At 62.6% G+C, this 56,945-nt stretch carries 51 protein-coding genes, 1 other RNA gene and 3 pseudogenes (1 of these 55 running past the window's edge); 30 read left to right on the top strand and 25 right to left on the bottom strand.

Annotated elements, in window-relative coordinates; genetic code table 11:
- Both QZ964_RS03005 and QZ964_RS03000 read left to right on the top strand, forming a co-directional pair.
- Positions 1-439: the 3' end of a L,D-transpeptidase gene (locus QZ964_RS03005; protein ID WP_292528667.1), read on the top strand. Its footprint begins 557 nt before the window's first position; 439 of the gene's 996 nt are visible here — the last part of the coding sequence; the start codon falls outside the window, past its left edge; it ends in the stop codon at positions 437-439.
- Positions 440-775: 336 nt separating this feature from the next.
- Complete coding sequence (locus tag QZ964_RS03000) at positions 776-2,485, top strand: tetratricopeptide repeat protein (RefSeq protein WP_292528695.1); 1,710 nt, start codon at positions 776-778, stop codon at positions 2,483-2,485.
- 49 nt (positions 2,486-2,534) lie between these two features.
- On the opposite strand, the pseudogene QZ964_RS02995 reads toward QZ964_RS03000, so the two are convergent.
- From QZ964_RS02995 to QZ964_RS02980, 4 genes and pseudogenes are all read right to left on the bottom strand, one after another.
- Positions 2,535-3,428: pseudogene (locus tag QZ964_RS02995) on the bottom strand (efflux transporter outer membrane subunit); the annotation flags it as partial.
- A gap of 26 nt (positions 3,429-3,454) precedes the next feature.
- Positions 3,455-3,919 (bottom strand): annotated as a pseudogene (locus QZ964_RS02990) (efflux RND transporter periplasmic adaptor subunit); the annotation flags it as partial.
- Positions 3,920-4,420: 501 nt separating this feature from the next.
- Entirely contained in the window at positions 4,421-5,365 is a 945-nt protein-coding gene (locus QZ964_RS02985; RefSeq protein ID WP_292528665.1) for an aminoglycoside phosphotransferase family protein, read from the bottom strand.
- Entirely contained in the window at positions 5,362-6,282 is a 921-nt protein-coding gene (locus QZ964_RS02980) for an HAD hydrolase family protein (protein ID WP_292528664.1), read from the bottom strand. The genes QZ964_RS02985 and QZ964_RS02980 overlap by 4 nt, the downstream gene beginning before the upstream one ends.
- Positions 6,283-6,586: 304 nt before the next feature.
- Between QZ964_RS02980 and QZ964_RS02975 the strand changes: the two genes are divergently transcribed.
- On the top strand, positions 6,587-8,761 hold the full coding sequence (locus tag QZ964_RS02975) for a catalase (RefSeq protein WP_292528662.1): 2,175 nt from the start codon (positions 6,587-6,589) through the stop codon (positions 8,759-8,761).
- A gap of 67 nt (positions 8,762-8,828) precedes the next feature.
- On the top strand, positions 8,829-9,350 hold the full coding sequence (locus QZ964_RS02970; RefSeq protein WP_292528660.1) for a hemerythrin domain-containing protein: 522 nt from the start codon (positions 8,829-8,831) through the stop codon (positions 9,348-9,350).
- Between the two features lie 20 nt (positions 9,351-9,370).
- Here the strand turns inward: QZ964_RS02970 and QZ964_RS02965 are convergent, their stop codons facing one another.
- The 3 genes from QZ964_RS02965 to QZ964_RS02955 form a co-directional block, all read right to left on the bottom strand.
- Complete coding sequence (locus QZ964_RS02965) at positions 9,371-9,937, bottom strand: hypothetical protein (protein ID WP_292528659.1); 567 nt, start codon at positions 9,935-9,937, stop codon at positions 9,371-9,373.
- Between the two features lie 134 nt (positions 9,938-10,071).
- Positions 10,072-10,977, bottom strand: a complete 906-nt coding sequence (speB, locus tag QZ964_RS02960) for an agmatinase (protein WP_292528657.1) — start codon at positions 10,975-10,977, stop codon at positions 10,072-10,074.
- A complete protein-coding gene (locus QZ964_RS02955) occupies positions 10,974-11,543 on the bottom strand; it encodes a pyruvoyl-dependent arginine decarboxylase (RefSeq protein ID WP_292528656.1) in 570 nt (189 codons plus the stop codon). The genes speB and QZ964_RS02955 overlap by 4 nt, the downstream gene beginning before the upstream one ends.
- Positions 11,544-11,727: 184 nt before the next feature.
- Here QZ964_RS02955 and QZ964_RS02950 point away from each other — a divergent pair, with 184 nt between their 5' ends.
- On the top strand, positions 11,728-12,852 hold the full coding sequence (locus tag QZ964_RS02950) for a hypothetical protein (RefSeq protein ID WP_292528654.1): 1,125 nt from the start codon (positions 11,728-11,730) through the stop codon (positions 12,850-12,852).
- Here the strand turns inward: QZ964_RS02950 and QZ964_RS02945 are convergent.
- On the bottom strand, positions 12,780-13,601 hold the full coding sequence (locus tag QZ964_RS02945; RefSeq protein WP_292528653.1) for a cell envelope integrity EipB family protein: 822 nt from the start codon (positions 13,599-13,601) through the stop codon (positions 12,780-12,782). The genes QZ964_RS02950 and QZ964_RS02945 overlap by 73 nt on opposite strands.
- A gap of 105 nt (positions 13,602-13,706) precedes the next feature.
- On the opposite strand from QZ964_RS02945, the gene QZ964_RS02940 reads away from it, so the two are divergent.
- On the top strand, positions 13,707-14,186 hold the full coding sequence (locus QZ964_RS02940) for a RidA family protein (RefSeq protein WP_292528651.1): 480 nt from the start codon (positions 13,707-13,709) through the stop codon (positions 14,184-14,186).
- Entirely contained in the window at positions 14,183-14,950 is a 768-nt protein-coding gene (locus QZ964_RS02935; RefSeq protein WP_292528650.1) for a glycerophosphodiester phosphodiesterase family protein, read from the top strand. The genes QZ964_RS02940 and QZ964_RS02935 overlap by 4 nt, the downstream gene beginning before the upstream one ends.
- A 63-nt stretch (positions 14,951-15,013) precedes the next feature.
- On the opposite strand, the gene QZ964_RS02930 is transcribed toward QZ964_RS02935, so the two are convergent.
- From QZ964_RS02930 to QZ964_RS02920, 3 genes are all read right to left on the bottom strand, one after another.
- Positions 15,014-16,585: a SulP family inorganic anion transporter gene (locus tag QZ964_RS02930; RefSeq protein ID WP_292528648.1), complete on the bottom strand. Its 1,572-nt coding sequence runs from the start codon at positions 16,583-16,585 to the stop codon at positions 15,014-15,016.
- Between the two features lie 36 nt (positions 16,586-16,621).
- On the bottom strand, positions 16,622-17,269 hold the full coding sequence (locus QZ964_RS02925) for a carbonic anhydrase (RefSeq protein ID WP_292528646.1): 648 nt from the start codon (positions 17,267-17,269) through the stop codon (positions 16,622-16,624).
- A gap of 257 nt (positions 17,270-17,526) precedes the next feature.
- Positions 17,527-19,056 (bottom strand): NAD(P)H-hydrate dehydratase, encoded by a 1,530-nt coding sequence (locus tag QZ964_RS02920; RefSeq protein WP_292528645.1) that lies wholly within the window; start codon positions 19,054-19,056, stop codon positions 17,527-17,529.
- Positions 19,057-19,127: 71 nt separating this feature from the next.
- Between QZ964_RS02920 and QZ964_RS02915 the strand changes: the two genes are divergently transcribed.
- On the top strand, positions 19,128-19,688 hold the full coding sequence (locus QZ964_RS02915) for a transposase (RefSeq protein ID WP_292528643.1): 561 nt from the start codon (positions 19,128-19,130) through the stop codon (positions 19,686-19,688).
- 2 nt (positions 19,689-19,690) lie between these two features.
- Here QZ964_RS02915 and QZ964_RS02910 read toward each other — a convergent pair whose 3' ends face one another.
- On the bottom strand, positions 19,691-20,584 hold the full coding sequence (locus QZ964_RS02910) for a neutral zinc metallopeptidase (protein ID WP_292528641.1): 894 nt from the start codon (positions 20,582-20,584) through the stop codon (positions 19,691-19,693).
- 181 nt (positions 20,585-20,765) lie between these two features.
- On the opposite strand from QZ964_RS02910, the gene QZ964_RS02905 reads away from it, so the two are divergent.
- A complete protein-coding gene (locus QZ964_RS02905) occupies positions 20,766-21,815 on the top strand; it encodes a bile acid:sodium symporter (RefSeq protein ID WP_292528639.1) in 1,050 nt (349 codons plus the stop codon).
- A 20-nt stretch (positions 21,816-21,835) separates the two neighbouring features.
- Here the strand turns inward: QZ964_RS02905 and QZ964_RS02900 are convergent, their stop codons facing one another.
- A complete protein-coding gene (locus QZ964_RS02900) occupies positions 21,836-22,678 on the bottom strand; it encodes a TIGR00282 family metallophosphoesterase (RefSeq protein WP_292528638.1) in 843 nt (280 codons plus the stop codon).
- Between the two features lie 123 nt (positions 22,679-22,801).
- Here QZ964_RS02900 and QZ964_RS02895 point away from each other — a divergent pair, with 123 nt between their 5' ends.
- Both QZ964_RS02895 and QZ964_RS02890 read left to right on the top strand, forming a co-directional pair.
- Positions 22,802-23,986: an aminodeoxychorismate synthase component I gene (locus QZ964_RS02895; protein ID WP_292528636.1), complete on the top strand. Its 1,185-nt coding sequence runs from the start codon at positions 22,802-22,804 to the stop codon at positions 23,984-23,986.
- Positions 23,935-24,612 (top strand): aminotransferase class IV, encoded by a 678-nt coding sequence (locus tag QZ964_RS02890; RefSeq protein WP_292528635.1) that lies wholly within the window; start codon positions 23,935-23,937, stop codon positions 24,610-24,612. Before QZ964_RS02895 ends, QZ964_RS02890 begins: the two co-directional genes overlap by 52 nt.
- On the opposite strand, the gene QZ964_RS02885 is transcribed toward QZ964_RS02890, so the two are convergent.
- Positions 24,609-25,802: a cell wall hydrolase gene (locus tag QZ964_RS02885; protein ID WP_292528633.1), complete on the bottom strand. Its 1,194-nt coding sequence runs from the start codon at positions 25,800-25,802 to the stop codon at positions 24,609-24,611. The genes QZ964_RS02890 and QZ964_RS02885 overlap by 4 nt on opposite strands.
- Before the next feature lie 240 nt (positions 25,803-26,042).
- Positions 26,043-26,459, bottom strand: a complete 417-nt coding sequence (locus QZ964_RS02880; protein ID WP_292528632.1) for a secondary thiamine-phosphate synthase enzyme YjbQ — start codon at positions 26,457-26,459, stop codon at positions 26,043-26,045.
- A 94-nt stretch (positions 26,460-26,553) separates the two neighbouring features.
- Between QZ964_RS02880 and QZ964_RS02875 the strand changes: the two genes are divergently transcribed.
- From QZ964_RS02875 to QZ964_RS02865, 3 genes are all read left to right on the top strand, one after another.
- Positions 26,554-27,225 (top strand): Crp/Fnr family transcriptional regulator, encoded by a 672-nt coding sequence (locus tag QZ964_RS02875; protein WP_292528630.1) that lies wholly within the window; start codon positions 26,554-26,556, stop codon positions 27,223-27,225.
- Positions 27,226-27,359: 134 nt separating this feature from the next.
- Entirely contained in the window at positions 27,360-27,602 is a 243-nt protein-coding gene (locus QZ964_RS02870; RefSeq protein WP_292528628.1) for a hypothetical protein, read from the top strand.
- 145 nt (positions 27,603-27,747) lie between these two features.
- Positions 27,748-27,915: a hypothetical protein gene (locus tag QZ964_RS02865; RefSeq protein ID WP_292528627.1), complete on the top strand. Its 168-nt coding sequence runs from the start codon at positions 27,748-27,750 to the stop codon at positions 27,913-27,915.
- Between the two features lie 50 nt (positions 27,916-27,965).
- Here QZ964_RS02865 and ppdK read toward each other — a convergent pair whose 3' ends face one another.
- Complete coding sequence (ppdK, locus tag QZ964_RS02860) at positions 27,966-30,644, bottom strand: pyruvate, phosphate dikinase (RefSeq protein WP_292528626.1); 2,679 nt, start codon at positions 30,642-30,644, stop codon at positions 27,966-27,968.
- Between the two features lie 224 nt (positions 30,645-30,868).
- Here ppdK and QZ964_RS02855 point away from each other — a divergent pair, with 224 nt between their 5' ends.
- From QZ964_RS02855 to QZ964_RS02845, 3 genes are all read left to right on the top strand, one after another.
- Positions 30,869-31,060 (top strand): DUF1192 domain-containing protein, encoded by a 192-nt coding sequence (locus QZ964_RS02855; RefSeq protein WP_292528624.1) that lies wholly within the window; start codon positions 30,869-30,871, stop codon positions 31,058-31,060.
- Between the two features lie 120 nt (positions 31,061-31,180).
- Positions 31,181-32,962: an aspartate--tRNA ligase gene (gene aspS / locus QZ964_RS02850; RefSeq protein WP_292528694.1), complete on the top strand. Its 1,782-nt coding sequence runs from the start codon at positions 31,181-31,183 to the stop codon at positions 32,960-32,962.
- A gap of 38 nt (positions 32,963-33,000) precedes the next feature.
- Positions 33,001-34,485, top strand: a complete 1,485-nt coding sequence (locus tag QZ964_RS02845; RefSeq protein ID WP_292528622.1) for a CoA transferase — start codon at positions 33,001-33,003, stop codon at positions 34,483-34,485.
- Positions 34,486-34,501: 16 nt separating this feature from the next.
- Here QZ964_RS02845 and QZ964_RS02840 read toward each other — a convergent pair whose 3' ends face one another.
- The gene (locus QZ964_RS02840) at positions 34,502-34,831 is read right to left on the bottom strand and encodes a PepSY domain-containing protein (protein WP_292528621.1); all 330 of its coding nucleotides are present in this window, start codon (positions 34,829-34,831) and stop codon (positions 34,502-34,504) included.
- Positions 34,832-35,073: 242 nt separating this feature from the next.
- Here QZ964_RS02840 and QZ964_RS02835 point away from each other — a divergent pair, with 242 nt between their 5' ends.
- From QZ964_RS02835 to QZ964_RS02810, 6 genes are all read left to right on the top strand, one after another.
- Positions 35,074-35,715 carry a 50S ribosomal protein L25/general stress protein Ctc gene (locus QZ964_RS02835; protein ID WP_292528620.1) on the top strand — a complete coding sequence of 214 codons (642 nt, stop codon included), beginning with the start codon at positions 35,074-35,076 and terminating at the stop codon, positions 35,713-35,715.
- 64 nt (positions 35,716-35,779) lie between these two features.
- Positions 35,780-36,385 (top strand): aminoacyl-tRNA hydrolase, encoded by a 606-nt coding sequence (pth, locus tag QZ964_RS02830; protein ID WP_292528618.1) that lies wholly within the window; start codon positions 35,780-35,782, stop codon positions 36,383-36,385.
- An 86-nt stretch (positions 36,386-36,471) separates the two neighbouring features.
- Positions 36,472-36,831, top strand: a transfer-messenger RNA (tmRNA) gene (gene ssrA / locus QZ964_RS02825).
- Between the two features lie 101 nt (positions 36,832-36,932).
- On the top strand, positions 36,933-37,547 hold the full coding sequence (locus tag QZ964_RS02820) for an SspB family protein (protein WP_292528616.1): 615 nt from the start codon (positions 36,933-36,935) through the stop codon (positions 37,545-37,547).
- Positions 37,547-37,741 (top strand): DUF4169 family protein, encoded by a 195-nt coding sequence (locus QZ964_RS02815; protein WP_292528614.1) that lies wholly within the window; start codon positions 37,547-37,549, stop codon positions 37,739-37,741. The genes QZ964_RS02820 and QZ964_RS02815 overlap by 1 nt, the downstream gene beginning before the upstream one ends.
- Positions 37,738-37,986: a ribbon-helix-helix domain-containing protein gene (locus QZ964_RS02810; RefSeq protein WP_292528612.1), complete on the top strand. Its 249-nt coding sequence runs from the start codon at positions 37,738-37,740 to the stop codon at positions 37,984-37,986. Before QZ964_RS02815 ends, QZ964_RS02810 begins: the two co-directional genes overlap by 4 nt.
- Positions 37,987-38,061: 75 nt before the next feature.
- On the opposite strand, the gene QZ964_RS02805 is transcribed toward QZ964_RS02810, so the two are convergent.
- Positions 38,062-38,481, bottom strand: a complete 420-nt coding sequence (locus tag QZ964_RS02805; RefSeq protein WP_292528610.1) for a hypothetical protein — start codon at positions 38,479-38,481, stop codon at positions 38,062-38,064.
- Positions 38,482-38,539: 58 nt separating this feature from the next.
- A complete protein-coding gene (locus QZ964_RS02800) occupies positions 38,540-40,114 on the bottom strand; it encodes an arylsulfatase (RefSeq protein WP_292528608.1) in 1,575 nt (524 codons plus the stop codon).
- A 150-nt stretch (positions 40,115-40,264) separates the two neighbouring features.
- Here QZ964_RS02800 and QZ964_RS02795 point away from each other — a divergent pair, with 150 nt between their 5' ends.
- The 7 genes and pseudogenes from QZ964_RS02795 (at position 40,265) to QZ964_RS02765 (ending at position 48,948) form a co-directional block, all read left to right on the top strand.
- The gene (locus QZ964_RS02795; protein WP_292528606.1) at positions 40,265-41,260 is read left to right on the top strand and encodes an HAD family hydrolase; all 996 of its coding nucleotides are present in this window, start codon (positions 40,265-40,267) and stop codon (positions 41,258-41,260) included.
- Positions 41,261-41,342: 82 nt separating this feature from the next.
- Positions 41,343-43,706, top strand: a complete 2,364-nt coding sequence (locus QZ964_RS02790; RefSeq protein WP_292528604.1) for an ATP-dependent helicase — start codon at positions 41,343-41,345, stop codon at positions 43,704-43,706.
- 156 nt (positions 43,707-43,862) lie between these two features.
- Positions 43,863-43,946 (top strand): annotated as a pseudogene (locus tag QZ964_RS02785) (type II toxin-antitoxin system HicA family toxin); the annotation flags it as partial.
- Between the two features lie 115 nt (positions 43,947-44,061).
- Complete coding sequence (locus QZ964_RS02780; protein ID WP_292528602.1) at positions 44,062-44,346, top strand: type II toxin-antitoxin system HicB family antitoxin; 285 nt, start codon at positions 44,062-44,064, stop codon at positions 44,344-44,346.
- Positions 44,347-44,649: 303 nt separating this feature from the next.
- Complete coding sequence (locus QZ964_RS02775; protein ID WP_292528600.1) at positions 44,650-46,284, top strand: L,D-transpeptidase family protein; 1,635 nt, start codon at positions 44,650-44,652, stop codon at positions 46,282-46,284.
- A 299-nt stretch (positions 46,285-46,583) separates the two neighbouring features.
- On the top strand, positions 46,584-48,392 hold the full coding sequence (locus QZ964_RS02770; protein WP_292528599.1) for an ABC-F family ATP-binding cassette domain-containing protein: 1,809 nt from the start codon (positions 46,584-46,586) through the stop codon (positions 48,390-48,392).
- Positions 48,393-48,453: 61 nt separating this feature from the next.
- A complete protein-coding gene (locus QZ964_RS02765) occupies positions 48,454-48,948 on the top strand; it encodes a VOC family protein (RefSeq protein WP_292528596.1) in 495 nt (164 codons plus the stop codon).
- On the opposite strand, the gene QZ964_RS02760 is transcribed toward QZ964_RS02765, so the two are convergent.
- The 6 genes from QZ964_RS02760 to QZ964_RS02735 form a co-directional block, all read right to left on the bottom strand.
- Positions 48,914-50,209, bottom strand: a complete 1,296-nt coding sequence (locus tag QZ964_RS02760) for an MFS transporter (RefSeq protein WP_292528594.1) — start codon at positions 50,207-50,209, stop codon at positions 48,914-48,916. The genes QZ964_RS02765 and QZ964_RS02760 overlap by 35 nt on opposite strands.
- 2 nt (positions 50,210-50,211) lie before the next feature.
- Complete coding sequence (locus QZ964_RS02755; protein ID WP_292528592.1) at positions 50,212-50,919, bottom strand: class I SAM-dependent methyltransferase; 708 nt, start codon at positions 50,917-50,919, stop codon at positions 50,212-50,214.
- A 24-nt stretch (positions 50,920-50,943) separates the two neighbouring features.
- Positions 50,944-51,795, bottom strand: a complete 852-nt coding sequence (locus QZ964_RS02750; RefSeq protein WP_292528591.1) for an NADPH-dependent oxidoreductase — start codon at positions 51,793-51,795, stop codon at positions 50,944-50,946.
- A gap of 107 nt (positions 51,796-51,902) precedes the next feature.
- Positions 51,903-53,177 carry a glycerate kinase gene (locus tag QZ964_RS02745; RefSeq protein ID WP_292528589.1) on the bottom strand — a complete coding sequence of 425 codons (1,275 nt, stop codon included), beginning with the start codon at positions 53,175-53,177 and terminating at the stop codon, positions 51,903-51,905.
- A gap of 81 nt (positions 53,178-53,258) precedes the next feature.
- Positions 53,259-54,230 carry a CoA ester lyase gene (locus QZ964_RS02740; RefSeq protein WP_292528587.1) on the bottom strand — a complete coding sequence of 324 codons (972 nt, stop codon included), beginning with the start codon at positions 54,228-54,230 and terminating at the stop codon, positions 53,259-53,261.
- A gap of 22 nt (positions 54,231-54,252) precedes the next feature.
- On the bottom strand, positions 54,253-56,945 hold a 2,693-nt coding region (locus tag QZ964_RS02735; RefSeq protein ID WP_292528585.1), incomplete at its 5' end, for a phosphoenolpyruvate carboxylase.

Below are 56,945 nucleotides of genomic sequence, written 5' to 3'. Positions count from 1 at the left end.
ACAAGAGTTCGAGCAGGTGCTCTCGGGACTCGAAGGCAAGAAGCATCCTTCCGACTGGACGGAGTCGGAGCATTATCCCGTCACCAGCGTCGTGGCATCGTCCGCCGATCATGTGATCGAGCTGATCGAGAACGATCATGTGATCGCGAGATCGACGCTTGGCCTCGAGGGCGGCGACAAGCTCGGCTCGCATGTCTTTGTGCTGAACGGCGCCGACCAGGATTCGCGCGGCATGCATTGGAGCGCGATCACGCACCATCAGGGGGATGCGGCGATCGCGCCGGACGCCAACGTGATTCAGCGCATTCGCGCCGAGCCGTCCTTCATCTCGGCCATGCAGGCGCGCATGCATCCCGGCATGACCATGGTGCTGACCGACGCGCCGCTGTCGCCCGACAGCCGCTCCGGCAAGGATTTCGTCATCGTCACCAATGATTGATCCGCGCCACGCTTGAGGCGGCGGCGCGCCGCCGCCCCCTCTTCCGCCTGCGACGGCCTGTCCAGGGAGAGGCGCGGCGAGGGGAGTGAGCATGATGCGCCAAGTCGCGCTCAAGGCCGTCCCACCGGGCACGCCCTTTCTCTTTCGCCTTGCGAAGGCGGCTCAAAAGGGCCATCTTTGGACGCGACTTTGAATTTTCGGCCGCTATCCCTCCTGGGAGGCGGCCTATTCGCGCGATCGTCGCCTTTTAGGGAAGCGCCAGTGCCCCATTCTGCCTTGTCGTCAGCGTCCTCCGCCAGCCGCGCGAGACGCGCTCTGGCGCGCCTGTCATGCGCTCTGGTTGCCGGAACCGGCGCCTTCGCGCTCTCCTGCGACAGCAGCCTCGCGGCGCGTGAAAACATTGTCATCGCCCGGCCCTTTGAGGTCGGCTCCAGCCTCTCGGGCAATTATCTCGCGGCGATCGTCGCCGGCGCGCAGCGCGACACGCTCGCCGCTTCGACGTTTTTCCGAGAAGCGTTGCGCGACGATCCCAAAAACGCCGATCTCGCCGACCGCGCCTTCGTCGCAGCGCTCGCCAACGGCAATATGGCGGAGGCGCTCTCGCTGACCGGCCGCGTGATCGCGCATGACCGCGCCAACGGCCTCGCGCATCTCTCGCGCGGCGTTGATCAAATCAATAATCGCAAATATGCCGCCGCGCGCGCCGAACTTTTGAAAGGCGGCGGCGACCGCCGCCGCGACATCACCTCGACGCTGCTCACGGCTTGGAGCTACGCCGGCGCCAAGGACACGCGTCGCGCGCTGTCGACGCTCGATACGCTCACCGACGACGCCTTTCTGGTGTTCCGCGACTATCATGCGGGACTGATCGCCGATCTCGGCGGCGACAAGGCCGAGGCTGAAAAGCGCTTCAAATCGGCCTATAGCGCCGAGAAGAACACGCTGCGGCTCGTCGATGCTTATGCGCGCTTTCTCGCGACGCACGGACAGCGCGACGAAGCCAAGAAGCTCTACCTCGCCTTTGACGAGGTCGCACCCAATCATCCGATCGTCATCGCGAGCCTTGCGGCGCTCGGCGAGGGCAAGCCGCTGCCGCCTTTGGTGCGCAGCGCCAACGAAGGCGCCGGCGAAGTGCTTTACGGGCTCGGGGCCGTCGGCGGGCGTCAAGGCGACGAACTCGCGTCGCTGATCTACCTGCGCCTGTCGCTCTATCTTGCGCCGGAAAATGCGCTCGCGCTCGTCACGCTTGGCGACATCTATGAGCGGATGAAGCAGGAAGAGGCCGCGATCGATCTTTATCAGAGCGTGGCGAAGGACGATCCGCTGCGAGTCAACGCCGACGTGCAGGCGGCGCTGCTTCTCGAAACTCTCGGGAAATCGAAGGAAGCGAACGAAGCTCTATCCGCCATCGTCGCCGCCAATCCGCAAAATCAGGAAGCTCTGACCGCGCTCGGCAATCTTCAGCGTTCCCGCAAGGCTTTCGCCGACGCTGCAGCGACCTATACGCGCGTGCTGGATCTGCGCACGCAGTCCGACAAGAGCCAGTGGCTGCTCTACTATTATCGCGGCATCGCCAATGAACGGCGCAAGGATTGGCCGGCGGCCGAAGCCGATCTCAAGAAGGCCTTGGAGCTCAATCCCGATCAGCCGCTGGTGTTGAACTATCTCGGCTACTCATGGGTCGATAAAGGCGCCAATCTCGACGAGGCCTTCAAGATGTTGCGCCGCGCCGTCGATCTGCGGCAACGCGACGGCTATGTCGTCGACAGTCTGGGCTGGGCCTATTACCGCCTGGGGCGTTATGACGACGCCGTGCGCGAATTGGAGAAGGCGATCGACCTGAAGCCGTCCGATCCCGTGATCAACGATCATCTCGGCGACGCCTATTGGCGCGTCGGCCGCAAGCTCGAAGCGCATTTCCAGTGGAACCATGCGCGCGATCTCAATCCGGATCCCGACGACCTGCCGAAGATTCTCAATAAGATCAAGAACGGCTTGGCGGAGAAGCCTGAGATCGCCGGCAACAACGGCAAGACGGGCGGCTAGACCGCGCCGCCTTTCGCCGCCGTCGTTCAACAGCTCTGACTGGCTCGCCCTAATGCGGCATGTCAGGCGCGCGATTCCACCAGCCGCCGCCGAGCGCCATGAACAGCGCCGCCGTATCGGCGAGTCGCGTGGCTTCGGCCTGCACCCGCATGAGCGACGCCGAGAAATAGATGCGCTGGGCGGTAAATACGGCGATCTGAGATACTTGGCCATATTTCAATTGCATGCGCACGATATCGAGGCTGCGTTTCGCGGCGTCTTCGCTCTTGCGCGCGGTTTCGACCGCCCTTGCGTCCGACTGCAAGGAACGCAGCGCATCGGTCACGTTCTGAAATGCGTTGATCACCGTGCTGCGGTACTGAGCATCGGCCTGCTCCAGGGCGGCGACGGCTGAACGCTCCTTGTTCAGAAGCGTCATGCCGTCGAAAAGCGGCTGGGCCGCATTCGCGGCCAATGTATAGAACCCCGTGCCCGGCGCGAAGAGCTGCGCGACATGAAAAGCGCTCGCGCCGAGATTGGCGGAGAGCGTGATGTTGGGCAACCGAGAGGCGCGCGCGACGCCGACCGCCGCGGTCGCGGCATGAAGATTGGCTTCGGCGGCGCGGATGTCCGGACGCTGCTCGACCAGCATCGAGGGCACGCTGACCGGAACCGTCACGGGCAGCTTCAGCCGCGCGAGGATGAATTTCTGCTCGATTTCATCAAAGGAGAAGCGGCCAGCCAGGGCGGTGAGGAGGTCGCGCTGGAGCGCGAGCTGCTTTTCCAGCGGCGGCAGCGCCTGCTCGGCCTGCGCGAGCGCCGCCTCCTGCGCGACGACATCGGCCTTGGCGATGGAGCCGAAGGAATATTGTCGATTGAGGATTCCGAGCGAGTCCTTGAGAATCGCGATGATGTTCTTCGTCGCCGCGATCTGACCCCGGATCGACGCCTCTTGAATGGCCGCGTGACCTTGCTGTTGTCGCCGATCACGTCGAGCCGGGCTTCGGCGCGCTTCAGTTCCGAAGTCGCCTGCAGATAGTCGTTCTGCGCTTGCTCCAATTCTCTCAGCGCAAGGCCGCCCGCCTTGTTCAATCCGGTGGCCCGATCCAGGGAGCTCTTGGTCAGTTTTGCCGAGGCGCGGGCCTTTTCCGCGGCGGCCACGGCCTGCGCCAGATCGCCCGAATCAATGGTCGCCAGGGGCTGGCCCCTCTTGACATTGTCGCCAAGCTCGACGTCGAGTTCGCTGACGCGTCCGTTGACCGGCGCCAACACTCTCACCGTCCGGGCTGGATCGGCTTCGACCGCGCCCGGCACGACCCGACTGAGGCTGAGATTGCGAGTTTCGACCGGCGCGACGACGATATGCGCGCGATAGGGCGAGCCATCGGGAATGAATATCGTTTTTCCCTTGCGCACGAGCGGCGGGAGGCGCCGGCCATCCGACGCCTTTCCCATCTCCTCGCGGGAAAGACTCCCGTCGGGACTCATTCGATAAAACAGGGCGCCGATCAGCGCCAATGCGCCAAACGCCGATGCCGCAATGAGCATTTGGCGTCGGCTTAATGAGATGCGGCTTGCGAGATCCAACGCCTGTTTCACTTCCCGATCGCCGCCGAGCCGACCGACTCCGGATAGCCATGCTTTCTGTCATGAGCGCCAGAACATGCTCAAGACATTCTTCTAACGACTGTGAACTGCGACTGAACAGTGACAGTGAACGCGTATAACGTTGCTGTGAACAAAATATTTCTGGATCATTGCTATACGCGCCGCGCAATACTGATTGCTGGCGTCCGAAGTTCCGGGGGGCACACGTCAAGGTTGCCATCGGCTCGCGCCAGGGTCAATCAGTCCTCGCCGGGCCTCTTCGACCGAAAATTAACAACGCACGACAGTTACGCCGCCGCGACAGGCAAGGTCACGCCGATGCGCGTCACGGTCCGAAATCTGACAGCGTCACAGAGAATATAAGTCCAGCGCGCCGGACAGGCGCGTGCGATATTGTTCAAGCTGCGCCCAATCCCGCTCTGCGACAGCCCGCTCCACATAGGGCGCGTAATTAATGATATTGATCGCCTTTATGATCGGCGCAATTTCGCGGACCTTATCCTCTTTCAGACCATAGCCGATCAGAAACTCCTGCTTGGCGTCGACCGAGAGATCATGGAGCGCCACCGAGAGATCCCAATAAGGCGCAACATTGGAGGCGCAGCACTCCCAGTCGATCACGGCGGCGACCGCGCCGGAGGCGTCGGCGACGACGTTCTTTAGCCGCATGTCGCCATGATTGAGGACAGGCGTCGGCTCCTCCCATCGCTCCATTTCGCGGACAAGGGATCGCAGGCGCTTAAGCTGGCCGGCGTCGAGCATGTCCTGCTCATCGAGCAGGTCGAGCCGCGCTTCAACTTTCAGTTCGTCGTGGAGATACTCCTTCCAGGTCTCTTTGCGCGAGAGCTGGTTGCCCGACCAATCGAAGGTATGGCCAAAACCCGATGTTTTGATGGAGTGGATGAGAGCGGTCAGACGGCCCATCTCGTGCAGAATCGCGAAGCGATCGGGATGGTGCGTCGCCTCCTGCCCCTCGATTTTTGGAAGCACCATGTAAGGCATGCCGATGATGTCGGCGCCAACCTCCAGAATCTTCGCGGTCGGCACGCCGGCCTCGCTGGCCTTGGCGATCGCCCATTGCTCCTTGAGATAGTCCTTTAGCTTGTCCGGCGTCGTGTTCATGCGGACGATGAAATCGCCTTCCGCATGGCGGACTTCAAACACGAAATTGGTAAGGCCGCCGCCGCGCGCCACGATGCGCTTGGGCTTCGATCCGAAGTGATGCTCGATAACTTTCCCTGCATAGGATCGCGCCTTGCGCGGATGGATCGGCGCGTCCTGAGTAGCACTCATTGGCGCGCCTCGCTCTCCAGACCGCCAAGGCGAAACAGTAGCTCGCCAAGCTCCTGGGAGCTTTCAATCTTCACCGTCCGCAGCAGACCCTTATATTCCAGATCGCGCGATCCGACATGGACGGCGAGGCCGACGCCGGAAAGAAAAGAATCCATTTGAGTGTCGCCGAAGCCGACGGAGGCCTGCAGGTCGACGCCGAGCCGCTCCGCAATGGCGCGCACCCCGGATAATTTGTCGACGCCGCGGCGCGTCGCGAAATTTGAGCGCTTTACATGCTGATAGGCCATCAGCTGGTCCTGCGGGGCTTCGACGAGCAGAAAGATCATGCAGATGTCCTGGGCCATCAAAGACTCGCGAAGATCTTCCAGCGTCACGCTGACGACGGATGACGCGCTCTTATATTTTTCACGAAGATGGGGGATCTTTTCCTCAACCGGCGTCCAGATCGTCTCGCCGATCATCCAGTCGCGCGTGTAGTAGAAGACCAGAAGTTCATCGACGCCATTTTCAAGCAGGCCGCGCACGCCCGTCAGCACCTCATCAATTTCCTCAGCTTCCAGCGGAAAGGCGTCGAGCTCCTCGAACACGATTTCTCCAGCCGCATCTTCTCTCAGATAGCCGACGACGCCGCCGTTGAGCGAGACGAGCGGCAGAGGCGCATTGGTGATCGCATACCACTCGCGCCCGAAGGTCCGGATCACGTTCAGCGGGAATCGCAGCGTGTTCAGCACAATCGGCCGGCCAAGATCATTGAGGCGCTTCAGGCCGCACGCAACCGGTTCGGGAATGACGACCCGCCCGCCAAATTCATGCACCGCAGTCCCGTCGAGATCAGTGACAATCGCGCCGGCGCCGGCGAAATCGGTCTCCGCCAGAAACGCCCTAAGCTCGTCGTCAATCTGTTCCTTAAGCGCCATTCCGCGCTCCATCGCCTGTCGCTGCCGCCTCGACGGCGCCTGAGCAAGAGAGATAGTGGTCGGCCTCCATTCATCAAACTTGACCCGACCGGAGCTTGGTAGCGCTTGAGCTAATGGCTGATGTCCGGCTTTCAACTCTCAGCCGCCGCCTGGCGCCGGGAACAGCGTTGACGTTTCCGTCTGCACCGCAACTGACGCGCATCTGTTGGTCCTCAAAGAATTTGACGCGCCGTGGAACAAGTCAGATCACCCGAGGTTTCGCTCAGGACATCTGCTTTCCGTTCCAGCTTTCCGGAGTTTCTTCATGGTCTCAAAGCGCAAACCGCCGTCATCCGACGGACCCGCAATCGTTAGCGCCGCGAAGAGCCCTACCGATCAGCCCGACATTCGCGCTGCCGAGACCGCGACATCATATCGGCAACCGCAAGGCGACGGCGGCGAAACGCACCAGACCGCCAACGCCGAGGTTGAGACGCTCACCACGCAGCAGGGCATTCCCGTTTCGGACGACCAGAATACGCTTCGCGTCGGCGCACGCGGCCCAAGCCTGCTCGAAGATTTCCATTTTCGTGAAAAGATCTTTCATTTCGACCACGAGCGCATCCCGGAGCGCGTCGTTCACGCACGCGGATTCGGCGTGCACGGCTATTTCGAACTGACGAAGTCCCTTGCCGACGTGACGCGCGCCGATCTTTTCCAGCGCGTCGGCGAACATACGCCGGTCTTCGTTCGCTTCTCCACAGTGGCCGGCAGCAAAGGGTCCTCCGACCTTGCGCGCGACGTGCGAGGCTTCGCGGTGAAGCTTTACACCAAGGAGGGCAATTGGGATCTGGTCGGCAATAACATACCGGTCTTCTTCATCCAGGACGCCATCAAGTTTCCGGACTTGATCCACGCGGCAAAACCAGAGCCGGATCGCGGTTTCCCGCAGGCGCAAACGGCGCACGACAATTTCTGGGACTTCGTTTCGCTCTCGCCGGAAAGCTTCCACATGATCATGTGGATCATGTCTGACCGCGCCATCCCCCGCTCTTTCCGATTCATGGAAGGCTTTGGCGTGCACAGTTTCCGTTTCGTCAACGCAAAAGGCAAATCGACATTCGTCAAATTTCACTGGAAGCCGAAGCTCGGGCTGCAGTCAGTGCTTTGGAACGAAGCGGTCAAGATCAACGGCGCCGATCCGGATTTCCACCGGCGCGATCTCTGGGACGCGATCAAAGGAGGGCATTTCCCCGAATGGGACCTCGGCGTTCAGCTCTTTGACGACGAGTTCGCCGATCGCTTCGAGTTCGACGTTCTCGACGCGACCAAGCTCATTCCCGAAGAGCAGGTTCCGGTGCAAATCGTCGGGCGCCTCGTGCTCGATCGCACCGTCGACAATTTCTTCGCCGAGACAGAACAGGTCGCTTTCTGCACGCAGAACATCGTCCCGGGCATCGACTTCAGCGACGATCCGCTGCTTCAAGGCCGCAACTTCTCCTATCTCGATACGCAACTGAAGCGGCTGGGAAGCCCCAACTTCACCCATATCCCCGTCAATGCGCCGCGATGCCCGATGGCGCATTTCCAGCAGGACGGCCATATGGCGATGAAGAACCCGAAGGGCCGCGCCAATTACGAGCCGAACAGCTGGGGCGCGTTCGGCGGCCCGCGCGAAAATCCCGAGCGCGGCTTCATCTCCTTTCCGGAAGAAGCGTCTGGACCGAAGACGCGAGTTCGCGCCGAAAGCTTCGCCGATCACTACAGTCAGGCGCGGCAATTCTTCATCAGCCAGACGGCGATCGAGCGCAAACATATCGGCGACGCGCTTACCTTCGAACTGAGCAAATGCGAGCGGCCGGACATCCGCTCGCGCGTCGTGTCGCATCTGCTCAATGTTGACGTTGCGCTCGCGAGACGCGTCGCCGACGGCTTGCGACTGGAGCTTCTTGAGCCGGCGAAAGCCGCGCGTCCGACACGGCAGGAGCTTCCGCCTTCCGACCCACTGAGCATTTTGAAACGTCCGAAGTGTTTCGCAGGCCGCAAGCTCGGCCTGTTGGTGACGGATGGCGCCGACGCCAAACTGATAAAGGCGTTGATCGAATCGGTTGAAAAGGCCGACGCTGTTTACGAGATCGTCGCGCCTTATGTTGGCGGCGTCGTGCTCGACGACGGCGGCATGCTCGCAGCCGCGCAAAAAATCGACGGCGGTCCATCGGTGCTCTACGACGCCGTCGCCATTGTCGCTTCCGAGACCGGCGCCGCCGATCTCGTCGCCGACGCGACCGCGCGCGACTTCGCAAGCGACGCTTTTGCGCATTGCAAATTCATCGGCTTTGCGGAGGCCGCCATGCCGTTGCTGGAGAAAGCCGGCGTCGCGGAGGCGCTGGACGAAGGCTGCTTGCGGCTCTCGTCCGGCAAGGACGCAGCGGCCTTCGTCGCAGCCTGCGCCGAACTTCGTTACTGGCCAAGAGAGCTAACGGTCGATCTCGACGCTTGATGCGCGCCGATGCGGACGGTCGCGCATAACAGACAGCTATCATCCGCCGCACAGAAGGAGCACCAAAATGCCAATGGCAAGTACCAGCAGCACCACCAAAAGGTCGAAACCCCGCGCGGGTGCGAAGACATCGTCCGACGCCTCCAAAAAGGCGGACGCCATCAAGCTCCTAAAGGAGGATCATCGGGAGGTGAAAACCTGGTTCAAACAGTATGAAAAGCTCGAGGACGAGACCGAAAAGCAAGCGCTTGCCCAAAAAATTTGCGTTGCGCTGACCGTTCACGCCAAGATCGAGGAGGAAATATTCTATCCCGCGCTTCGCAAGAACATAGATGACGAAGAACTTCTCGACGAAGCCGAGGTTGAGCACGCAAGCGCCAAGCAGCTGATCGCCGAGATTCTTTCGATGTCGCCGCAGGACCAACTCTTCGACGCAAAGGTCAAGGTGCTTGGCGAATACGTCATGCACCATGTCCAGGAAGAAGAGCAGGAAATGTTTCCCGAGGCGCGCGAGAGCGAGGTCGATCTCGAGGCCTTGGGCGAGAAGCTTTCAAAGCGCAAAGCCGAACTGATGAAAAAAGCGGCCTGATCGCGGCCGTCTGGACCCATTCAGGCCGCGGCGACAGGCACGTCATGGGCATGCACGTCGTGGCCGGAATGTTTGGCGATTATGCGTTTTGCGGTCTCCTCGAGCGCCGCGTTCCGCGTTCGCACCCAGAGCAACAAGCCGCCATGGTCAAGTTGCGCCTGGAGATATTTGGCGTGACGCTCTTCCATGAACTCGCCAAGCACGGCGCCGATGAGGCCGCCAAATTCCGCGCCGATCAGACCGCTCACGAGAAGCATCGCGAGGGCTCCGCCTGACGCGAGCGCGGCGCCGGCCGCCACGGTGGCGCCGACGTAAACAAGACCGCCAATGATCGCGCCCTCTTTCCTGCTCAACGACTCTCTGGGCACATAGACCACGCGCGGTGCGGCGGCGGCGTCCTCAGCAGCCTCGACTTTTACGTATTTATGGCCGAGCTTGTCGACAACGGCCTTTTCACCCGCGAGCAGGCTAATATCGCTAAGATCGAATCCCGTATTCAATAATTCCTCGACTGCGCTCTCGAGCGCATAACCGTCTGAGAAAACGCCGACCACCTCTCGGCCCCGCCGCCCGTCCGCACCGCTCATGCCGCCCTCCCCAATAACGCCTCGATTCGTTCCGAAGCGGACCGCTGCATCGCGGCTGTTCAACCCAGAGTGCTGCCGAAAGGCCAGCCTTGGCAAGAGCCGCGTTGACGCTGCCGGGCGAAGCTCAGGATAGGCTAGGCGGATGAAGCGCCGGCCGAGTTCGCCAATAGGCAGAGGTATTCCCACGCCATCGTCGCGCCGGAGAGCGCGGTGATTTCAGAGACGTCATAGGCGGGAGCGACTTCGACGACGTCCATTCCGACGAAGTTCAGACCCGCAAGCTTGCGGATGATCGACTGGGCCTGCCAGGTGGCGAGGCCGCCGACTTCCGGCGTCCCCGTTCCGGGGGCGAAAGCCGGATCGAGCGCATCAACGTCGAAGGTTAAGTAGACCGGCGCGTCGCCGACGCATTCGACGATCATCGAGGCGATGGCCGCAGGACCGATTTCATACGCCTCCTGGGCGGCGACGATCGTGACGCCTTGCGCCAGCGTCCAATCGTAGACCTCGCGCTGCACCGGCGAGCGGATGCCGATCTGAATCATCCGCCGCGCATCGACGACGCCTTCGTTGATCGCGTGATAGAACATCGAGCCATGTGCATAAGGCTGGCCGAAATTATCCGGCCAGGTGTCGACATGCGCGTCGAAATGGATCAGCGCCAGCGGGCCCCGGCTTCTTGCACAAGCCCGCAATAAGGGCAGGGTAATTCCATGATCGCCGCCAAGCGTTACGAGATGCGCGTAGTTTGACGCCTGCGCCTCGATGAGTTTCAGACTTGCGGCTATATCGCCGAGCGTAATCGCGAAATCTCCGACGTCAGCGAGCGAGAAATCGACTGGCGACGTCCAATGTAAGGGATGTGCGCCATCGATCAACATTCGGCTGGCGTGACGAATCGCCTGCGGCCCAAAGCGCGCGCCGCTGCGATTGGTCGTGCCGATGTCGAAGGGGACGCCGGCGACGACGACCGCCGCATCGGCCTGCGCGTCGACGCCGAGGAAGGTTGGTCTCGCGGCGAATGTCGGCGTATCGCTCATGGCGAACCATCCAACTTGACGAAACGGAACACCGCCGCGGCGATCGCGCAGGTCCACCCGCCGCCCGACGCGCCTTGCGCCGCCGCGGTCAACGACAGGCTTTCGACGATGAGCTCGCTGGTTTCATAGACCTTCTTGCGCTCGTTCCAGGCGGCGTCAGGATCGAATTCGATTCCGAGCGTCGACGCAAGCATCGTCGCTGCGAGATCTTCGGCGTAATCTCCGCTTTCGCGTTCCGTCACGCCATATCCGTGATGTTCCGAAATATAGCCGTAGAGCGTGGGCTCTCTCGGTCGCGCCAGGCCGATGCTCGCCGCGATGCGCCGTCCTGGTTCGTCGGTCTCGGCGCGCGCGAGCACGGTGAACGTAATTTCGCCGGGCTGAAGCGTCGCGACCCCGCGCTCGACGGGCACAATGTCGCACCCGGCCGGCAGAATCGACGAGACCGCCACGAGATTTTGCTGTTCGATGTCCGCATCGCGCAGCGCATATTCGAACGCCGTGAGACGATGACGATGCGCGCCGACGCCGCGCGTGAGGAAGACGCATTGCGGAACGGGAAACATCTGACGCGCTCCATTAAATTAGAATGCCACCGCCTCAATTAGAACGAGAAGATCGCTCGGCCATAAGCGCCTTAGCAACCTTCGTCCTTTGTCCGACCTCATCTATGGCATCGCAGGCGCGAACCGGCTAGCATCGAGGAGCGGGCTGCGGCCCGTTACCCTTGACGCAAGACATCTCTACGACATGAAAATTTTGCTGCTCGGCGGCTCCAACGCCGGAATGCGAGAAGGCTGGGCGTTCCAGTTTCAAAAGCAGGCGTCGGCGCACGAAGTCGAGAACCGCTTTCTCGGCGCGGTTGGATCACTCTATGGTTTGATGGCGCTCCTTAAAATGGAGCGCGAGGGGGCGGCTCATCCGGAGATCGTCATCTTCGAATATTGCTTAAACGACATTCTGCTGTTCGCGGCCAACTGCCTGCGCCGAAAACTCGTCGCCGATACGCTGGAGGGTATCGCATCCTGCTGTGCGCGGCGAGGAATCCGGCTGATGTTTCTGTGCCTCGACCCGTGCCAGACGACGTCCAAAGAGCTGCGCGGCGCAAGGCGACGCGCGCACCGGCTCTATGCGGACGCGGCGACGCGTTATGCGACGCCCGCCATCTGGCTCGACGACATACTTCCCGGCGGACCGGCGGCGGCGCATTACCAGGATCAAAACCACCTTACGGTCGAGGCCTCGGCAGCGACGGCCGCTGCGGTGCTAAGCAAATTGGGCGACGCCCGAGTCCCCGCGGCGCATGACGCGGAGATCCGCTTCGCCTACGTCGACGCGACGCGTGCGCAGCGGCGCGGCGCGTGCGAGTTGCATCACATTGAGTCCAAGGTTTTTGAAGGCGCGTTCATCCGCCTGAAGCGACAGAGCGAATGCCATTGGCCCGGAAACGGCCGCCTCGCGGCGTTAATGCTGCATTCGGATGATACGAGCGGAGAATATCTCATTCGCGCGCCACGATGCGCCCGCCGCAAGAATCCACGCTCGAAAATGCAGGAAATCGTCGCCAATCTCATGCTGCTGCATTACGTGTCCGGCACGATCGCCACTGACCGTGGCGTCGTCATCGAAATGCCTGACGATGAAGCGGCGCTAAGACGCGCTCTCGAGGATGCGACGGTCCTCGCTATTCCGCCGACAGCGCCTTTCTTGGACCAGACCCTCGATATCCATGCCGTGATTTTCTGGCGTCCGCGATCTGTTGCAGAACGAATCGCGGCGCTCCTGCGCCGCCGGGCGCCACTTCATTTTTTGCAGGCAGGCGTCGGCTGCAGGACGAGATCGGTCATGTCGCCGCGCAAGACGAAGTCGCCATAGTCGAGTTTCAGAGCGCGCGAGACGCCGTTTTCATAAAGGTCGAAAGACAGCACGTAAATCGGCTGGCCGTCCTTCTTGCCGAGGTCGAAGTAGGAAATGGCCACCGGCCAGCGGCGCAAGTTCTTGAGCTCGTTGACGCGCGCCGCCTTTTCCTGTGGCGGCTCGGTCGCCGGCTTGCCGATCACCGTCAAGGTGTCGAACGCCTTTTCGCCGTCTCCCGTGCCGTCGAAGACCCGTGCTTCGAGCAGATGTTCACCGGTCATGGCCGTCTCGACGATTTTGCGCAAATGTTCGGTCGGAAACAACATAGGACCGGCGAGCTCCACACGCGCGCGTTTGGGCTTGGAAAGGTCGATGGAAAGCCGGGCGTCGCTGGATTTTTTGGCTTTGCCGTCGACTTCTTCGCCCCGCGAATTGTCGACCTTGGTTTCCACCTTGAACCGGAAATCGGCCCCGTCACCGCCCTCAAAAGTCGCCGAGCGCATGTCGGAGAGCTTTGCCGCCCCCTCCGAAGGCTGCAGCTCCGTAATCTGGCGAAAATTCTGAACATAGCCCTCGCAGGCCGATCCGGAGAAATCAAAGGCGATGCGGCCGCGCGCCTGGGCCGGCGCCTTGGCGCCGCTCGATTTCAAGAGGCTCAGGTCATAAACCGCGCGATGGTTGGCGAGCGCAAGGGCGCGCTCCGCTAACGCCTCGCCGAGCGGCGTTCCCACGCAGATTGCGGCGGCAAGCGCGCGTAACCAAATCATCGGACCTCTTTCGGTGGCGGCGAGTCGACGCCATTGCGTCGCGCGGAGTAGGAAACTAGGGTCGCGCCTCATCGGGAGCAACGACTTTCTCTTTAAAGAGGCGCCATGACCGCATCGTCCGACACCCCGCTTGGGCGGCTGAAAGAGCTGGGACTGACGCTCCCCAATGCGGCCGCGCCCGTCGCCAATTATGTTCCCTTCGTGCGCGCGGGCGCTTTGCTGTTCATATCGGGACAGCTGCCGCTCGGGGCAAATGGCGTCGACCCGGCGCATCGAGGCAAACTCGGCGCCGGCGTTTCGCTCCAGGACGGACAGTCTGCGGCGCGTCAGGCGGCGCTCAACCTCCTCGCCCAAGCCGATGCCGCCGTCGGCGATCTTTCCAGGCTGCGCGCGGTCCGGCTTGGAGGCTATGTCAACAGCGCGCCGGATTTCGCCGCGCTGCCGCAAGTGGTCAACGGCGCTTCCGATCTGATCGCTACAGTTCTCGGCGAAAACGGCAAACATGCGCGCTTCGCCGTCGGCGTCGCGCAATTGCCGCTCGACGCCGCCGTTGAAGTCGAGGGGATTTTCGAGATTCTGCCGTGACCAGGCCCAATCTTTCATGGCTGACGGCGCGGCCGATCGCCCACCGCGGCCGGCATGATGCGTCGCAGGGCGTGATTGAGAATTCGATATCGGCCGCCCGTGCGGCGATCGCCGCCGGATTTGGCGTCGAATGCGACGTGCAGCTTACAGCCGATAGCGAACTTGTCGTTTTTCACGACGAGACGCTTGAGCGCCTGACTGACGGCGCCGGCGCTGTCGCGAAACACAGCGCCGGTGAGATGAGACGTCTCAAGCTGCGCGGCGGAACTGACGCTATTCCGAGCTTTTCCGAGTTTCTCGGCGCAATCGGTGGGCGAACCCCGATCGTCGTCGAAATCAAGAGCGCGTTTAATGGCGATACGACGGCCGCACAGCGCACGGCCGAGGCGCTGGCGCGTTACGACGGGCCTGTCGCCGTCGAAAGCTTCGATCCCGATCAGATCGCTTTTCTGCGCGCGCGCGCCGCCGCGCTGGGGATCGCGCATCGCCCGCTCGGCATCGTCGGCGAGGCGCATTACAGCCAGGAGGATTGGCCGCAGCTGTCCACCGCACAGCGCGCTGAGCTCACGCATTTCCTGCACTACAAGCGCACGCTGCCGGATTTCCTGTCCTGGCGCGTGCGCGATCTGCCGCATGCGATTCCGCTGCTGCTGCGCGACGCGGTCAGAATTCCGGTAACGGCCTGGACCGTGCGTTCGCCGGAGATGGCGGCGCGGGCGCGAGAATGGGCCGACCAGATCGTCTTCGAAGGTTTTGCGCCCTAAAAAAAAGTCGGCAGAGCGCTGGCCTTCTGACCCTCTCCCGAGAGACGATGTCGTGACTCCCAGCTATTCCGCGGGAACCATTCCGTTGACCGGTTCGAGCCCGCGCATTTCCTTTAGTTCGACGCGAATGTTGTAGTCGCTCGCGGCCTTTATGAAGTCCTGAATCGTTTCCATGATGTCCTGATCGATAAACCCGGCGCGCGTGCCGTCGATCATGAGAAAGCTGTTCTCTTCGATGTCCTCGAGCAAGCTGCGCAGCTGCGCCTTATTGAGGAAGGACACGTCCTTTTGCAGGCGCAGAAGATAGTTTCGGCCGTCGCGGGTAAGCGTGAACGCCGAGTGATAATTGGCGCGCAACACGAAGAAGAGTCCCACGGCCATGCCGATGGCCATGCCTTTGAGAAGATCCGTCAAAAGAATTGCGCCGACCGTCACTGCGAAGGGCGCAAATTGGTTGAAGCCCTTTTCATATTGCTGAATGAACAGCTTTGGCTTTGCGAGCTTATAGCCGGTCAAGATCAGAACCGCCGCCAGACAGGCGAGCGGGATCAAATTGAGCACGCTCGACAGGAACATTGCGCTGAGCAACAGCAGGAGGCCATGAAAAAACGACGCCGCCTTGGTGTGCGCGCCTGCATCGATGCTGGCGGAGCTGCGCACGATTACCGCAGTGATCGGCAGGCCGCCCAACATTCCGCTCACGAAATTGCCAACTCCTTGCGCCTTGAGCTCCTGATTGGTCGGCGCGACGCGCTTGAGCGGATCGAGCTTATCGACAGCCTCGAGGCTGAGCAGGGTTTCAAGACTGCCGACCAGCGCCAAAGTCGCAGCCGTCACATAGATATGAACGTCCACCAGCCGGGTATAATCCGGAAAGCTGAATTCGCGCGCAAAATCTATCGGTCCGAAGATCGCCGGAACGTTGACGAGATGCTGCGGAGCGATCGCCAGGGAGGGTAACAACGTCTGAGCGACGATATTGTAGCCGACTCCAAATAGCACCGCGACCAGCGGGCCAGGCGCCAGCGACAGGTAACGGTGTTTTTTGATGTGCGGCGTGTCCCAAAGAAGCATGATCGCCACGGAAACGAGGCTGACGATCACCGCTCCTGTCGAAAAGGAACCAAAGGCGTCCCAGAGAAAGGACAGACGCGTGTGGCTGTCGTCCTCGAGAAAGGACAGATCGGTCTCAGCGTCGGCGTCATAGCCGACGGCGTGCGGCAACTGCTTCATGATCAGGATCAGACCGATCGCCGCAAGCATGCCCTTGATGACCGCGGACGGAAAAAATGCGCCGATGACGCCGGCCCGCAGAAAGCCCATCGCCACTTGCAGCAGACCCGCCAGCGCCACGGCGAGCAACATGGCGTCGAAGCCAAGCTTTTCGACCGCGTTCGCGACGATGACGGTAAGGCCTGCAGCGGGGCCCGAGACGCTCAACTGGGAGCCGCTCAGAATCGAGACGATGAGACCGCCGACGATCCCCGCGATGATTCCGGAGAACGGCGGCGCGCCGGAAGCGACGGCAATGCCAAGGCACAACGGCACCGCGACGAGGAACACCACGACTCCTGCCGGAATGTCGTGATCGAGATAGCGGTAGTAGTAGTCGAAATGCCTCCTGAACACGCCCATTTTCTCCTACTAGCGGCTTCGCGCCGAAGCGGCGGATCAGAAATCCTCGCCGCCGTGTTGCTGATAAATGACGTCGACGTCGCTGCCCGGCGGCAATGTAATGAGCTGATGCAATATTCCGTCATCGAGCCCGAACACCCATCCGTGCAGCATCGGCCGCTGGTCCTCTTTCCAGGCAGTCTGCACAATGGAGAATTGCGACAGACGCAGCACCTGCTCGATCACATTGAGTTCGACAAGTCGGTTCGCGCGTTCTGTCTGAGAGTTGAGCGCATCGATCTCATCTCTATGCATCCGATAGGTGTCTTTAATGTGCATCAGCCATTTGTTGAGCAGCGTCAGATCGGGACGCTGCCGGTCGAGGGCGGCGCGAACGCCGCCGCAATTATAATGACCGCAGACGATGACATGCGGAACCTTGAGCACCTGCACCGCATATTGAATGACGCTGAGACAATTGAAGTCCGTGGCGATCACCTGATTGGCGATGTTGCGATGCGCAAATATCGCCCCGGGACGCGCATTGACGATTATGTCGGCGGGAACGCGGCTGTCGGAACAGCCGATCCACAGAAATTCCGGCTTCTGATCGGCCGACAGGCGATCGAAGTAGCCGGGATCGCGCTCCCGAACCTCTTCGGCCCAGGCCTTGTTCTCGAGTAGCAATTTTTCGAAGGCTTTCATCCAAGGCCCGATGGTTTCTCAGCCGCCGCGATGAGAAGCGTTGCGGCTGCGACAGCAATATGACAGCGACGCAAGCCGCCTGGACCGGGAGCGCGAACCAAAACGCTTTTCACGAGCGTTGAGAGGCGCCCTCGCTCAAGCACGCCTGACTCTACGAAGCTCCGACCGTCGCGACAAGTCCGCCGGCTTACATTTGAATGGCGCCACGCTGGCGGCGGGCGCGCTGAAAGCCAAATCGCTTCAGCCGGTTGCCTCGGCTAGACGGCGCACAGCTCCCGCCACACTTGCGGCAAGGCGGCGATGATGTCGTCGGCGATCAGCCCCGGACCAAAAAACTCGGCGGCGCGGGCATGCATCCACGCGGCGCAGGACGCGGCGAGAAATCCATCCATGCGCTGGGCCAGTAACCCGGCGATGATTCCCGTCAAGACGTCGCCCGAACCTGCGGTGGCGAGCCAGGGCGTCGCATAGGGGAGAATCGAAGCGCGTCCGTCCGGCGCGGCGACGACCGTGTCCGCCCCTTTGAACAGCACGACCGCGCCGCTCGCCTTCGCGGCGGCGCGCGCCTTGTCGAGTTTCGAGCGGCAGACGCAATTGGCCTCGCAGGCGGCGAAAAGGCGCGCGAATTCGCCGGCGTGCGGCGTCATCACCACTGGGCCGGGAGCCGCGCGCGTCGCGCGCCACAATCGCTCAGGGTCGCCGGCGAAGCTCGAAAGCGCATCCGCATCAAGCACGGCGGCGCGGCGATAGGCCTGCGGCGCAAGGGCGGTTTCGACTTGCGCGCAGCTTTCGTCGCTCACGCCCAGCCCCGGACCGATCGCGACGGCGTTCTTGCGCTCGTCAGCGAGAACCCTGGCGAGGCCTTTTGCGCCGTCGGATGGCCGAACCATGACCGACGTCAGCGCGCTGGCGTTGACCGCGAGCGCATCGGCGGGGCTCGCGAGCGTGACGAGTCCGGCGCCGGCGCGCAGCGCCGCAGCCGCCGAAAGTCGGGCCGCGCCTGTGAACGAGGCGCCGCCGGAGACAACCAATACGTGGCCGCGCGTATATTTGTGGCCGTCGATCTGCGGCAGAGGCAATTCGGCGCGCCAAAGCTGAGGCATATTAACGAATGTCGTCACGCCGATTGGCTCGAGCGCGGAAGACCGAATGCCAATATGCGCGCAGGTTAGCTGGCCGCAATGCAGACGTCCGGGCAGCAGCAGATGGCCGGTCTTCACGCGGAAGAAGGTGACGGTCGCGTCTGCCTCCACAGCCGCGCCGCGCACTGCTCCCGTGGTTCCGTCGACGCCGCTTGGAATATCGACGGCCAGGACGTTCTGCCCGCTCTCGCGACGCCAGCGGTTGAGGCGGCGCACCAGGTCGCAGGCGTTGGGATCCAAGTCGCGCGCGAGGCCCGTGCCGAACAGCGCGTCGACGACGAGATCGACTCCGTCGAAGCTGCACGCGAGCGCGGACGTGACCGGACAGGGCCATGCCGCGGCGGCCCGCGCTGCGTCGCCGCGCAATTGGTCGAGCGGCGTCAGCGAGGCGACGCGAACCTTGTAGCGCAGGGCGCGGAGCAGCCGCGCCGCGACAAAACCATCGCCGCCATTGTTGCCGGGACCACAAAGCACCAACACGCGCCGCCCACTGGTGCGTTGCAGGATCTGGCTCGTCGTCCGCGCGATCGCCGCCGCGGCGCTTTCCATCAGACTCATGGCGGGCACGCCGCTCTCGATCGTCAGGCGATCGGCGCGGGCCATTTGATCCGTCGTGAGGATTTCGAGCGGGAGAGCAGAGGGCATGGCGCGATGGTGACCGAAGGGCGTCACCCGCGCAATGGGCGCCGCCCAAATGATAAACGCAACGCCCGTTAATGCGGCGCCGCATTTCGCCACGCGCGCCTTTCCGCTATGTCAGCCAGATGCTGAGCGCTGTTTTGATCGCATTCGACTCTCCCAGGGCGCCGCTGCGCCGCGAGGCTGTGGCGCGCAGCCTCGGTTCGCTTATCGAGTCATGCGTGGAAGGGCTCGTCGCCGACGCCATAATCGTCGCCGAGCCAACGCGAGATCTGGAAGGAATCGCCGATGAAGCCGGCTGCAGGCTCATCGAAGCGCCGCGCGCCGACGGCGTTGCGCAAGCCCTGAAGGCGGCGCGGCGCGACCAAATCTTCCTTCTCCTCGCCGGATTTGCGGTGGAGCGCGGCTTCGCTGAAGAGGCGCGCGATGTTTTCGCCTATGGCGATAGCACCCGGCCCAGAACGCTTCGTGTGGCGCCGAATTCCTTGATCACCCGCCTTGCGCCTGGTCTGGCGCAGCCGGTCGGCCTCATTGCGACAAAACATGCGCTCGCTGCGGCGCAAAGTGCGGATTTTGGCCGATTGGCGCGCAAACTGCGCGGCGCGGATCTGACGACCCGCGCTCGTCGCGTCTCATAGATTCAGTTCGCGAACGTGTTGCAGGCGTCAACGCTCCCCGTGCGCAAGCCTTTCAGCAGCCACTGGGTGCGTTGCGCCGCCGAGCCATGCGTGAAGCTGTCCGGCACCACATAGCCGCGCGTGGCTCTTTGCATGCGATCGTCGCCAATCGCCTGCGCCGAAGCGACCGCCTGCTCGATGTCGCCTTCCTCGAGAATCGGCTTCTGCTTGTTGGCGTTGTTGGCCCAAACGCCGGCGAGGCAATCCGCCATCAGCTCCGCCCGCACCGAAAGCGCATTGGCTTCCGAACGGCTGCCTGCCATTTGCTGCGCGCGCTGGATCTTCGGCAGAATGCCCATCAGATTCTGGATGTGATGGCCCATCTCGTGAGAGATCACATAGGCGTAGGCGAAATCGCCGCCGCCGCCGAAGCGCCGCTCCATGTCGCGGAAGAAGGAGGTGTCGAGATAGATGCGCTGGTCGAGCGGACAATAGAACGGTCCCATCGCCGACTGCGCCGTGCCGCAGCGCGACTGGGTGTAGCCATTGAAGAGAACGAGCCGCGGCGGTTGGAAACGCATTCCCTTTTGCTGCGGAAGCACCTGCGACCAGACCTGCTCATTAGAGCCGACCACTTTGGCGACGAAACGCCCCAATTGATCGGTTGGCGCGCTTTCCCGCGGAGCCTCCTGGCGGGGCAAAGCCACTTCGCGCTCCTGGCGCATATTATTGATCACCTGCGCGCCGCCGATAAGCAGCGCAGGGTTGATGCCGAGCGCCCATCCGATCAGTCCGAGAACCACCATCGTGCCAAGGCCGATGCCGCCCGCGCCCATGCGGGGGCCGCCGCCCGTCATCGGCCCTCGGCCGCGGCGATCCTCGATATTCTCGGACGACTGGAGATCTTCCCATTTCATCTTGGCGCGCTCCGACCGGCGCCCTGGGGCGCTGCTGACTGCTATTTAAGCGAGCTTGCCGGTTCTGGGTAGAGTAGACGAAGCCTGCGATGGCGCGGGGCTCCCTCCCCAAACGCTGGTCCTGCAAAAAACTCATGCAAGGACATCCTATCGAGCGCCTTCTATCCGGCGGATTACCGCGATGAATATGCGAAAAAATTCGAGTAAAATACAAACATTCGTTCGGCTTATTCATCATTATTTCATCTATATCATCGGCCTGTCCTATGTGGCGGCCGCGCTTTGGCCAGAGTTCGGCCTGAGGATTCACAACGTCGAATTCAGCCAGCGCGATATTCTTACCGCGCAACTGAACGTTTCGCTTCCCACGACGATGCTGGCGCTCTTACTCTTCAACGCCGGCTTCGCCGCGAGAACCGCCGACATAAGAAATCTTCTGGATCGTCCGAAGCTTTTGGCGTCCGGGCTGGCCGCCAACATTCTCGTTCCGCTCGCATTCGTCGCAGCGATGAGTCGTACGCTGGCGTTTTGGCACAACCCCCAAGAGGTTCAGCAGATCCTCGTTGGGCTGGCGCTGATCGCCTCCATGCCCATCGCGGGCGCTTCGACTGCCTGGTCACAAAATGCGAATGGCAATCTGGCGCTGAGCCTCGCCCTCGTGCTTATGACGACCCTGCTGAGCCCGATCCTGACTCCGTTCGTTCTTCATGCGGTCGGCTATGTAACGATCGGGGACTATTCGGAGGACCTGCACGAACTCGCCTCCGGCGGCGCATTCGCCTTTCTCGGCGCATGGGTGATCCTGCCGACGGTTTTAGGACTCGCGGTCAATCGGATCGTGGGGCAAGCCGGGGTCGGAGTGGCGAGCCCCTACCTGAAGATCGCTAATATGATCGTGCTGGCGCTGCTCAATTATTCGAACGCCGCGTTGTCCTTGCCAAACGTCGTCGCTCACCCCGACTTGGATTTTTTGGCGGCGATTCTGGCGATCGTCGGCGGCTTATGCCTCGTAATGTTCGCGGCTGGCTACGGTCTCGCCCGGGCCTTGGACGCCACTCGGGCGGACACGGCTTCGATGATGTTCGGTCTGGGGATGAATAACAACGGCACGGCGCTGGTGCTTGCCTCCACGGCCCTTGCCGAGCATCCGCAAGTGATGCTGCCGGTTATCCTCTATAACCTCATCCAGCATTTTGCGGCGTCCTTCGTCGATCGCGCAGTGTCTCGCTAGAAATTCCAGCGAAACGCGGCTCAGGGTGCGCCCCACGCCTCCGGCCACTCTTCGCGCAGCCGGCCGCCGAGCCGCACCGGCGCGATCATGGCCGCGAGCCCATTGGCGCCGATCTCGGCGGCCACGCCGCACAGCGTCGCCTCGCCGTTCGCGGGCTCATAGCGCGCGCCGGGCGTCTTGCGCAGGAAGCGGCGCAGCGGCTCTTCCTTGTCCATCCCAACGACAGAGTCGTAATCGCCGGTCATGCCGGCGTCGGTCTGATAGCCGGTGCCGCCGGGCAGAATCTGCGCGTCGGCGGTCGGCGTATGCGTATGCGAGCCGACCACCAGAGACGCGCGGCCGTCGACAAAATGCGCCATCGCCATTTTCTCGCTCGACGCCTCGGCATGCATGTCGATGAGAATCGCGTCGCAGCCGACGCCGAGCGGACAGGCGCCGAGTTCGCGCTCGATCGCCGCGAAAGGGTCGTCAAGCGCTTCCATGAACACGCGACCAATCGGATTGACGACGAGCGCCTGCTGCCCGCGCGCCGTCGTATAGAGCCCGGCGCCGCGCCCCGGCGTTCCCGGCGGGTAATTGATCGGACGCAGCAACCGCGGCTGGCGCTCGATGAAGACGAGCGCCTCGCGCTGGTCGAAGGCGTGATTGCCGAGGGTGACGCAATCGACTCCCAGGCCCAGCATTTCGTCGCAGATCGCCTCGGTGATACCGAAACCGCCGGCGGCGTTCTCGCCATTGACGACGACGAAGTCGAGCGCCCATTTTTCGCGCAGCCGCGGGACGAAGCGAGACAAAGCCTCCCGGCCCGAACGGCCCAGCACGTCGCCGATGAACAGAAGCCGGAGCGGCGCGGATGTCGACATAGGCCGTCATAGCCTGCGCGCGCAGCGAGGGCAAAGCGAGAGCCAAGGTTGCGCGACGATGCGGCGTTTCATAACTGGGACGGCCTGATGTAACATCCCTTTCCATTGAAAGCTCCGCCAAACATGCAAGACGCCGCCGAACGTCCCGCCGTCCTGACGCAAAGAGGCGCGCCGACGCGGCCTTACGTCGTTTTCGAAGACGGCCGCAGCGGCGGACAGGCGCTGCTGTTCGATGAGCCGGAGGAAATCATCGTCGCGCGCGCGCCGGAAGACGTCGCGCCGGCCTTTGCGCGCATGGAGTCGGCCACCCGACGCGGCCTCTATCTTGCGGGTTACGCCGGCTACGAGCTTGGCTATGCGCTGGAGCCGAAATTCGCCGCGCAAGCGACGCCGACGGCGCGCACGCCGCTGCTCCTGTTCGGCGTATTCCGGGCGCCTCGGCCCTGGTCGCTGCCGCCTGCCGAGGGCGCCCCGCCGGACATAACGCTTTCCCCGGCTTGGTCTCAGGAAGAATACGCCGAACGATTCAACAGGTGCCGCGAGTATATTTTCGCCGGCGACGTCTATCAGATCAATCTCACCTTCCCGCTTTACGGGCGCTATGACGGCGATCCGCTGTCGCTCTATCGCGGCCTGCGGAAACGCCAGCCGGTCGCCTATGGCGGCGTCGTTGCGCTGGAGGCTGAAACCGTCGTCTCGCTGTCGCCGGAAGTGTTCTTCGAGGCGAAGGGTCGCGAAATCCGTGCGCGCCCGATGAAGGGCACGGCGCAGCGCGGCGCATTGCCCACCGAAGACATGGCGCGCGCGCAATATCTCGTCGAAGACGAAAAGTCGCGCGCCGAAAATCTGATGATCGTCGATCTGCTCAGGAACGATCTTTCTCGTCTTGCCGTCGTCGGCACGGTGAAGGTGACCGATCTCTTCACCATCCAGACCTATCCGACGCTGCATCAGATGACGTCGGGCATCGAGGCGCAGTTGCGCGACGAGGTGACGTTACGGGATGTGTTCACCGGGCTTTTTCCCTGCGGCTCGGTGACCGGCGCGCCGAAGATTCGGGCGATGGAAATCATTCGCGATCTCGAATCCGCCGCGCGCGGCGTCTATTGCGGGTCGCTCGGCGTGATCGCGCCCAATGGCGACATTCGCTTTAATGTCGCGATCCGCACGCTGACGATCTTTCCCCGTGGCGACCTCGTCTGCAATGTGGGCTCCGCCATCGTCGCCGATTCTCGCGCGCGCGAAGAGTATGAGGAATGTCTGATCAAGGCGCGCTTTCTGACAGGCGCGAGAGCGACTTCGGCCTGATCGAGACGCTGCTGTGGACGCGCGGCGAAGGCTTCTCTTTGCTGCCCGAACATTTCGCGCGGCTCGCCGCCTCAAGCGCCGCGCTCGGCTTCTCTTACGACGAAGCGCGCGTCCTTGACGCGCTGAACGACGCCGTGGCGCGCGCCCCAAGCGATCGCCTTCGCGTGCGGCTGGTCCTTGCGCGCGACGGGGCGATCGAAACCAGCGTCACGCCGATCGAACCGATTCCGCGCGATACTATCTGGCGCGTCGCCATCGCGAAGCGGCGCTTTTCTTCCGCCGATCCTCTGTTGCGCCACAAGACGACGCGGCGCGCGCTCTATGAAGACGCGCTCACTGATGCGGCGCAGCGCTGCGGCGCCGATGAAGTTCTCTTTCAAAACGAGCGCGACGAGCTTTGCGAAGCGGCGCGCTGCAACCTCTTCGTTCCACAAGGAGAAATCTTGCTGACCCCGCCGCTCTCCAGCGGCCTCCTACCCGGAACGCTGCGCGCTGCGCTGATCGCGCAAGGGCAAGCCCACGAGGCGATCCTGCGGCTCGAAGACATTTCAAAGTCCGAGTTTTTTCTCGGCAATTCGGTGCGCGGCCTCATCCGCGCGCGACTCGTCGACTCACGCCCGGCCTAAGTCTGCCCCGGCTTCAGGCGATAGAAGATGTGCCGTCCGATCACATCCATCTTCCTGAGCGCGCGCGCCCAACGCGGATGCACGTAGTTGGCGTGATAATGCGTCGAACGGCCGACGTCGGAGATATAGGTTCGACCGACCATGACTTCCTTGGCGACGCGCACGGCCTGCTCCCAGGCGTCGCCTTCGGTGATGCGCAGCGACCTGCCCTCGCAGGCGAAGGAGAACTGGCAGCCGCGATAGCGATGGCGGTTCTGATAGACGACGCCGCAGACGCTTGCGGGGTATAGGCCGCTCTGGACGCGATTGAGCACGACTTGAGCGACGGCGGCCTGCCCCGCATCGGGTTCACTGCGCGCCTCGAAATAGACCGCCTCAGCCAGGCAGCGGGTCTCGCGGCCAAGCTTCTCCGGATCAATCGAGGCGACATAATCGGGCCGCGACGCGCTCTGGTCCTTGCCGGGAGCCGACAGCGCCAGCGTCGCGCCCTGGAAAGACGACACTTCGATCGGCACGGCGTCCGGCTGCGCCGGCGTCGACGACCCCAGCGCGACGGCGCGCGGCGTCTGAGCGGTAGCGCCGTGCAGCGCGCGCTCGGTCAGCGCTTCTCGCCCGGCGTCGCGCGGGAGGTCGGTGGCGGGGGGCGTCGAGATCGACGAACTTTGCGCCGGCGAGGCGGCGGCCGTCGACTTTTGCGTCGTCGCCGGCTCCGGAGCGGCCCCCGCATCGACCTCTTCAAGCGCTTCGTCGCCGGGCGTTTTGCCGCGGGGCGCAAGCGGCGTCGGCGTCGGCCGCGTCGACTTGCCCTCGATGCCGAAGGACAGCGGCGGCGACTCGTTCAGTCCCAAACTCGCAGGCTCGCGCCGGCGCGTCTCGAAACCCGGCCGCATGGCGACTACCGGATCGCCCTTGTGCCGCCGATCGACCTGGGGAAAATTCTTCACGTCGGGCTTAAGATCGACATGCGGCTCGCGCTCGTCGGGAATCGTCGCCCCAGTCTCGTCGCGCCCGCCGACGATGAGACGCGCCTCCTGAATTTTGGCGCGCGTCTCGCCATAAAAGCCGTAATCGCCACTCGCCGCCTCGCTGAAGCCGATCGTCAGCGCCCCTGGGGCGCGCGCCGCGAGCGGCGAAACCTTCCAGTCGGTTGTCGGATCCTGGCCGGCGGCCGCCGTGAAAGACACCAGCATGCCGACGCCGAGCGCCCATGGCGCCGTTACGCTGAGGACCCAGGGCGCCGCCCCTCTGCGTGCGGAACGCGCTCTCGACTGACGACGCATAGACTGGCTCACCTGCGACGACGCGTCTCGCAAGGCGCCGCGATTCGCGCCGCCCCGGATGCGATCTTTGGCAAATCTTATCGGTCATTAGGCTTGCGGAACCGTTGCCGGCCGCTTGGCGACAACGTGCCATAATGACGCAACTAACCGCTATGCGCCGATGAGATGAAGGGCGATCTCGCGCCGATGCGCTCTGTGGCGGTGTTCGAAAAGGAAAACGCCCTGCCAGGTTCCGAGCGCCAGTGCGCCGCCGATGAGCGGAATCGAGAGCTGCGTCTGGGTGAGCGCGGCGCGGATATGCGCCGGCATGTCGTCGGGGCCTTCCGTATCATGCGCGTAATCCCCCTCTTCCGGCGCAAGCCGCGCGAAGACGGCTTCGAGATCGCGCAGCACGGTCGGATCGGCGTTTTCCTGAATGAGCAGCGAGGCGGAGGTGTGTCGGCAGAAAACCGTCAACAGTCCCTGCGTCATGCCGGCGTCGCGCGCAAAGTCGCGAATGTTCTCGGTGATTTCATAAAATCCGCGTCCCGAAGAGTCGATCCGCAGCATTCGGCTCGTTTGTCGCATAGGACGAATGTGCGAAAGCGCATGGGAAAGTCCAGCCCGACGCGCTTGTGTTGATCGCCCGCGCAGGTTAAGCGCCGCAGGAGATGGAAGCTTCATGTCTCAACTGATCGATACGCTGACGAACTGGGCCGCCTCCGACACGGGGAAAACGGTCGGCGCGGCGGCGCTGACGGCGCTCGCCTGGGCGGAGGCGTCGACGGTCGTCGGCGCCGCTTACATGAAACGCATGATCCCGCTGCGCATCACCGCGATGCTCGGCAATGTGCTCGGCGTGACCTTGGGGCTCATCATCGCCAGTCCGCCGACGATCGCCAAACATGCGATCAATTTGCCGCTGAACTTCACCCGCATGCGGGAAATGCGCCGGCTGATCGCCAGCGTGCGCGAAGCCAACGGCAACGACCTGAAAATCGAATGGCTGAAGCCCTTCATGCATCCGCGCATGCTGCGGGCCGGCGAGAAAATCTTCTGGAAAGGCGATGACGCCGACGAAGCCTTCGTCGTCGTCGAAGGACGAATCGAGATCGTCGAACGCGGCGCCGTCTTGTCGCCCGGCGACATTTTCGGCGAAATGGCGCTTTTCACCAAACTCGGAAAGCGCACTGCGACGGCGCGCTGCTTGAGCAACGTAAGTCTGCTGGTCATCACCTATGAGCAATTCGAGCAGCTCTATTTTCAAAACCCCGAGTTTGGCCTTTATCTCGTGCGGCTGATCGTGCGCCGCTTCGAGACGAACCATCGCGACGAAGAGCTGGAGAGCGCGTGAGGCAGGGCCGAGCCCACGCCAATCATGCGCCATGTCGAGCCGCGACCGGCCATGTGGGAGGGTTCTGGTCTCTCTCAGCGCGTGATGCCCGCGCGTGCCGCGGGCACCCACGCAAGTCCGGCGCGCACAAGCGCGTGGATGACCGGGACAAGCCCGGCCATGACGGCGGCGAGACGACGCGTTGCATCGTGACGGCCGCCGTAGCAAAGCACCGAATGTCTGAGTGCTTGCAAATCAGGTTTGCGCCGACCATCAACTCATCGCCATCGCCCTGGCTCGATCGCGCAGTGGCGGCCGCTTACGACTGGCCGGAGGATGTTTCGACCGAAGACGCCCTCGCCAAACTACTAAAGCTGAATCTGCGGCTTAGCGCCTAAACCAATGGTTTAGCTGACATTTTTTGAACTTGACCGCTTGATTTGAGGCCGGACGGCTCCACATCCGGGCCATCGCCCGCCGCATGCGAAAGACGGCGCTAACGCCGGTTGCGGCGGGGCCTTTCAGCATCGAGGAGGGTCTGAGATGGCGCTCGCAGTGCACAGTGGAGCGGAAATCGGCAAGATCATCATGTGGGTCGCGGCCTTTGCGTTCTTCGTGGTGGTTGCGCTGACCTGGGTTCCCGACTGGTTCGCGCCGCAAGGCGAACAGGGCGCGTCCGAAGTCGGCCGCACCGTGAAAATGATCAAGTAGGAAGAAGCGAAAGGCGCCGCCCATCCGCGGCGCCCTTCGTTATGGCGCGCCTAGGCCGTGCTCACGGCCTTTTCGCCGAGCGCCGCCTGAGCCGCCGCAAGCCGCGCGATCGGCACGCGGAACGGCGAGCAGGACACATAGTCGAAGCCGATCTTGTCGAAGAAGGCGACGGAAACCGGATCGCCGCCATGCTCGCCGCAGACGCCGAGCGTGATCGTCGGATTCGCGGCGCGGGCGCGCTTGCAGCCGATCGCCACAAGCTCGCCGACGCCTTCCTGATCGATGGTCACGAAGGGGTCGGCCGGCAACAGCCCCTTTTCGACATAGGCGTTGAGGAAGGAGCCCGAATCGTCGCGCGAAATGCCGAGCGTCGTTTGCGTCAGATCATTGGTGCCGAAGGAGAAAAAATCCGCCGATGGCGCGATGTCGCCGGCGCGCAGCGCCGCGCGCGGCAGTTCGATCATCGTGCCGACATGATAGTTCGGCCTGATCCCCGTCTCATCCTCCACGAGCTTGGCCATCTCGGCGACGCGCGCCTTGACGAGATCGAGCTCGGCGCAGGTGAAGACGAGCGGCGCCATGATCTCGATGTCGACGGGTTCGCCCGTCGACAGACTGGCTTCGATCGCCGCCTCGAAAATCGCCCGCGCCTGCATATCGACGATCTCGGGGAAAATCACCGCGAGCCGCACGCCGCGAAAGCCGAGCATCGGATTGAACTCGGAAAGCTGCGCGGCGCGGCGGCGCAGCTTTACGGGGTCGGCGCCCATCGCCCGCGCCACCGCGGCGATTTCGGAATCGGAATGGGGCAGGAATTCGTGCAGCGGCGGATCGAGCAGGCGGATCGTCACCGGCAGGCCCGACATGATTTCGAACAGCTGCTTGAAGTCCTCGCGCTGCATCGGCAGCAGTTTCGCCAGCGCGAGGCGGCGGCCCTCCGCGTCGTCGGCGAGAATCATTTCGCGCACCGCGACGATGCGCTCGCCTTCGAAAAACATGTGCTCGGTGCGCGCGAGGCCGATGCCTTCGGCGCCGAAGCGGCGGGCGGCGCGGGCGTCCGCGGGCGTCTCGGCGTTGGCGCGGATTTTCAAGCGCCGCTTCTGGTCGGCCCAGGACATCAGCACGGCGAATTCGCCGGTGAGCTCCGGCCGCTGCATTTTCACCTCGCCGGCGATGACCTGGCCGGCAGAGCCGTCGATGGTGATGCGCTCGCCCTTGCCGAAGCGCTTGCCGGCGACGGTGAAACTCTGGTCCTCATAATCGATGCGCAGCGCGCCGGCGCCAGTGACGCAGGGCTTGCCCATGCCGCGCGCCACGACGGCGGCGTGCGAGGTCATGCCGCCGCGCGCGGTCAGAATGCCTTCCGCCCCATGCATGCCGCCGATGTCTTCGGGACTGGTCTCGATGCGCACCAGAATGATCTTGCGCCCATTGGAGGCGAGCTTCGCCGCCTCTTCCGGATCGAAGACGATTTCGCCGACCGCCGCGCCCGGCGAAGCGGGCAAACCCGTCGCGAGGATGCTGCGCTTCGCTGCGGGATCGATCGTCGGATGCAACAATTGTTCGAGCGACTGCGGCTCGACCCGGGTGATCGCCTCATCCTTGCCGATGAGGCCTTCGCGCGCCATGTCGACCGCGAGTTTCAGCGCCGCGCGCGCCGTGCGCTTGCCGGCGCGAGTCTGCAGCATCCATAATTTGCCGCGCTCGACGGTGAACTCCATGTCCTGCATGTCGCGGAAATGGCGTTCGAGCTTGTCGGCGTATCCCTTGAACTCGGCGAAGATCGCCGGCATCGCCGCTTCGAGCGAAATCTTCTCGAAGCCCGACGCGTGGCTTGCGGACTGAGCGATGGGTTGCGGCGTGCGTATGCCGGCGACGACGTCTTCGCCCTGCGCATTGATGAGATATTCGCCATAAAGCTCGCGCACGCCGGTGGACGGATTGCGGGTAAAGGCGACGCCGGTCGCCGATTGCGGGCCCATATTGCCAAAGACCATCGCCTGGATGTTGACCGCGGTGCCCCAGCTTTCGGGAATGTTGTGCAGGTTGCGATAGACGATGGCGCGATTGTTCATCCAGGAGGAAAACACCGCCTTGATCGCGCCCCACAATTGTTCGCGCGGGTTCTGCGGAAAGCTCTTGCCCGCGAATTTTTCGACGATTGTCTTGTATCGCGCCGCGACGTTACGCCAGTCGTCAGCGGTAAGCTGCGTGTCGAGCGCGAACCCCCTGCTCTCCTTTAATCGCTCAAGTGCGTCCTCGAACTCGTGATGTTCGACGCCGAGCACGACGCTCGAATACATTTCGATGAAGCGCCGGTAGCAGTCCCAGGCGAAGCGTTCGTCGCCGGAATTGCGCGCGAGCGCTTCGACGGTCTGGTCGTTGAGGCCGAGATTGAGCACCGTATCCATCATCCCCGGCATCGAGGCGCGGGCCCCCGACCGCACCGAGACGAGCAGCGGCGATTGAGGGTCATCGAAAGCGTGCCCGGCGACGCGGCCGACTTCGGCGAGCGCGTCATCGACCTGCCCGGCGAGATCGGCGGGAAAGGTCTTGCCGTTGGCGTAAAAATAGGCGCAAACCTCGGTGGTGATGGTGAAGCCCGGCGGCACTGGCAGCCCGAGCGACGCCATTTCCGCGAGATTGGCGCCCTTGCCGCCCAAAAGCTCCTTCATCGACGCCGACCCTTCGGACCGACCGGCGCTGAAACTGTAAACCCACTTGGTCATGCGTATGTTCGTCCGGCGAGAGAGGCAGGCGTGGCCGCGCCGCGCCTTGAGCGGTCATGAGCGCTTCCAGCCGGCGTTTTGAACGGCCGCCGACGCCCCGCCTGCGCGGACCATCAAGCCCGCGGGAAATTACGCTCAAATGACGCGCGCCGACAAGTTGGCGCATTGCACCTCGGGCGCTATTTTGGTCAGCGGTCGAAAAATTCCAGCGAAGGTCGCGCGTGATGAAAAGCGAAGCAGACGATGCGCCGCCCCGCCCGGCGGCTTTCGAGATCGGCCAGCCGCTCGATCTTCTCTCCATCGCCGAACTCGACGAACGCATCGAGAGGCTGCGGCAAGAGATCGCCCGGCTCGAGGCCGCCCGCGCGGCGAAACAGGCGGCGAGCGCCGCCGCCGACGCGTTTTTCAAGAAATAGCCCAGTCGCCCGGCTGAGCTCGGCTTGACAGCGCAGGACGGCCCATGCCCTTTCTGCGCGCGAAACGCCCGATCCTTACGGGGTTCGCGTCCTTTACAATTCCACCCCATGAGTTGGCCCTTGCACCGCTACCGTTCGCATAATTGTGGAGAACCAAACGAAGCGCTCGTCGGCGAAAAGATCCGCCTCTCCGGCTGGTGCCATCGCATTCGCGACCATGGCGGCGTGCTGTTTATCGATCTGCGCGACCATTACGGCCTGACGCAATGCGTCGTCGACCCCGATTCTCCAGCCTTCGCGCAAGCCGAGAAGTTGCGCTCGGAATGGGTCGTGCGGCTTGATGGCGCGGTGCGTAAGCGCCCCGCCGGCACCGAAAATTGCGACATGCCGACAGGACAGGTCGAGATTTACGTCGACGAGATCGAGGTTTTAGGGTCGGCCGCCGAATTGCCCCTGCCGGTCTTTGGCGATCATCCTTATCCCGAAGACACGCGGCTCAAATATCGGTTTTTGGATCTGCGTCGCGAGAAGCTGCACCGCAACATCATGCTGCGCGGCCGCATCGTCGATTCGATCCGCATGCGCATGAAACAGGCGGGCTTCTTCGAATTCCAGACGCCGATCCTGACCGCTTCCTCGCCCGAAGGCGCGCGCGACTTTCTCGTGCCCTCGCGCCTGCATCCGGGGAAATTCTATGCGCTGCCGCAGGCGCCTCAGCAGTTCAAGCAGCTCATCATGGTCGCCGGCTTCGATCGCTATTTTCAGATCGCGCCCTGCTTTCGCGACGAAGACGCGCGCGCCGACCGTTCGCCGGGAGAGTTCTACCAGCTCGACGTCGAAATGAGCTTCGTCACCCAGGACGACGTGTTCAACGCAATCGAGCCGGTGCTGCGCGGACTCTTCGAGGAGTTCGCCAACGGAAAAACCGTCACGCAGAAATTTCCGCGCATTTCTTTCCGCGAGGCGATGCTTAAATATGGCACGGACAAGCCGGATTTGCGCAATCCGCTGATCATCGCCGACGTGTCCGAGGAATTCGTCCGCGAGGACGTGAGCTTCAAAGCCTTCAAAGGCAAGACCGTGCGCGCCATCCCCGCGCCAGGCGCCGCCGCTCAGCCGAGGAGCTTCTTCGACAAATTGAACGATTGGGCCCGAAGCGAAGGCGCGCCGGGCTTGGGCTATGTGATCTTCGATGACGAAGGCGGCGCGCTCGCCGGCAAGGGTCCGATCGCGAAGTTCATTCCCGCGGACGTGCAGGCCGCGATCGCCGCCAAGGCGGGCGTCAACCCCGGCGACGCTGTGTTCTTTTCGGCCGGACAAGAAACTCCCGCCGCAAAACTCGCCGGCATGGCGCGGCTGCGCATTGGCGACGAGCTCGGTCTAACGACGAAGGATGTCTTCGAATTCTGCTGGATCGTCGATTTCCCGATGTATGAATGGAACGAGGACGACAAGAAGGTCGACTTCTCGCACAATCCTTTTTCCATGCCGCAGGGCGGGATGGAGGCTCTGGAAAGCCAGGATCCGCTCACCATCCTCGCCTACCAATATGATATCGTTTGCAATGGCGTGGAGCTGTCGTCCGGCGCGATCCGTAACCATCGTCCCGACATCATGAAGAAGGCGTTTGAAATCGCCGGCTATGGCGAAGACGTGCTGATCGAGAAATTCGGCGGCATGTATCGCGCCTTTCAATATGGCGCGCCGCCGCATGGCGGTATTGCGCCCGGCGTCGACCGCATCGTCATGCTGCTCGCGGAAGAGGAAAACCTGCGCGAGGTGACGCTGTTCCCGATGAATCAGCGCGCCGAAGACTTGCTGATGGGCGCGCCGTCGGAACCGACGATGAAGCATCTGCGCGAATTGCACATCAGGCTGAATCTGCCGGAGGCCAAAGCGTAAGCCGTCGTCGCCGAGGCGCGCGTTGCGGAGTTGAAGACGTGTTCAGCCAGCGGCAGAAAGAGATTCTCGCGGCGATCACGCAGGGACTGAGCCTGCCTCAATATTCGTCCCCTGTTCATGTCGACCAGACTCCGGGATACATCGATTCGCCAATCGAGGTTCACGACTTCGCGGTCGCGCTCATGGGGACGATCGGGGCAACGGTCGCCTTTATCGGCGAGCGCCGCGGTCTCGGCGCCCAGCGTGTGACGGTCGATCGACGACACGCTGGCCTGCTGTTCAACGAGATCGCCTATTTCTTTCAAAGCGGCTGGCAATTCGACATTAGCGCCGTGCATACGGCGGTGAATAATTTCTATCGCACCCGCGACGGGCGGCACATATTCTTCAATGGCGCCTATCAGCATCTGCGCGACGGCATATTGCGCTATCTCGACTGTCCAAACGAACCCGAGGCGATCGCCAAGAGCGTCGCGCGTTTCGATGCGCAGCCGATCGAAGACGATCTTTCGGCGCTCGGTCTTTGCGCCGCGATCCTGCGAACCCCCGAAGAATGGCGGACGCATCCGCAAGGCCGCGCGATCGCCGATGCGCCGCCGATCGAGCTCTTGCGGCATGGCGACGCCCCGCCTGTTGCGCTTCCAACCGCGAACGCGCGGCCGCTCGAGCGGCTCCGCGTTCTCGATCTTACGCACGTCGTCGCCGGACCGACGATCGGCAAGCTGCTCGCGGAGCACGGCGCCGACGTCATTCACTGCCGCAACCCCTATCTCGACCACATCCTCGGCTTCGACATCGACACGTCTTTCGGGAAGAAGGCCGCCTATATCGACCTGCGCGCCGACGCTGATCGCGCCCGCACTCTGGATCTCGTTTCCGACTGCGACGTGTTCGTGCAGGGATTTCGATGGGGATCGCTGGCCAACCGTGGATTTAGTCCGCAGGAGTTATGGCGGATCAACCCGCGCCTGATCTACGTCGAGGTCAACGCCTACGGCTTCCAAGGCCCCTGGGCCGAGCGGCGCGGCTGGGAGCAGCTCGCTCAGGCCGCGACTGGCCTCGCCGCGACGCACAGCGCGAAACTCGGCGAACCTGCGCTCATTCCAGCCTATTTCAATGATTACGGTTCAGGTTGTCTCGGCGCTCTCGGCGTTCTCGCCGCACTACTGCGCCGCGCTGAGGAAGGCGGCCGCTGGATCGTTCGTATATCGCTCGCCGGGACGGCGATGCTCGGCATAGGTTTCGCCGCCAACGCGGAAGCGCCAGTTCCAATCGGCCAGGACGATCTCAATCGTTACCTGGTCGACCAGGACTCGCCGATCGGCCTGCTAACGCGGGTTGCGCCGGCGATTCAGTTGGAAAAGACCCCACCCTATGTCGACCGGGCTGGAAGCTTTCCTGGTTCCTCAACGTTGGACATCGGGTGGGGACCTGACCCTGTCGCCCCCATCGCGCCGCTGCACCGGCCAACCTCGATCTTCCGGCGCAGCGTCGCACATATGCGCGGACGGCAAATCCTCTGACTGCTCAGAGCCGGCGTTAATACGTATCGTGCCTGTTGTCGCGCTTGTTGTGCCGCCCGCTCCCATAGTATTCGCGACGGCCATTCTTGTCTTCAAGCTCCTTGCTGGTCATCTTGAAATTGCGATCGAACTTGAGATCATACCGTTTTCCGTCCTGACAATTGGCGTCATCGACCTCGAATTTTCCGTCGTCGAATTCCATTTTGCCGCCGGAACATCCCATGTCTTTCATCGCCGATCGGATGCTTGACTTCTCCTGATCGGTGAGCCGACGGTCGGCCTGAGCTGGAGTCGCCGCCAATCCGACCAGTCCGAGAAGCGCGATGCAAGTCGCCAGAATACGCATGTTCGAGCCCTTTCTCTTGCAGTGGCGACCGCAACCAAGCCGCGGCTGCGCCATGCCGCCCAAAGGATGGGCGATCTGCGGCCATATGAAGCGCAATCCGCGATCGGAAAGGGTCGCTCGCAATTGTTTTGCGCTTCGCTTGCCTACCTGAGCGCGCTCGCCTATAAGCGCCGCGGCGCTTGCGTTTCCGACACCCCTGGAGGCGAAGCAGCGCCTTTTCTTTTGACTTAAAGGACACCGACATGGCCGAGACCAAAAAGCTCGCGGCCACGGTGCGCAGCGGGACAGGCAAGGGGGCCGCCCGCAGCGTTCGCCGTGAGGGCCGCATTCCAGCAGTTCTGTATGGTGGCGGCGAAGCGCCGCAGCCGCTCTCGCTCGACAAGAAGAACGTGACCCACCTGATCTTTTCCGGTCACTTCCTCACGACGATTTTCGAGCTCGACATCGACGGCAAGAAAGAGCGCGCGATCCCGCGCGACTATCAGCTCGATGTCGTCAAGGATACGCCGATCCATGTCGATTTTCTGCGCCTGAAGCCAGGCTCGCGGCTGCGGGTCAACGTGCCGGTGCATTTCATCAACCAGGAGGCGGCGCCCGGCATCAAACGCGGCGGCGCGCTCAACATCGTCTACCACACGGTGGAGATGTGGGTGCCGGCCGACAATATTCCGGAAGCCGTCACCGCCGATTTGACGGGCATGGACTTCAACGATTCGCTGCATATTTCGGCGATTCCGCTCCCGGAAGGATGTAGGCCGACAAATCCGGACAAGGATTTCACCGTGGCGAGCCTGTCGCCGCCAGCGGGCGGCGCCGCCGAGGAAGAAGCTCCGACCGCAGCGGCGCCTGCAGCCGCTCCCGCCAAGGACGAAAAGAAGAAGTAAGCGCTGCAAAGCTTGCCGTGATAATGGCCGGGTTCGCCCGGCCATTTTTTTGTCAGAGGCTCACATGCTGCTCCTCGTCGGACTCGGCAATCCCGGACGCGCTTACGCCAGGAACCGGCACAATATCGGCTTCATGGCGCTCGAAGCGATCGCCAGGCGCCATGCCTTCCCAAAGGCGCGGGCGCGCTTCCAAGGCCTCATCAGCGAGGGAACGATTGGCGGCGAACGCGTCATGCTGCTCGCGCCGCAAACCTTTATGAACGAGAGCGGCCGCTCGGTCGGCGAAGCGGCGCGTTTTCACAAGATCGGCCTCGATGAGATCGTGGTCCTTCACGACGAACTCGATCTCGCGCCGGGAAAATGCCGGATCAAGACGGGCGGCGGCGTCGCAGGCCATAACGGGCTGCGCTCGATCACAGCCCATATCGGCAACGACTATAAGCGGTTGCGGCTCGGCATCGGCCATCCCGGCGATAAGGCGCTGGTGCATTCCTATGTGCTGAGCGATTTCGCCAAGAGCGAGGAGCCCTGGGTGGCTGCGCTCTGCGAGGCGATCGCCGAAAACGCCGCGCTCCTCATCAAGGGCGACGACGCCGGGGTACAGAACAGGCTGCATCTCGCGATGGACGCGAAGGGCTTCGGGACGCTGAAACGCGTGGGCGAGGCATAGTCGCGGCTTCGGCGGATCCGGCGCGAGCGAAACGGTTCAGCGAGCCGCCGCGCGCGCAAAGGCTTCGAGAGACTTGCGCACAGCCGGCCCTTTCACAAAATCCCGCAACCGCCTATATTCAATTTGCCGTCGCTTGCGGCGGCTATGGCGATAAACGGACACCGTAATAAACCATTCGGACCCGGGGGCGGTACCCGGCGCCTCCACCTAAGCCCGTCGCCTGCGGCGGGTTTCGGCGGGGGCGAAATAGGATCGACGAGGGCGTAAAGGGTGATTTTTCGCTCGGCATGATACCGCCGTTATCGGGTCAAACCTTATAGTTGCCAACGACAACTATGCTCCGGTGGCCGTCGCTGCGTAATGCAGCGCCCAAACTGGGAATTAAGCCCTAGGGGTTTGCACTTCTAGGCGGGGTCAGGAGGCGCCTGGCAACAGAAGCCTCCACTTAATTCTTTTCGCGCCGCGCCGCGGTGGCGCAAAGCGCGGCAACATGATGGTCGGAAGCGGCAGCCGGACGACCATGCAGATGGCGGTTTGGCGCGAAGCAATGGCCAAAGACATTATTCGTTACGATCTTCTCGTCCAGGACGCCATGCGCGGCGTCATGCGCAAAGTGCTGAACGACGCCGCGGAAAACGGCTATCTGCCGGGCGATCATCACTTCACCATCAGCTTCCGCACCGACGCGCCGGGCGTGACGATTTCGCGTCGCCTCGCCGAGCAATGGCCGCGCGAACTGACGATCATCCTGCAGCATCAATATTCGAATCTCGAAGTCGACGACGAAGGCTTCGGCGTCACTTTGTCCTTCCGCTCGATCCCCGAGCATCTTTACGTGCCCTTCGCGGCCGTCACCGGCTTCTTCGATCCCGCGGTCAAATTCGGCTTGAGCTTCGAGGATGCAGAAGATGATGCGGATGAGGAGACGGAAGAGGAGTCGCCTTCGGCAGGTCCGAGCCTTCTCAAGAAGCCGGAGCCGGTCAGGGAGCTCAAGCCGGTCAAAACCGAGCCCGCCAAGGTCGAGCCCGCAAAGGTCGAGTCTAAGTCAGAGCCGGCCAAGGCGCCGGCCGGCGAGAAGCTAAGAAAGCTCCGGACCGTCGAAACGAAAGAGGAAGGCGACGACAAGATCGTCTCGATCGACGCCTTCCGCAAAAAGCCCTGATGGGCGAGATCGTCAATCTGCGCCGCGCCCGCAAACAGCGCGATAGGCGCGCGAAGGACGATCAGGCGCAGGCGAACCGCGCCGCGCATGGGCGTTTGAAATCCGAACGCGAAATTAGCGCCGCGCAGGCTCGTTTAGAGACGGCGAGGCTCGACGCGCATAAGCGCGATCGGGAAGCGGACGATCAAGCGTGAGCGAGGCTTTTACGCCTCAAGACGCCAACTCCCGCCGGGTCGTCAAACATTCGGTCGTTATCGCCGGCCACCGAACCAGCGTGTCGCTTGAGGACGCCTTCTGGCGGGCGCTGAAGGACATTGCGACACAGGAAGGCATCTCGCTTGCGGCGCTGATCGCGCGGGTGGACGCTGGGAGAGGCGAAGCAAATTTATCCTCGGCGTTGCGGGTGTTCGTGCTGGAACGGGCGCTGGGGCGTTCTTGAACCCCTCCGAGTCCGCTGGCCAAAGTCGCTAGCGAGGTCGCAATTTCGCCGAGAGCAGTCGCTCTCCCGCTCTGGTTACGCCGGCTCGTTTTCTACTTCAACCGACTCTGCAAAAAGCAAGGCGCGGTGTGACACGGCAAGTTCTCTCGGCAGGCCGAACGCATAAATGAGGCCGATGACGAGGTCGCCCAAGCCCAGCAGAGCGGCAATCAAACCAACATCGCCGAACACGCCAGCCGGAATGAGCACGATCGCCGCGACATAACGGAGTAACGACTCCCAATAGACCAATGCGCCGCGCTGGATCAGATTCCGCGAGGCGAAAATCAGCACAACGCAGGTGTAAGCTAAAAATCCTGCAATAAGCCATCCCCACACGGGCGAACAGATATTCAGTCCAATCGCCCGATAAAGCGGCGGGAACGTCAAAAATGAGGCCAAGACGGCGTTGTAAACACCAGACCAAAAGACAAAGGTCGACATTTTGAAGGGCATGCGTGCGCCTTACGCTTGCGAGCGTTCATATCGTTGGCGCCCGCCGAATGGTTGTCATTCAATCGCGATGCAGCGGTCGTTTCAGCTTTTCCATGACCTGATCGATCGAGAAAGTCGCGGCCTTCTGACGAGGCGGATAGTCTTTGAACGTCGCCAGATATCGTCCGACATAGGTCTGTGCGGGGATCAGCATGAACGCATGATCGAGCAGCCAGTCGTAATAGGTGTTTGACGTTATGTTCGCGCGCTCATAGGGGTCCATGCGGAGGTTGAAAATCAGCGGCACGCGAAGATTGGTCAGCGGCTCGGCCCAAACGCGCAACGTGCCCGGCGCTCTTTGTTCTGAAAAAACGAACTTCCAATTGTCAAACCGAAGTCCCGTCAGATCGCCATCATCGGATATGTAAAAGAACTCTCTGCGCGGGCCCTTATCTTCCTCGCCTGTCAGATAGGGTAGTAGATTGTAACCATCCAGATGGACTTTGTAGTTGGATTTTCCGATCTTGTAACCCTTCAGCAATTTTTCCTTTATGTCCGGCACGCCTGCGGCTGCGAGAAGCGTCGGCATCCAGTCGAGATGCGAAATGATCTCGTTGGACACGGAACCTGGCTTGATCTTGCCAGGCCAGCGAACCATCGCCGGCACGCGATAGGCGCCTTCCCAGTTGGAGTTCTTCTCGTTGCGGAAGGGCGTCATCGCCGCATCCGGCCAAGAATTCATATGGGGCCCGTTGTCGGTCGAATAGAAGACGATCGTCTGATCCTCAATCCCGAGATCTTTGATCTTTTGAAGAACGGTCCCGACGTTCTTATCGTGATCGATCATCACATCCGCATATGGCCCGTTCCAGCGCCCCGATTGGCCGACGCTTCTGGGTTTTGCATGCGTGCGAAAATGCATGTGGGTGAAGTTCAGCCACAGAAAAACTGGCTTATCGGCTTTCACCTGCTTTTCGAGGAAATCAACGACTCTAGCGGCTACGTCGTCATCGATGGTTTCCATTCGCTCCCGGGTCAGCGGCCCTGTGTCTTCGACTTTCTGACCGCCATTCGCCGTCGCGAAGCTGTGGATGACGCCGCGCGGGCCGAAATCCTTGCGAAAATTGGGGAATTCCGGGTCGTTGGCTTTCGGATAATCCGGCAGTTCGGGCTCTTCCTCAGCATTCAGGTGATAAAGGTTTCCATAGAATTCGTCGAAGCCATGCGCCGTAGGCAGAAACTCATCCTTGTCGCCAAGATGGTTCTTGCCGAATTGGCCTGTCGCATAGCCTTGCGCCTTGAGAAGCTCGGCGATCGTCGGGTCTTCCTTGCGCAATCCGAGGTCCGCGCCCGGCAGACCGACTTTGGTTAGGCCGGTGCGCAATCCGCTCTGCCCCGTAATGAAAGAGGCGCGTCCCGCGGTGCAGCTCTGTTCGCCATAATAATCCGTAAAGATCATGCCTTGCTGGGCGATGGAGTCGATATTGGGCGTACGATAGCCCATCAGTCCGTTGGTATAGGCGCTAATGTTCGACTGTCCGATATCGTCGCCCCAAATCACCACGATATGTGGTTTTTTTGTCGTCTGGGCTTGCGCAGCAGCGAGCGGGCTAGCCAACGCGCCCGCGAGCGTTAAGACCGCAACTAGTCGCATGAACGCCCTCCCTCTCTTGTGATCGATTGCCTATATTTTCCCACAGATAGCCCCCTCCTTGGCTTCTACAAGGCTAAACCGAGCCTGCAAGCGCCGCGTTTGAACGCCAATCGCAACGCCAATTGCAGGCTTGCCGATCGAGCAAACGGAATGAAAATAGTGCGGGTGTTCGGCTTCGTCGCATTCACATTAGCGGTTTTTTTCTTGCGCCCGGCGCTGGCTCTGGACGCTCTTCCGTCTTGGAACGACGGTGCCGCCAAGCAGGCGATCATCGCCTTTGTCGCTCGGACGACAGCCGATGGCGGGCTCGAATTTGTAAAGCCTGAGGATCGCATCGCCGTTTTCGACAATGACGGAACGCTCTGGACCGAGTGGCCCGCCTATTCGCAACTCTTCTTCGCGCTCGATCGGGTGAAGGCGCTTGCGCCCAAACATCCCGAATGGCGCAAGAAGCAGCCCTTCAAGGCGGCGCTGGAAAATGATTTCAAGACTCTCGCCTCTGGGGGCGAGAAAAATGCATTGCGTCTCGTCACCGCAACGCATGCGGGCAATACGCCGGAGGAATTCCAGGCGATCGTCGCGCAATGGCTTGCAACGGCGCTCCACCCTCATTTCAAGCGACGATACGATGATCTCGTTTATCAGCCTATGCTTGAGTTGCTCGCCTACCTGCGCGCCAATGGTTTCAAGACCTATATCGTTTCGGGGGACGGCTCCGAATTCATCAGAGCTTTCGCCGAACGTGTCTATGGCGTGCCGCCGGATATGATTATTGGCTCGACGATCGTTACGAAATTCGTCGTCAAAGACGGCGCGCCCATGCTCTTGCGAGAACCCAAAATCAACTTCATCGACGACAAGGCTGGAAAGCCCGTCGGGATCAATGAATATCTTGGTCGACGTCCCATCGCCGCCTTCGGCAATTCCGACGGCGATTTCGAAATGCTGCAATGGACGACCGCCGGCAAAGGCGCGCGCTTCGGCCTCATTATTCACCACGACGACGCGCAGAGGGAGGCCGCCTATGACCGCAACTCTTCCGTCGGGCGCCTGAACCGCAGTCTCGACGAGGCGCAGGCGCGTGGATGGATTGTCGTCAGCATGAAGAATGATTGGAAGAGTGTTTTTTCAAAATCCGGTCCCTAGGTGGGACGGAGCGCCCGCGGCCACGGTCTTGGCCGCCCAATCTCGTGATTCCCCATCCGTTCTCCTATATGATGGGAGAATCATGAAAAGCAGCCTATCGTCCCAGCCCGACGATTATACGCCGCAGACGGGCGGGCTCGCCGCGCGCGCGGCGGCGACCGGAAGGCCGCGCTATCTCGATGCGCTCAATCCCGAGCAGCGCGCCGCGGTCGAGACGCTCGACGGTCCGGTGCTGGTGCTCGCCGGCGCCGGCACCGGCAAGACTCGGGCGCTGACGACGCGCATCGCCCATATTCTGGCGCTCGGCAAGGCGCGCGCCTTTGAAATCCTCGCCGTCACCTTCACCAACAAGGCGGCGCGCGAAATGCGCGAGCGCGTCGAGGCGCTGGTCGGCGAAGGTGCGCAAGCCATGCAATGGCTCGGTACGTTTCACGCGATCAGCGCCAAGATCCTGCGCCGCCACGCCGAACTCGTCGGCTTAAAGCCAAACTTCACCATTCTCGATGTCGACGACCAGATTCGCCTGTTGAAGCAGGTGCTGCAGGCCGAGAATATCGACGACAAGCGCTGGCCGGCGCGCGCGCTCGCCATGCGCATCGACGGCTGGAAGAATCGCGGACTGACCCCGGCGCAGCTTCCCGCCGGCGAGGCCGAGAGCTTCGCCAACGGCAAGGGCGCGGCGCTTTACGCGCTCTATCAGGAGCGGCTCAAGGTTCTGAACGCCGTCGATTTCGGCGATCTCCTGATGGAGAGCCTGCGGCTGTTTCGCGACAATCCGGACGTGCTCGCCGATTATCAGCGCCGGTTCAAATATATTCTCGTCGACGAATATCAGGACACCAATATCGCGCAATATCTGTGGCTGCGGCTGATCTCGCAGGCGCGCGCGCCGGGGCAACAAAATCTCTGCTGCGTCGGCGACGACGATCAAAGCGTCTATGGCTGGCGCGGCGCCGAGGTCGAAAACATCCTGCGTTTCGATCAGGATTTTCCTGGCGCGAAAGTAATCCGCCTGGAGCGCAATTACCGCTCCACCGGGCATATTCTCGCCGCCGCCTCGCATCTCATCTCGCACAATGAAGGAAGGTTCGGCAAAACGCTGTTCACCGATGGCGATGAGGGCGAAAAGCCGACGCTGACCGGCGTTTGGGACAGCCAGGAAGAGGCGCGGGTCGTCGGCGAGGACATCGAGCAGTTGAGCCGCAAAGGCGATTCGCTTGAAGAGATTGCGATTCTGGTGCGCGCCTCGTTTCAGATGCGCGAATTCGAAGAGCGCTTCGTCGAGATCGGCCTGCCCTATCGCGTCATCGGCGGTCCGCGCTTCTATGAGAGGCTCGAAATCCGCGACGCGCTCGCGTACCTCCGCTGCGTCGCCCAGCCGGCCGACGATCTCGCTTTTGAGCGCATCGTCAATACGCCCAAACGCGGGTTGGGCGACGCGACGCTGCAAATGCTGCATGAATATGCGCGGCGCGAACGCGTGCCGCTGATGCAGGCGGCGCGTTTTTTGACCGAGAGCGAGGAGCTTAAACCCAAGCCCCGCGGCGCGCTGCGCAGCCTTATCGGCGATTTCGATCGCTGGCGCACGCTGATCGATTCCAAGCCGCAGCATGAGCTTGCCGAGCAGGTCCTCGATGAATCCGGCTATACGGAGATGTGGCGCGCCGACAAGACGCCCGAGGCCGCCGGGCGACTCGACAATTTGAAAGAGCTTGTTCGGGCGATGGAGGCTTTTCCCGATCTCGCCGCGTTTCTCGAACATGTGTCGCTCGTCATGGAGACCGACAGCGCCGTTGATCAGGAGCGCGTGTCGATCATGACGCTGCATGGCGCAAAGGGCCTCGAATTCGAGACCGTCTATCTGCCCGGCTGGGAGGAGGGCCTCTTTCCAAGCCAGCGCACGCTCGACGAACAGGGACGCGCCGGCCTCGAAGAGGAGCGCCGGCTCGCCTATGTCGGGCTGACGCGCGCCAAGCGGCGCGCCAAAATTTATTTTGCCAGCAACCGGCGCATTCACGGTCTGTGGCAGCCGACCGTGCCCTCGCGCTTCATCGACAATCTGCCATCCGACAATGTCGAAGTGGTCGAAGCGCCGAGCGGCTCGCAATATGGCTCTTATGGCGTCTCGCGCTTCGCCAATCTCGACGTTTATGGTTCAGACTATGCGACGCCGGGCTGGAAGCGGGCGCAGGCGGCGCGGGGCGACAACGCGCGCAGCGACACGGCGCGCGAGTCGCGCGGCGCGCGCGGCAAGCAGCCGATGACGATCGACGGCGAAGTGATCGCGCGGTCATCCGGCGGATCGCGTTTTTCGGTCGGCGCGCGGGTGTTTCACTTGAAGTTCGGGCCGGGCTCCGTGGCGGCGGTCGACGGCAACAAGCTCACCGTCGATTTCGACAAGGCCGGCAGGAAGATGGTGCTGGAGAGTTTTGTCGAGGCGGGGTGAGTATAATATGCTGCCGTTGAGATATCTTAAAAGAGCAATTTTCGTTGCGGCGCTCCTTCGTTGTAGCGCTCCCAAGTCCCCAAAAAATGGACCGCTCAATTGACGCGTCAAAGCCGATGGTAAATTCCTCGCATCTTGAAGAGACGAGGAAACGCGATGCGCACCAACAGCCGCGACATCAAGCGCCGCCTTGAAAAGGACGGCTGGGTGCTTGAGCGCATAACCGGATCGCACCACGTCTTTCGCAATCCCAAAACTGGCGCCATAATCCCCTTGCCCCATCCGAAAAAAGACCTTGCCCTGGCCTGGTCTGGAAAATCTATAAGGCTGCGGGGTGGCCGAAGGACTGAGACGCATGACGCATTACGTCGCCATTGTCGAAGAGGAAGAAGGCAAGGCGGTCGGCGTCTGGTTTCCAGACTTGCCCGGTTGCGTCTCCGCTGGCGACTCATTGGACGCGGCGATGCTGAATGCCGCCGAGGCGCTCGCTCTGTGGATCGATGTTGCGAAAGAGCACGGCGACGATGTTCCGCCGCCACGCGCATTGACCGAGTTGAAGCGCGATCCCGAAATCGCGGAAGACATTGCGCGCTACATGGTCGCGCTCATTGAGCATCATCCGTTGCGTCAGGCTGCTTGATCCGTCGACTGTCGCGTGGATGGCCGCGACAAGCGCGGCCATGACGCGGTGAGAGACGCGATGAGATGACGCCTCGCTAAGCTAGATTCCAAGCCCGGCGCCACTGTAGCGTCGCCGCCACAGTCCGGCTTTTTCGGCGTCCGAGCGGCGACTGCGGGTCCTTGCCGATTCACAAGCCCGACGTCGCGCATTACTGTTTACGTCGAAGCACTGGCGAAGCGCCGCGCGTTTGCGCCATCGCACAGATTTTCACGCAAAAGACGCCCAGACCTCGCCGCGACGAGGTTCGCGCGAGGATGAGCCATGACTGCTGGCGAAAAGGCCGGGCGAATTTTCTATATCGCTGTTGCATCCGCGATCGTTTCGGCGTTCGCGGCGCCTGCGCTAGCGCATCAATATCCGCCGCGCCGCGCCGAAGTCTTCGACCCGCCGCCGCTCGTCGCGCTGTTTGGCGCGGCGCACGTCCCGACGCGGGCGCCGCTGGATAATCCCGATTTCGCCTTCACAGACGCCGCGCCCGCGGCAGCGTTGCTTGACGCCGCGCCGCGCGCCGCGCCAGCTCAGCCGGACCCGCTCGACCTCGCCTGGAGCCTGCAGCCCGCAGAGAACCGCGAACTCGCCTTGGCGCTCGACGCCTGGGCTGGCGAGGCCGCCGCAGCGCCGGATCGCCGCCGCCTGCGCGCGGCATTGGCCGCCGCTTACGCCGCCAAAAATTTCGCGCCCTTGTGGATCGAGAATGGCGAATGGCGCGCTTCGGCGCGGGCGGCGCTGGCGCGGCTCGCGCGCGCCGCCGACGACGGTCTCGATCTCCATGCATACGCCACGCCGGACTCGGAGAAGGTCGCGCCTGCGGCGGCGGACGATTTTGCCCTCTCGGAAGCGGTCGCCGCTTATGCGCTGCAGGCGCGCGGCGCTAGGGTCGACCCCGAGCGCATCTCTCGCCTCATCGGCGCGAAGACCACCCTGCCCGATCCGGCGCGCGCCGTCGTGGACATCGCCGGCGCCGGCGAAACCGCAGGCGATGCGCTGCAGGCCTATAATCCCGCGCATTACGGTTATCAGCAGCTGCGCGAAAAACTGATCGAGCTGAGGGCGCAGCGCGCCGCCGCGCCGGTTGCCGATCGACGTTACGCAGCCGCTGACGGCGTCTCGCAGAGCGACGCGCTGCCGCCGACAAGCAAGTCCAAACGGCGGCGCGCAGCCGCGCCCGCCAACGCTTCGACCGCGCGCGTCGAGGCTGAAATCATCGCCAATATGGAGCGCTGGCGCTGGCTGCCACGCGACCTCGGCGACGAGCGGGTCGAAGTCAACATCCCTGACTTTGAGCTCGCCGTCGTGCGCAACGGCGAGGTGACGCATCGCACGCGAATCATCGTCGGCAAGGAGACGACGCCGACGCCTATTTTCTCGAACGCGCTGCAATACATCATCGTCAATCCCTATTGGAACGTGCCGCCGTCGATCCTGAACAAGGAGATGCTGCCGAAGGCCAATGGCGACGTCGCCGCCATCGCGGCGAGCGGCTTCGACGTGTCCTATCGCCGCGGCAAGCTCGTGGTGCGCCAGCCGCCGGGCGAACGCAATGCGCTTGGCCGCATCAAATTCATGTTCCCGAACGACTTCTCGGTCTATCTGCACGACACGCCGTCGCGCAATCTGTTCGCCGCGTCGCATCGCGCCTTCAGCCATGGCTGCATGCGCGTCGATGCGCCCTTCGCGCTCGCCGAAGCCGTGCTCGGCCCCGGCGGCGGCTGGTCGGAGAGCCGCGTGCGCCGGCTGATCGGCGGTTCGGAACGCTACATCAATCTTTCGAAACCGCTGCCGATCCACATCGAATATTTCACCGCCTATGTCGACGAAGGCGGGCGAATCGTGCTGCGCCCTGATCTCTATGGCTATTCGGCGCGGGTGCGAACGGCGTTGGGGCTGGGCGCCTGATACGCATTTCGGTTGATCCGTTCGTTGCGACTGTCATTCCCGGCAGGCCGAAGGCCTGACCGGGAATCCAAGGCCACTCCAAGAATGCTGGTTTTGCTCTGGATTCCGGATCTCGCGCCTTGCGCGCGTCGGGAATGACCCCCGAGCCGTCGAAACGGATTTCGTATGAGTCCTTCACTTTCGCGGTAACGGACTGCGAGCATTTGCGTCGAGGTCTAAGGCCAACGCCGGGGGTGACAAGGGGCGCGGCGGCGTGGAAGAAGCTTATCTCATGTCCACAAGACGCTGCTAAGCTTCGAATGTCCCCGCCGCCCCTCCTCGCTCTGCAAGGCGTGACGCTGACTCTCGGCGGAAAGCCGCTGCTCGACGGCGCCGATCTCTCCGTCGCGCCCGGCGCGCGGCTGTGCGTCGTCGGCCGCAACGGCTCCGGCAAATCTACGCTGCTCAAGATCGCGGCGGGCGAAATCGAGCCCGACGGCGGGACACGCTTTCTGCAGCCCGGCGCGAGCTTACGCTATCTTCCGCAGGAGCCGGACTTTTCAGGCTTCCCCACCGCCCTCGCCTATGTCGAAGCAGGGCTTGGCCCGCTGGACGATCCTCACGTCGCCAGGACGCTGCTCAACGATCTCGGGCTCCAAGGCGATGAACACCCGGCGCACCTCTCTGGCGGCGAGGCGCGGCGCGCGGCGCTCGCCCGCGTTCTGGCGCCCGAGCCCGACATTCTGCTGCTCGACGAGCCGACGAACCATCTCGATCTGCCGACGATCCTCTGGCTTGAAGCAAAGCTTGCCGCGCTTCGCTCGGCGCTCGTCCTCATCAGCCACGACCGCCGCTTTCTTCAGGACCTGACCCGAGAAACGCTGTGGATCGATCGCGGCCAAACGCGCCATCTGGCGCGCGGCTTCAAGGAGTTCGAAGCGTGGCGCGACCGCGAACTGGAGGAAGAAGACAAGCAGCAGCACAAATTGGCGCGTAGAATCGTCGCCGAGGAACATTGGCTGCGCCACGGCGTCTCGGGTCGGCGCAAGCGCAATATGAAGCGGCTTGCCGGCCTGCATCATCTCCGCGCCGAGCGCCGCAACCGCGTCATGCCGACGGGCGACGTGAAGCTTGAAGCCAGCGAAGCGCAGCTTTCCGGCAAGCTCGTCATTGAGGCGATAAAGATCGGCAAATCCTACGGCGAACGCGTCATCGTCGACAATTTCACGACGCGCATTCAGCGCGGCGATCGCCTCGGAATCGTCGGGGCGAACGGCGCCGGCAAGACCACGCTCGTCAGTCTCCTGACCGGCGCGCTTGCGCCTGACGGCGGCAAGATTCGCCACGGGGCCAATATCGAGATGGCGACTCTCGAGCAAAGCCGGGCAAGCCTCGATCCGGCAACGACATTGCAGGACGCGCTGACTGGCGGCGGGTCCGACACGATCGAGATCAATGGCGAACGGCGTCACGTCGTCGGCTATATGAAAGATTTCCTGTTCAAGCCCGAACAGGCGCGCACGCCGATCGGCAGGCTCTCGGGCGGCGAACGTGGACGCCTGTTGCTTGCGCGCGCGCTAGCCAAGCCGTCCAATCTTCTCGTGCTCGACGAACCGACCAACGACCTCGATCTCGAAACGCTCGATCTCCTAGAAGAAATGCTCGCCGATTATCCCGGCACGCTCATCGTCGTCAGCCACGATCGCGATTTTCTCGATCGCGTCGCGACAAGCGTGCTGATGAGCGAAGGCGACGGGCGTTGGATCGAATATGCCGGCGGCTATAGCGACATGGTCGCGCAGCGCGGCAAGGGCGTCGAGACGCTCGGCGCGTCGGCCTCGACGCGGGACTCGAAAGAGAAGCCGGCGCCGCGCGAAAAGGCGGCGGCGAAACCGAAGCTTTCTTTCAAGGAGCAGCACGCGCTCTCAACTCTGCCTGGCAGGATCGACTCGTTGCGGGAGAAATGCGCCAAGCTGCATCGAGTGCTGGACGACCCGCAACTCTATGCGCGCGATCCGGCCGGATTCGCCAAAGCGAGCGAGGCTTTCGCCGCCGCTGAAGCCGATCTCTCCACTGCCGAAGAGGAATGGCTGGAGCTGGAGATTAAGCGCGAAGAGATAGAGGGGTAAACGGCGGCTCTTGCCTTAAGCCTGAGCGCGTTATCTTAGTACAGCAGAGCGGGAGGGAAACATGACCGACAAATCGGCTCCGGCGCCTTATGGCACAGTGACGCCCTATCTCTGCATCGCAGGCGCAGCTAAGGCGCTCGACTTTTATAAAGGCGCTTTTGGCGCCAAGGAGCGCGTGCGCGTTCAACTCCCCAATGGTCTGATCGCCCATGCAGAGATCATGATCGGCGATTCGATTGTTATGCTCGCCGATGTTTATGAAGAGGGTGGATTGACGCCGCCGAGAGCGCTCGGCGGTTCTTCGATAAGCCTAAATGTCTATGTGCCCGACGTTGATTCGAGCTTCGTCAAAGCGATCGAAGCCGGCGCGACCAAAGTCTGCGGGCTGCAAAATATGTTCTACGGCGATCGCAGCGGAACAGTTCGCGATCCTTTCGGCCATGTGTGGGTGTTATCGACGCGCAAGGAAGAGATCACTGTGGACGAGCTCAAACGCCGCGCGCTCGATATTTGTTATTCGCTCAACGCCGCGCCCGCAAAAGCAGGAGCGCGGTGACGAGCGGTCCCAAGGCGAGCGCCAGCAGCGCGTCAGAAAATTCGCCGGTCGCGCCTTTGATGAGGCCGACGAGATAAGGCCCGGCGAAGCCCGAAATATTGCCGATGGAATTGATCACCGCGACGCCGACGACGCCGTCTCCCGAACCGAGCGCCAGGGTAGCGAAGCTCCAAAAGGTCGGCAGCGCCGCGATCGCGCCGATGGCGGCGACGGACAGCGCGATCATCGACAGCAATGGCGTCGGCGCATAGGCGGCGCAGGCGAGTCCGATTGCGCCAATGACGCTGGCAAGCGCCGTGTGGCCAATGGTCTCGCGCCGGCGGTCGGAGCTGCGGCTCCACGCCCACATCGCGAGCGCGGCGCAGATGTAGGGAATCGACGCCAGCAAACTTGTGGAGACGACGCCAAAGCCGAACGCCTTGATGATTTGTGGAAGCCAGAAGCTCAAGCCGTAAAGGGCGATGACGATGCCGAAATAGGCGACGCCGAGAATGAGAACGCGCATATCCTTCAGCGTGCGCCAATGGTCGCCATGATCCTTGCCGGATTCGCGCTCGAGCACGGCGCGCAACGAGGCTTTTTCGCCGGGAGTGAGCCATTTCGCCGACTGAGGTCCGTCAGGCAAATAAAAGAAGCAGACAATCCCGAGAATGACCGACGGCAGCGCCTCCATCAGGAACAGCCAGCGCCAGCCGCTGATCCCCCCGACACCATCCATCGTCGCCAGGATGAGCCCGGAGATCGGCGATCCGATCGCGCTCGACACAGGCACCGCGATGAGAAAGCCGGCGAGAACGCGCGCGCGCTGTGCGGCGGGAATCCAATAGGTGAGATAGAGAATGACGCCGGGCGCAAAACCGGCTTCCATCACGCCGAGCAGCAGCCGCAGAACCACGAAGCTCGCCTCGTTCCAAATGAAGGCGGTGAGCGCCGAAACGAGGCCCCAGCTGACCATGATCCGCGCAATCCACATGCGCGCGCCGACGCGGTGCATGATGTAATTGCTCGGCGCTTCGAACAGGCAATAGCCGATAAAGAAGACGCCGGCGCCCCAGCCGAAGAATTCCGGGGTGAAGCCGAGTTCGCCATTCATCGTCAGCGCCGCGAAGCCGATGTTCACGCGGTCGAGATAAGCGACGATAAAGGCCGTGACGAGAAAGGGGACCAGTCGCCGCGCCGCCTTCGCGACGACGCGATCGGCGTCGACGACCTCGCGCGGCGCTTGCGGCTTTCGTGCGGCTGCAAGCGCCGCTTCTGACATGGCTAGGCTCGCTCAAAGCGCATGAGATGATGCCAGCGATGCGGGATGTCGCCGGCCAGGCGTTCGAGACCCGCCGCCTGCGCCTGCCGCTCCAAAAGCGACAATGGCTCCGGGTAGTCGCTGGTCGAGACATGCTCGTAGATCGCGTCCTTTTCGGCGCGCGAAAGCCCGGTCCAATCCTTCTCGATCCAATCGAAGTAATGCTTCAAATAGTCTTCGCGGGTTTCGTTTTCCTCGCGCATCGTGTCGACGAGCAACAGCACGCCGCCGGGCGCGAGCGCGCGCGCCGCGCGGTGGAAAAACTCCGCTTTGTCCTCGGTCGCAAGATGATGAAGAACGAAACTGCTGTGTATGACGTCGTAGGTCACGCCGTCAGCGAGCGCCGACAGCATGTCGCTATGCGCAAGCCGCACCGGACATGGCAGGGATTTGAGATTCTCGGCGGCAAGCGCCAGCGCAGTGTCGGAAAGATCGACCCCCTTGTAGCTCGCCGGCGGGACGCGGCTCAAAATCGGCGCGAAAACATGCGCATCGCCGCAACCGAGATCGAGCAGGGAAAAGTCGCCGCCCCGGAAACGCGCGCGCAAGGCGCGTTCGACCTCCTCGCTGAGCGCAGCGTGAAACATGAAATCCTTGACGACGACCTTCTTATAGGTGTCCCAAAGATCGAAAATCTCGCCTGAATAGGCGTTGGTCACACGAGCGTCCATAGAGCCAGCCCCTTCGTCGTCGCTTTACTTAAGAGCGAAGCCCAGCGCATTCAAAGCCTCGCGGATTCGTTCGCGTCCGCTCAACGCCTCCGGCCCGCGCACCCGCGACAACGCCTGTCGAATCCAGCCCTGATCCGGCAGGCCCTGCTCCTTCTGGAACTCCTTGAACTTTTCATCGAGCGTCTCGATCGCCTCGCGCTGCGCATCGCCCCAATGATATTGCTCGCGATGAAGCACCGCTCCCTGACCGAGGCGCGGTTTGACCGCGGCGTTGGCCGCCGGATCGGGAACGCCGACGGCCATGCCGAAGACGGCGAAGACGTTCGGCGGCAGGTTCAGTTCCTTCGCCACGTCTTCCGGCTTGTTGCGCATCGCGCCGATATAGCAGCAGCCGAGGCCGATCGATTCAAGCGCAGAGACGGCATTCTGCGCGGCAAGCGCGGCGTCGACGACGCCGGTCAGGAACATTTCAAAGTATGACAGTCCGGCCGCATCGCGGCCCCTATCGCGCCCGAGATTCTCCAATCGCGCGAGATCGCAAAGCCAAACGAGAAACAGCGGCGCATTGTGGATATGTTTCTGACCGCCGGCGAGGTCCGCAAGACGGGTTTTGCGGGCCTGATCCTCTACGGCGACGACGCTCCAGACTTGCAGATTCGACGATGTCGACGCCGACTGCGCGGCGGCCACAATGATCTCCAGCGCGCCTTCGGGCAGCGGCTCGCGCAGGAAATTTCGATGCGAACGATGCGCAAGAATAAGGTCGAGCGTGTCGTTCCACTGCGTCGGCTTTGGCGAGTCGTCGCGACGATAGCGCTCAAACATCGCCGCCGCGCCGCGAGGATCGAAGGGTTGCAGGCTTAAAGGCTTGTTCATGAGCTTCCAATTGTAAAAGGATGCGCGGCAAGCCAAGCTTGTCACAGCGCTCTTGCCTCAGTTTAGCAAGCCGGGCGCAACGGTCCAACACTTCGGGTTGGAAGACTTCAGACCGGTTTAGGCACCAGTATCGCGCGGAAGTCGTTGACGTTTGTGCGCGTGGGCTTGGTCACGATGAGGTCGCCAAGCTTCTCGAACGCGGTATAAGCGTCATTATTCGCGAAGAGCGCCTTCAGATCGACGCCTGACTTTTTCGCGCGCTCGAAGGAATCCGCGGTCATGATCGCCCCGGCGTTGTCTTCGCTGCCGTCGATGCCGTCGGTGTCGCAGGCGATCGCCGATATGCCGCCAAAGCCTTCGAGCGCGAGCGTCAGCCCCAGCAGAAATTCGGCGTCGCGTCCGCCCCGCCCCTTGCCGCGCACCGTGACCGTCGTTTCGCCCCCGGAAATGATCGCGACCGGCGGCGCGAAAGGCTGGCCATGAAGCGCGATCTGCTTTGCGATGCCGGCGTGCACCAGCGCCACGTCGCGCGACTCGCCTTCAAGATCGCCGAGGATGCAGGGCGTGAACCCCGCCGCCTTAGCTACGGCAGCGGCCGCGTCGAGCGAGCCTTGCGGCGTAGCGATGAGAATGTTCTGCACTTTTTCAAAAATGGCGTCGCCGGGCTTGGGCGTTTCACATGCGCTCTCTTGCAGATGCGCCAGCACCGCCGCCGGCGCGTCGATCTTATATTTCGCGATGACGGCGAGCGCGTCTTGGCGCGTCGTCGGATCGGGAACGGTCGGGCCGGAGGCGATGACCGAGAGATCGTCATTGGGCACGTCGGAAATCATCAGCGCCACGACGCGCGCCGGCGCCGCGGCGCGGGCGAGACGCCCGCCCTTGATCGCCGAGAGGTGCTTGCGCACGCAATTCATCTCGGAAATATTCGCGCCGCTCTTTAACAGCGCCTTGTTGACCGCCTGCTTTTCCTCGAGCGTCACGCCCTCGGCCGGCAGCGCCATCAGCGCCGAGCCGCCGCCGGAAATCAGCGCGAGGACGAGATCGCCTTCGGAAAGCCCCTGCACTTTTTGCAAAATGCGCTTCGCGGCCTCGCGGCCTGCGGCGTCGGGAACCGGATGCGACGCTTCGATAACTTCGATGTGTTTTGTCGGCGCGCCATGCTCGTAGCGCGTGACGACCAGACCTTCGAGCGGACCGTTCCAATGCGCTTCGACCGCAGCCGCCATGGACGCCGCGGCCTTGCCGGCCCCAACGACGACGGTGCGGCCCTTCGGCAGCGCGATCTTCGCAAGATGGGGCGGCAGGCAGATCGCCGGCGATGCAGCGCCGACGGCGGCGTCAAACATTGCGCGCAGAAGCTGGCGGTGTTCTTGGGACATGGGCTTCGAAGTCCGTTCACAATTCGCTGTTGTTCCCTTCTCCCGCTTGCGGGAGAAGGTCGCGCCCAGCGTTTCGCGTTCTTACGCCGCCATCGCGTTGGCTTTTTCGATCAGCGCCTCGGCCATGCGGATCGAGGCGATGTCGATCAGGCGGCCGTCGAGAGAGACAGCGCCCTTGCCTTCCTTGGCGGCCTGCGCCATCGCGTCGAGAATGCGGCGCGCCTTGGTCACTTCCGCCTCGGACGGCGTGAAGACCTGATTGGCGAGCTCGATCTGCGACGGATGGATCGCCCATTTGCCTTCATAACCGAGCACCGCGGCGCGCTTGGCGGCGGCGATATAGCCGTCCGGATCGCCGAAGTCGCCGAACGGGCCGTCGATCGGGCGCAGGCCATAGGCGCGGCAAGCGACCATCATCCGCGTCTGCGCCGCGTGCCACTGATCGGCCCAGTAATATTCGCGATTGCCGCTCGCGTCCTTGTCGGTGAGCACGCCGTAATCCGGGTTGACGCCGCCGATGACGGTGGTGCGGGCGCGGGTCGACGCCGCATAGTCGGCGACGCCGAAGGACATCGCCTCAAGGCGCTTGGACGACTGCGCGATGGCTTCCACATTGGCCATGCCGAGCGCGGTCTCGATGAGGATTTCGATGCCGATCTTCTTGGTGCGCTTTTTGTACTGCTCGATCTGCGTGATCATCATGTCGATCGCGTAGACGTCGGCCGGAACCCCGACCTTCGGGATCAGCACGATGTCGAGACGCGGGCAGTTTTCGAGAACGTCGACGACGTCGCGATAGCAGTACTGCGTGTCGAGACCGTTGATGCGCAGAGTCATCACCTTCTTGCCCCAGTCGATGTCGTTGAGGCCCTGGATGATGTTCTTGCGCGCCTGTTCCTTGTCGTCGGGCGCGACGGCGTCCTCAAGATCAAGGAAGATCTGATCGGCTTTCGACTGCGCGGCTTTTTCAAACATGCCCGGCGCCGATCCCGGCACGGCAAGCTCAGAGCGGTGGAGACGCGGCGTCGCCTGCTCAATCAAAGTGAAGCTCATATCATTACCCCTTCCTGTTGAATTAGCCTGTGGCCCCGAGGCCGGCGGCGACGCAGCTGATCGAAAGCAGCAGAGGCACTTTGACGGCCTCCTTCTCCGCTTCGTCCTTTGCCTCGCGGAACCGGCGAAGCAGGGCCACCTGCTCGCGATTGACCTCGTTGATGGTCTGCAGGCGATGCGACAGCCGCGCCTGATATTCCTTGAAACGATCCGCCAGTTCGACGCCGCCGGTGACGCGCAGCGCCATCTCGCGCGTCAAGCCAAATTCCTCTTCGATCGCCTTGAAGATTTTGGTTCGAACGGCTTCGTCCGCGACAAGTCCGGCATATTGCCTGGCGATCGAGAGATCGACGAGCGCGAGCGTCTTCTCGACCTCGTCGATAATGAGCCGGAACATCCGCGAATCTTCGAACATGCGGCGCAAGAGCTCGAAACCGCGGTCGCCGCGCACGTCAATGAAGTTCTTCAACCCCGAGCCGACCCCGTACCAGCCGGTGATCGAATGGCGGTTCTGCGCCCAGGCGAAAACCCAGGGGATCGCGCGCAAATCCGCGAGGCTTTTGGCGCCGAAGCGCCGCGCCGGCCGCGACCCGATGTTGAGAAGCGAAATCTCTTCGAGCGGGCTCGCGGCCTGGAAATAGGCGACAAGGTCGGGATCGCCGATAAATTTCGCGTAAGCGGCAAAGGAAGCGCCGGAAATCTCCTCAAGCGCCTCGTCGAATTCAGCATGCGGCGCCAGCGCTTCCTCGCGTTCGGACTTTAGCGCGTGCTGGAACACAGACGACGCCAAGAGTTCCATCTGGTAGGCCGCCGTGCCGCGATTGGCGTATTTGAACGAGACGACCTCGCCCTGCTCGGTGACTCGGAACCGCCCGCGAATCGAGCCCGCCGGCTGCGCCGCGATGGCGTGGCCGGTCGGCGCGCCGCCGCGCGACACCGAGCCGCCGCGTCCATGGAAGAAAGCGATCGCGACGCCCTGCTCCCGTCCAACCTGAGAGAGGCGCGCCTGCGCCTTGAACAGCTCCCAGTTCGACGACAAAAAGCCGCCGTCCTTGTTGGAGTCGGAATAGCCGATCATCACCTCTTGCAGATTGCCCTGCCAGCGCGTCGAGCGGCGCACGACGGGAACCTGCAGGAGATCGCGCATGATCGCCGGCGCGGCGCGCAGATCGCCGATCGTCTCGAAGAGCGGCACGATCGGCAACGTCAGTATCTCGACGCCGGGTTCGTCAAGGAACAGCCCCGCCTCCTTGGCGAGCAGATAGACGCCGAGCACGTCGACCGCCGAACGCGTCATCGACAAAATGAATCCGCCGAAGGCTTCGCGGTCGAGCTGCGCCCGCATCTCGGCGACCACTTCGAACATCTCGATGACGTCGCGCGTATCAGCTGAGAGCTTGTCGCGCGGAACAGGCGTCGTACGCGGCTTTGCAAGCTCGGCGAGAAGCCACTGGCGCCATTCGGGAGCATCGAGGTCTGGCGGCGTCGCGCCGCCAGTCTTTATGCGCCACAGCTCCTCGAGCGCCTGCGTGGTGCGGGTGGTGTTCTGGCGGATGTCGAGGCGCACCGTGCTGAAGCGGAAGGTTTCCACCGCGCGGCGCAGCGGGCGTACGAGATCCGTCGCAAGCGCGTCGCTCTTGGCTTCATTGAGCGCCTTTTCGAGCGCCAGCACGTCGGCGATGAGTTCGTCGGCGCTCGCATAGCGCGGACCAGTCGTCGGCTCGGCGTTAACGGCGCGCAGCGTCTGATCGAGCTTGCGCAGGATCGTCGAAACGAACTGCCGGTAAGGCTCGTTCTGATTGCGCGCTTCGATGACGGGACCGTCCGGCAGCGCGGCGAGACGTTCAGCCAATTCCTCGCGGAACGACGCAGGTATATCAGCGGCGCGCTGACTGATCGACAGCATGCGCGCGAGATCGACGAAGCGCGTTCGATAGTAGTGGAGGCTCGCGGAGGCGTTTTCGCGCATCGTGCGGCGCGTAACGTCGTTCGTCACGAACGGATTGCCGTCGCGGTCGCCGCCAATCCAGGAACCGAACTGGAAGAAGGGCGCGACTTCGAACGTCTCGTTTGGATAGTGACGTTTCAGCGCACGTTCGCAGGACGACAGAAGCTCCGGCGCGAGATCGAAAAGGCTCTCGTGAAAGAAGTGCTGACCCCAGGCGACTTCCTGATCGACAGTGGGTTTCTCGAGGTGCAATTCGCCAGTGAGCCACAGAAGTTCGATCTGATCATAGATCGACTTGACCAGCGCTTCGCGCTCGCGGTCGGTCCAGCGGGTCGATTCAAGTTCGCGCATCAGCAGATAGATGCGGCGATACTTTTCAAGGATCGAAACGCGCTTCGCCTCGGTCGGATGGGCGGTGATGACGGGGCGGATGCGCAGCGTCTGCAATTGCGCGCGAATCTCATCGGCGGCGACTCCCGAAGCCGCGGCGCTCGACAAGACGTAGTCGAACGTGCCGAGCAGCTTGTCGTGGCCTTTCTCGCGCTCGATCCGCCGGCGCCGGCGCATGGCGTAGGCCTGTTCGGCGATGGAGACGAGCTGAAACAGGATGCCCTGCGCCTGAAGCGCGCGCGCCATCTGGCGCGGCTCGAGACCCGCGCCCGCCTTGGAGTCGCGCACCACCGCCTCGATCTCCGGCGTGTGACGGCGAATGACGGTGAGCAACTGTTCACGCAGAAAAGCGGACGCTTCGGTGACCGAACGAGTCG

The sequence above is a fragment of the Methylocystis sp. genome (assembly GCF_021731785.1).
Taxonomy (GTDB): Bacteria; Pseudomonadota; Alphaproteobacteria; order Rhizobiales; family Beijerinckiaceae; genus Methylocystis.
Note: the sequence above shows the minus strand (reverse complement) of the source record. Positions and strands in the feature narration are given on the sequence as shown.

Coding starts and splice junctions, on each gene's coding strand:
- QZ964_RS02985 (WP_292528665.1), bottom strand. CDS start 5,365: ATGAGTGCTACTCAGGACGCGCCGATCCATCCGCGCAAGGCGCGATCC.
- QZ964_RS02980 (WP_292528664.1), bottom strand. CDS start 6,282: ATGGCGCTTAAGGAACAGATTGACGACGAGCTTAGGGCGTTTCTGGCG.
- QZ964_RS02975 (WP_292528662.1), top strand. CDS start 6,587: ATGGTCTCAAAGCGCAAACCGCCGTCATCCGACGGACCCGCAATCGTT.
- QZ964_RS02970 (WP_292528660.1), top strand. CDS start 8,829: ATGCCAATGGCAAGTACCAGCAGCACCACCAAAAGGTCGAAACCCCGC.
- QZ964_RS02965 (WP_292528659.1), bottom strand. CDS start 9,937: ATGAGCGGTGCGGACGGGCGGCGGGGCCGAGAGGTGGTCGGCGTTTTC.
- speB (WP_292528657.1), bottom strand. CDS start 10,977: ATGAGCGATACGCCGACATTCGCCGCGAGACCAACCTTCCTCGGCGTC.
- QZ964_RS02955 (WP_292528656.1), bottom strand. CDS start 11,543: ATGTTTCCCGTTCCGCAATGCGTCTTCCTCACGCGCGGCGTCGGCGCG.
- QZ964_RS02950 (WP_292528654.1), top strand. CDS start 11,728: ATGAAAATTTTGCTGCTCGGCGGCTCCAACGCCGGAATGCGAGAAGGC.
- QZ964_RS02945 (WP_292528653.1), bottom strand. CDS start 13,601: ATGATTTGGTTACGCGCGCTTGCCGCCGCAATCTGCGTGGGAACGCCG.
- QZ964_RS02940 (WP_292528651.1), top strand. CDS start 13,707: ATGACCGCATCGTCCGACACCCCGCTTGGGCGGCTGAAAGAGCTGGGA.
- QZ964_RS02930 (WP_292528648.1), bottom strand. CDS start 16,585: ATGGGCGTGTTCAGGAGGCATTTCGACTACTACTACCGCTATCTCGAT.
- QZ964_RS02925 (WP_292528646.1), bottom strand. CDS start 17,269: ATGAAAGCCTTCGAAAAATTGCTACTCGAGAACAAGGCCTGGGCCGAA.
- QZ964_RS02920 (WP_292528645.1), bottom strand. CDS start 19,056: ATGCCCTCTGCTCTCCCGCTCGAAATCCTCACGACGGATCAAATGGCC.
- QZ964_RS02915 (WP_292528643.1), top strand. CDS start 19,128: ATGCGGCGCCGCATTTCGCCACGCGCGCCTTTCCGCTATGTCAGCCAG.
- QZ964_RS02910 (WP_292528641.1), bottom strand. CDS start 20,584: ATGAAATGGGAAGATCTCCAGTCGTCCGAGAATATCGAGGATCGCCGC.
- QZ964_RS02905 (WP_292528639.1), top strand. CDS start 20,766: ATGAATATGCGAAAAAATTCGAGTAAAATACAAACATTCGTTCGGCTT.
- QZ964_RS02900 (WP_292528638.1), bottom strand. CDS start 22,678: ATGTCGACATCCGCGCCGCTCCGGCTTCTGTTCATCGGCGACGTGCTG.
- QZ964_RS02895 (WP_292528636.1), top strand. CDS start 22,802: ATGCAAGACGCCGCCGAACGTCCCGCCGTCCTGACGCAAAGAGGCGCG.
- QZ964_RS02890 (WP_292528635.1), top strand. CDS start 23,935: ATGTCTGATCAAGGCGCGCTTTCTGACAGGCGCGAGAGCGACTTCGGC.
- QZ964_RS02885 (WP_292528633.1), bottom strand. CDS start 25,802: ATGCTGGTGTCTTTCACGGCGGCCGCCGGCCAGGATCCGACAACCGAC.
- QZ964_RS02880 (WP_292528632.1), bottom strand. CDS start 26,459: ATGCGACAAACGAGCCGAATGCTGCGGATCGACTCTTCGGGACGCGGA.
- QZ964_RS02875 (WP_292528630.1), top strand. CDS start 26,554: ATGTCTCAACTGATCGATACGCTGACGAACTGGGCCGCCTCCGACACG.
- QZ964_RS02865 (WP_292528627.1), top strand. CDS start 27,748: ATGGCGCTCGCAGTGCACAGTGGAGCGGAAATCGGCAAGATCATCATG.
- ppdK (WP_292528626.1), bottom strand. CDS start 30,644: ATGACCAAGTGGGTTTACAGTTTCAGCGCCGGTCGGTCCGAAGGGTCG.
- QZ964_RS02855 (WP_292528624.1), top strand. CDS start 30,869: ATGAAAAGCGAAGCAGACGATGCGCCGCCCCGCCCGGCGGCTTTCGAG.
- QZ964_RS02840 (WP_292528621.1), bottom strand. CDS start 34,831: ATGCGTATTCTGGCGACTTGCATCGCGCTTCTCGGACTGGTCGGATTG.
- QZ964_RS02835 (WP_292528620.1), top strand. CDS start 35,074: ATGGCCGAGACCAAAAAGCTCGCGGCCACGGTGCGCAGCGGGACAGGC.
- pth (WP_292528618.1), top strand. CDS start 35,780: ATGCTGCTCCTCGTCGGACTCGGCAATCCCGGACGCGCTTACGCCAGG.
- QZ964_RS02820 (WP_292528616.1), top strand. CDS start 36,933: ATGGCCAAAGACATTATTCGTTACGATCTTCTCGTCCAGGACGCCATG.
- QZ964_RS02815 (WP_292528614.1), top strand. CDS start 37,547: ATGGGCGAGATCGTCAATCTGCGCCGCGCCCGCAAACAGCGCGATAGG.
- QZ964_RS02805 (WP_292528610.1), bottom strand. CDS start 38,481: ATGCCCTTCAAAATGTCGACCTTTGTCTTTTGGTCTGGTGTTTACAAC.
- QZ964_RS02800 (WP_292528608.1), bottom strand. CDS start 40,114: ATGCGACTAGTTGCGGTCTTAACGCTCGCGGGCGCGTTGGCTAGCCCG.
- QZ964_RS02795 (WP_292528606.1), top strand. CDS start 40,265: ATGAAAATAGTGCGGGTGTTCGGCTTCGTCGCATTCACATTAGCGGTT.
- QZ964_RS02790 (WP_292528604.1), top strand. CDS start 41,343: ATGAAAAGCAGCCTATCGTCCCAGCCCGACGATTATACGCCGCAGACG.
- QZ964_RS02780 (WP_292528602.1), top strand. CDS start 44,062: ATGACGCATTACGTCGCCATTGTCGAAGAGGAAGAAGGCAAGGCGGTC.
- QZ964_RS02775 (WP_292528600.1), top strand. CDS start 44,650: ATGACTGCTGGCGAAAAGGCCGGGCGAATTTTCTATATCGCTGTTGCA.
- QZ964_RS02770 (WP_292528599.1), top strand. CDS start 46,584: ATGTCCCCGCCGCCCCTCCTCGCTCTGCAAGGCGTGACGCTGACTCTC.
- QZ964_RS02765 (WP_292528596.1), top strand. CDS start 48,454: ATGACCGACAAATCGGCTCCGGCGCCTTATGGCACAGTGACGCCCTAT.
- QZ964_RS02760 (WP_292528594.1), bottom strand. CDS start 50,209: ATGTCAGAAGCGGCGCTTGCAGCCGCACGAAAGCCGCAAGCGCCGCGC.
- QZ964_RS02755 (WP_292528592.1), bottom strand. CDS start 50,919: ATGGACGCTCGTGTGACCAACGCCTATTCAGGCGAGATTTTCGATCTT.
- QZ964_RS02750 (WP_292528591.1), bottom strand. CDS start 51,795: ATGAACAAGCCTTTAAGCCTGCAACCCTTCGATCCTCGCGGCGCGGCG.
- QZ964_RS02745 (WP_292528589.1), bottom strand. CDS start 53,177: ATGTCCCAAGAACACCGCCAGCTTCTGCGCGCAATGTTTGACGCCGCC.
- QZ964_RS02740 (WP_292528587.1), bottom strand. CDS start 54,230: ATGAGCTTCACTTTGATTGAGCAGGCGACGCCGCGTCTCCACCGCTCT.